The sequence below is a fragment of the Chryseobacterium arachidis genome, from assembly GCF_900129245.1.
GTDB classification, from domain to species: domain Bacteria; phylum Bacteroidota; class Bacteroidia; order Flavobacteriales; family Weeksellaceae; genus Chryseobacterium; species Chryseobacterium arachidis.
The window spans coordinates 57672-115342 of sequence record NZ_FQUT01000004.1; the positions used below are offsets into that span (position 1 = coordinate 57672).

Consider the following 57671-nt stretch of genomic DNA (forward strand, 5'->3'; position numbering starts at 1 on the left):
GAAGCGCAGTATATTTATATAATAAATTTAAAACAACATTTGGGATTGCATCATTTTTCAATTCATAAACAATACGAAGTCCTCTTCTGTCGGACTCGTCTCTGATTTCGTAAATTCCTGGAATTTTTTCTTCTTTAACAAGCTCGGCAGTTCTTGCAATCATTTCTGCTTTGTTCACTTGGTAAGGAACTTCGTTGACGATAATTGCATTCCTGTTTCCGATTTCCTCGAAAGCTACTTTCGCTCTAAGAACGACTCTACCTCTACCTGTATGGAAAGCATCTCTTACTCCGTCATACCCATAGATAATCCCACCTGTAGGGAAATCCGGAGCGATGATGTGCTGCATCAGTTCATCAATGGTAATTTCTTTATTGTCGATGTAGGCACAGATAGCATTTACAGACTCCGTTAAGTTATGCGGAGCCATATTGGTTGCCATACCTACTGCAATACCGGAAGTTCCGTTTACCAAAAGATTAGGGATTTTTGATGGTAAAACTGTTGGTTCCTGTAAGCTGTCGTCGAAGTTATTCTGGAAATCTACCGTTTCCTTGTCTAAGTCTGAAAGAACCTCATCCGATATTTTTTTCAGTCTTGCTTCGGTATAACGCATTGCTGCAGGCGGGTCTCCATCCATAGAACCAAAGTTTCCCTGGCCGTCTACCTGAGGATAACGCAAGCTCCAGTCCTGAGCCATTCTTACCATTGCATCATATACAGAGGAGTCTCCGTGTGGGTGGTATTTACCTAAAACGTCTCCAACAATTCTCGCAGATTTTAAATATTTTCTATTAGAAAAAACCCCTAATCCATACATACCATAAAGCACTCTTCTATGAACGGGTTTTAAGCCATCTCTTACGTCTGGTAGCGCTCTTGAAACGATAACCGACATCGAATAATCGATATAAGATGACTTCATTTCATCAACAATGTTGATAGGAATCAGTCTTTCTCCTTCTTTTTGCATAAACAAATTTTATTATAATGATAGTCAGACCCTTAGCTGCAGGGCTGAAAATTATTCTTTTCGAATTTTTATTAACGGGCTAATTTACGAAAAATTTGCCGATTTTTGCGGTAGAATTTATTCAAAAAATCTTAAAAATTCATAAAATATGAGCGTATTGAGTATAACTTTCCACTGCACGAAAACTCACCTTGAAGAATGGGAAAATTATATTGATGAAACATTGGTTTTGATGACAGAAAATTTAATGGATGTTGATAAATATATGCTTTCGGAGGTTCACAGTGATTATATAGAAGAGGGCAAAAACTACAACCTTCTTTTGATTTTTGACAATGATGATCTTAGAGATGATTTTGTAAAAAGTGAGCTTGAAAACATTGCAGAAAGAATCCAGACAAAATTCGGACAGGAAGTAATGGTTTTTAATACTTTCCTGAATCCTAAAAAATCACGTTTATAAAATTTTAGCTTAATACTAAACGAAAATTAGTTTAAATAAAAAGTCCTGAAAACTTATCTTCAGGACTTTTTCTATGTATCATTATGAAATAGTATTCATAGATTTTCTTTCAAAAATCAAATCTGTCTGAGACTGATTTATTTTCTTCTCCAGCATTCCGTGAGGTCTTCTTGGTGGTTCAGGAGGTCTGGGCGGTCTTGGAGGCGGATGGCAGGCGCTTGTTGCATATGCCAATAGAAATGTTCCGAAAATTTTAAGTAAAGATTTCATATCATTTATTTTTTGGTTGATTTAAAATAAACAATGTAAATGCCAATTTCTGTTTTAAAACTAAAAAAGCACCGAAATATCAGTGCTCATATTTTTTTTCTTTACTTCCATTTGTGATGACCTCTTCCGTGCCCTTTGTGATGTCCGTGTCCGTTACCACCTTTCTGATAGATATAGACTTTTTTTGCCTGTCCGGGCGGCAATCCTCTTCTGCCGTGATGCTCGTGAACAATACATGAAGTTAACATAGATGCAACTATTACCACACCAAAAATCTTAATTAAACCTTTCATTTCTTTTCTTTTTCAAATTTCGCAGTTCAGTATATCAATGTTGATGCCAAACTTACATTAAAAATGACTGTCTAAAACAGCCATTATTATTTATAAATTGACAATAACCACTGGTCTGCTATGGTAAACACGAGGATGTCTGTATCTTTTGTGAGAATAATATCTGTGTGGTCTTACGGGTCTATAATAATGTCTTTTATAATAATGTCTCGGAGGCCTGTGATACGCCACTCTTTTATAATGTGGCCTGTGCGGTCCGTGATAATAATGCTTGTTGTGGCCATGGCCATGTCCGTGTCCTCTCTGAAGCGGTGAAGCATTGAAAAAAGAAAAGGATAAAACGATCAAGAAGAATCCTACAATTTTAGTCAGCATTTTCATAAACAAATTATTTTCAAATTACATCTCGAAAACATTACAATACTGATGCCAATAATGCATTATTATTAGATTCTATAAAATTTTTAAGAAACTTTATTACTTTTTTTGTTAAAAAATAGAATTACTTCTTCTTTCAAGCATGATGACATCTTTCCATTCGCCGTTCAGCTTGCCTATTTTCCTTCTGGTTCCTACCGTCTTAAAACCATTTCTCTGATGAGCTTTTAAAGCGCCCTCATTTTCCGGAAATATATTAGTCTGGAGGGTCCAGAATCCGTGATCTTCGCTATCTAAAATCATCTTTTTAAGCAGAACCGAACCCAATCCTCTTCCCTGGTAATCATTATCAAAATAAATGCTTACTTCTGCCACTCCTTTAAAAGCCTCCCTTTTACTCACCGGTTTCAGAGCGCACCACCCAACCACTTCGTTGCTTTCGTTTTCCAAAACCCAGCGGCAATGGTTGAAATAATCTATATTCCAGGCTTCGGCAGTGGGAACTGTGGTTTCGAATGTAGCAATTCCGCCTTCGATTCCCTGTTTAAATATTTCCAGAACTCTGGCTTCATCTTTTGGAAGCATTTCTCTCAGTTCGTAATTCATGGTTAATAATATTTTCGTTTATTTTTTCTTTTAATTCTGGAATAATTGGTCTGCTTACTTGTTTCATCTTCGGAAACCACACTGATATTTCCATCTACTTCCAATACTGAAAGCTTAACATTTTCAATTCCTTCAACGCCGTGCTCCCTAATGGCTTCCTCCAGCTCATCTTTGGTAATCTTCACTCGATGCAAAGCCTGATCATCAATTTTCCCATCTTTAATTAAAATCACGGGATCTTCTTCCAGAAAACTTTCAAATTTTCTATTGGTAAACATTAACCTTTTAACAATAAAATTTGCTCCAAAAAGTACCAAAGCTGCAATCAGTCCGCCTTGGAGTGATGTATCCTGTCCTACCATCGCATTCTGAACCGCATTAGAAATCAGCAACAGCAAAACCACATCCCCTGCATTGAGCTGGGAAAGCTGGTTTTTACCAAACAGACGGATGGCAATCATCATGAAAAGGTAAACACAAAGCGAACGTATAACGACATCTAAAATGGGATTCATGACAGTTAATATTAACTATCAAATGTATTGATTTTTTGTGCTTGATTAGGGAATCGGAAAGAAAAAAAAAGAATACACAAAAAAACCGCCTTTAGTGAGAAGCGGTTTTTAATTTTAAGGACATGTACCAATCGGAACGGTACTGCAAACGGTTTTGTTTAATCTTTCACAATACACGCAGTATTGTTTTGGCGCACCACCGTATACCGATTTCAGATCGGCTTTGGTCAGTTTCTTTAAATTTTTCATATTGTTTTAATTTTGTGCATTAAAGATAAAACGAAAATTATTATTGATTATTATACGTTTTTTATTAGAAATTTCGAGATTTCATTACAAAATAAAAGCCACGCAGAATTCTGCGTGGCTTTTTATAAAAGATTTTATGAATATTATCTGTTATCGATTTCCAACGTTACAGGCATTACATATGTATATGCCAATACATTTTCATTTAGTTTTTTACGGTTTATTTTAAAATTATTCAATACATTTTCAATCTCCTTACTTACATTTTTGCAGTCACCTGTGGAATGAATATTTACAATTTTACCATTTTCTGTAATTTCAAATTTTACTTCTGAATTTACAATTCCTTGTTTATATTCGTAATTCGTAAAATCAAAATTTCCTATTAGTTCTTTTCTTATTTCTGTAAAAGTGTCATTATTTTTATTCAATTGAACTTCTTGAATTATATTATTTGAATTTTGTGCCTTTGCAGTATTCATTACAGCCATAAATCCGCAAACGAAAAGTGAAGCGATAAATATTTGAACTTTATTTTTCATAACTCTTTGGTTTTAAATGTTATATTAAACTGTTTTACTATTTCTTTACCAAAGATATATAAAATAATTTACAATAATTTTACATTGAGTTAACATTAAGTTAACATTGAAATTTAAATTATTGATTTACAGTGTTATAAATTTGAAAATTTTTTAAAATTTAATATTGGGAGTTAATTTTCACATAAAACCAACAATTATAGGCAAGGTAAACCTAAAAGGTCCATTTCAGAGTTCCATAGATATTTTATTTTACCTTTCTCACTTATTTCAAAAATTGCTCGTTCAGGAAATTGGCAATACGAATCTGAATTTTTTTTATACCATTTAAAATCATCATAAAAAGTGAAATACAAATTTTTATAGTTAGAAAAAACTATGGGATTATATTTTCTATTCCCATGAATCATTTCTGTATTTTTTTTTGACGCAAAGTTTTTAATTTTTTCATTGACTTCTATATAATCTTTACCATAATCTAAAGGGATTTCTTTTTCGGATGCAATCAAAGGATTTCCTATAATATTTTTATCTACATTTAAAATATAAGCTATGTAATCATTTTCACACTCATTAGATTGAAAAACAACTCTCTTCACTTTACATATTTGATATGATTTTGTTCCATAAGTAAAGAAACTTTCTTTTATTTTCTTCTTAAAAACATCTTCAAATTTTTTATTATAAATCAATTTATCTACAAAAAGAGTATCATAATATTTATAATTTTTCATTTCTTTACCATAAATCCAGGGAAGTGAATCTCGTGTTATAAAATCTTGATATTCCTTTGATAATGGCAGATTCTCATTATCAAACTGAACAGGAATACAAATAGCAAAATCTTTATCCGTCAATTGATAAACACCAAAAATCGAATTAGCATCAAATGTGTAATTTTCTTTTGCTTTAACGCTATCCTTTTTATTCTTAACAATAGATTGAGAAACGGGCTTTTCTTTTTTACAGGAAAATAAAATAGAAGCAATTACTACAATAACTAAATAATTTTTCATTATGGTTTTAATTTAATTAAAAATAAAAAAAGGAATCTGCATTCACAAATTCCTTTATATAACTAAATTGATTATCCATTACTCCAACTCCCTCTTCAAAAACTTCCCCGTCAAACTCTTCTTCGACTTCACAATTTCCTCAGGAGTTCCCTGCGCAACAATCTGTCCGCCGTGTTTTCCGCCTTCCGGACCAACGTCGATGATATGATCGGCTAATTTGATCACATCCATATTATGCTCAATAATAATGAACGAATTTCCTAATTCCACCAACTGATTAATCGCGTCCATCAAAATTTTCACGTCTTCAAAATGAAGACCGGTTGTTGGTTCGTCGAGAATGTACAATGTATTTCCGGTTTGTCTTTTCGCCAGTTCCGTTGCCAGCTTGATACGCTGAGCTTCCCCTCCTGAAAGCGTCGTCGATTGCTGCCCCAACGTAATATATCCCAAACCGACATCCTGCAAAGTTTTCACTTTCGCAAAAATCTTAGGAATCGGCTGGAAAAATTCTACCGCTTCATCAATCGTCATATCCAACACATCGGAAATCGATTTTCCTTTGTAGCGAACTTCCAGTGTTTCTCTATTGAAACGTTTTCCGTTACAAGTTTCACAATGTACATAAACATCGGGTAAAAAATTCATTTCAATCACCTTCAAACCACCTCCCTGACAAGTTTCACATCTTCCGCCTTTTACATTGAAAGAAAATCTTCCCGGTTTGTAACCACGGATTTTAGATTCTGGTAATTCTGCAAAAAGGTTTCTGATATCTGTAAACATTCCTGTATACGTTGCAGGATTTGAACGTGGCGTTCTTCCAATCGGAGTCTGGTCTACATCTACGATTTTATCGATATGCTCAAGACCTTCAATTTTTTTGTAAGGTAAAGGTTCCTGAACAGCTCTGTAGAAATGTTTGTTCAGAATTGGATACAAAGTTCCGTTGATCAAAGAAGATTTTCCGCTTCCTGAAATCCCTGACACGACTACCAATTTTCCCAAAGGAATATCAAGCGTTACATTTTTAAGATTATTTCCTGTAGCGCCTTTTAATACGATATTTTTACCATTTCCTTCCCTTCTTTTTTCAGGAATGGCAATTTTTCTTTTTCCGTTAATATATTGAGCAGTAATCGTATTGGCTTTTAATAAATCTTTCGGTTTTCCCTGCCAAAGAATTTCACCTCCGAATTTTCCGGCTCTCGGACCAATATCCAATACCTCATCGGCTTCTAAAATCATGTCTTTGTCATGCTCTACAACCAAAACAGAATTTCCTATATCACGAAGATTTTTTAATGAATTAATCAGTCTTTCGTTATCTCTTTGGTGCAATCCGATGCTTGGTTCATCCAGAATATAGAGAACATTCACTAACTGAGAACCGATCTGCGTTGCCAGACGAATCCTTTGAGATTCTCCTCCTGAAAGCGTTTTTGAACTTCTGCTCAAACTTAAATAATCCAAACCAACATCCAGCAAAAACTGTAATCTGGTTTCGATTTCTTTTAAAATTTCGTGAGCAATAATTTTATTTTTTTCTGAAAATTTATCTTTAACATCAGCCAACCAATCTTTCAAATCAATTAAACTTAATGCATTCACCTCAGCAATATTTTTTCCGTCGATTTTAAAGCTTAAACTTCCCGGTTGAAGACGTGTTCCTTTACATTCAGGACAGATTTCTTCTGTTGTGAAATGTCTTTCCAGCAAAATGGCTTCGTAAGATTCTCTTTCCTCAATTAGTTCTTCCATAAAAGGAATCAAACCATCAAAACTAATCTTAATTTTCTTGGTAATTCCTGCGTATTTTAAATCTTTATTGAATTCTTTGTGACACCCGTTGTAGATATAATCCAACGCTTCTTCGGGAATATCCTGAAACGGAGTTGCTAAACCTAAACCGAAAATTTCAAGAATATTTTTAATCTGAGAAAGAATCCATTTATTAGACTTAATATCTTCCAAAGGCAGTAAACCTCCCTGATTGATCGACAATTTCGGATTTTCAACAAAATAATCGGTGTTAATTTTCTTAATGGTTCCTAAACCTTTACAACTTGGGCAACTTCCTTTCGGTGAGTTGAATGAAAATGTATTTGGTTCTGGTAAAGCTAATGAATGACCAGTTTCCGCGTCCATCAAATTTTTAGAAAAATATTCAATATCCGTACTTCCTAATTTTTGAATTCCGATCAAACCTTCTCCCATTTCCATGGCTGTTCGCAACGATTTTTCCATTCTGGCTTCGGAAGCAGATTCGCCAATGATCCAACGGTCGATGACGATGTCGATGTCGTGGGTTTTGTAACGGTCAAGCTTCAAATCATATTCAATATCCTGCAATTCACCATCTATTCTTGCCTGTCCGTATCCTTTTTTTGCCATTTGCACAAAAAGTTCGTGATAATGTCCTTTTCTGGAACGAACAACAGGCGCCATTAACATGATTTTCTCACCTTTATAATTTTCCTTGATGGTTTCAAGAATTTGATCTTCCGTATAACTCACCAGCTTTTTCCCTGTCGTCTGTGAATACGCATCGGAAACTCTTGCAAACAAAAGACGTAAGAAATCGTATAATTCTGTGACAGTTCCAACTGTTGAACGTGGGTTTTTGTTGGTTGTTTTTTGCTCAATCGCAATTACGGGAGACAATCCTTCGATTTTATCAACATCGGGACGTTCCAGACCTCCCAAAAACTGTCTCGCATAGGCAGAAAACGTTTCGATATAACGACGCTGACCTTCTGCAAAAATAGTATCAAAAGCCAACGAGGATTTCCCGCTCCCGGAAAGTCCGGTAATTACGACCAATTCGTTGCGCGGAATTTTTACATTGATATTTTTTAAGTTGTGTTCACGGGCTCCGTAAACTTCTATATATTCTGTTGATTTACTCATAATTTGGGGTGATTTTACCTGAAAATCACGATGTGCAAAATTACGGATTTTTTAGGAATTTTTTGTGTTAAAAAGTGTTAGTTTATTTGTACTGGTTTATCTGTTTTTTATTTTTAAATTAAAGATTTTTACTTGTATTGAGATCCTTTGACAAGTTTGGGATGAAATAGTTTTCATATGAACTGTTTTTATTTTCCCGAAAATAAAATATACAAAACACTTTTGCAGTGTCATCCTAAGCGCAAGCAGTTGAAAGGGATTATCAGTGAACATCGAACAAAAATACTCTTCAAAATTTAATAAAAATTTTAATTAAATTTACACAATATAAAACCGGCCATGAACAGACTCCGCGAACATATCGAAGCCATAACTCCACTTACAGACGAGGAATTTGATTATGTGAAAACATTTTTTACCTTAAAAAAAGTTCGTAAAAACCAATTTTTGATTCATGAAGGAGATGAAGTGAAATATGAATTTCTGGCTTTGGATGGGATCTATAAAGTTTTTTACATTGATGAAAACGGTAAGGAGCATATTTTACAGTTCGCGAAAAAAAATTGGTGGATGTCTGATTATATAGGATTTTTTAAACAAAATAATTCTAAAATGTTCATAGAATGTCTTAAAGATGGCGAAGTGGTAAGCCTTACGCTACAGGGAAGAAATCAACTGGCGGCGGATCTTCATAAGATGGATCATTTTTTCAGAATTAAATTAACCAATGGTTATATTGCCTTGCAGCAGAGAATTATTCTTTTGTTATCGAGCACACCTCAGCAACGGTATGAGGAATTTGTAAGATTGTATCCTGATCTTATTTCCGAAGTTCCTAAGAAGTATGTCGCAGAATATCTTGGCGTGAGCCGTGAAACGTTGAGCAGATTGTATTCAAATACTAATAAGTGATTGTTTCTCGTGGTGTGTCATTGCGAGGAACGAAGCAATCTGTTTCTTTTTGACACTAATTTTTGCGTTCATTCCTCGCAATGACCTAAACTTATTTCTAATACTATGTTTTGATTCTTTCAGAATGACAAGCTTCGTGGATATTCTCCTGTGCTTTAATGAATAACTTCCGCCCTAACCCCGATTGAAACGGCATCCTTTTGTGTAGCGAAGCGGAACAAAAGATATAGTGGAAAGCGGGAAATAGCTCCAAATAAAAATTTTAAAAACTCTTATTTATAAGTAAAAAATCGAAGTGTGATCCAAATCACACTTTTTTTGTGACTTCACTCCTTCTGTTGAGACCTCGGATCGACATACATTTGCTATAGAAATTTAAATCAATTTCAAAGATCAAAACAAAAAAATATTAATTAACTAAAAAATTTAACGTCATGAATCCAAAAGTATTAATCATTGTATCCAATGCCAACTCAATCGGTCCAAATCACAGAAGAACAGGAACTTTCTTATCTGAAGTTGCGCATCCTTACGCAGAATTTGAAAAAGCAGGTTATCAAATCGATTTTGCAAGCTTAACGGGTGAATCTCCGTTTTTAGATGCTTTAAATTTGGCTGCTGATCCTGATAATTTAAAATTCTTAACCGGAAAAGGTTGGCAAGACATGCACAACGCCGGAAAATTATCAGATGTAAATATTGATGATTACGATGCTGTTTTTGTTCCCGGAGGAATCGCTCCAATGGCAGATATGCCGGAAGCTCCTGAATTGAAGAAAGTTCTTGCAAGATTTTACGATACTGGTCGTGTTGTAGGAGCTGTTTGTCATGGTCCGGTTTCTTTGTTAAATGTAAAATTGAGCGACGGAAGTTATATCGTAAACGGTAAGAATATTACATCTTTTACGACTCAGGAAGAGGATAATTATGCAAGACCGGATGTTCCTTTTGATTTGCAAACGGCTTTGACTGAACAGGGCGCAATTTTCCACGCTGCTGAACCGTGGAGTGCCAACAGTATTGCGGACGGAAATCTTGTAACAGGTCAGAACCCTGCTTCTGCAAAAGGTGTGGGTGAAAAAATAGTGGCTCTTTTGGAAGCTAAAAATGCATAATTTTAATCATAAAATTAAAAAAATGGATCAGAATGCTGTATTTGTTCATGCCAAATGGCAAGTAAAAGAAGGAAAATTGGATGCTGTTCTTCAATTAATGGAGGAAGCTGCCGAAAAAAGTACTCAGGAAGAGGGAAATTTATTCTACAATCTGCATCAAAGTCAGGAAGATGAGAATATGATCATTTTATATGAAGGTTATGTTGATGCCAATGCAGTGGAAGCCCATCGAAATTCTGAGCATTTTAAAAATATCGTTGTGGAACAGGTGGTTCCTTTACTGGAAAATAGAGAGGTGGTTCTTATGAACCGGTTATTTTAATAATGTGTTTTTAATGAGTTTCGGGCGAACCAAAGGTTCGCCCGAAACTCTTTTATTTATCTGAGATTCTTCGATAAGCTCAGGATGACACCACGAAAATCTCATGCATATTTTATTTTAACAAATATGTACAGTTAGTATTCGAACTCTTTCATCCTAAACCTGTTGAAGTTTCTTTTATATTCAATTTAAACTATTCATTCTCCAAAAAATCCGAATCCTCATTGGTAATCTTTACCATATATTCAATCCCGTCAATTGCTTTGGAAATTATCTGGTTTCTTAGGATATTCGCCATATTTTCCCAATATGCCCTTCCGTAAAAAGAATAATTTTGAGGAATGATCTCCACCTCAACTGTTCTCACAAAACCTTCTTTGGGTTTATTGCTGATCATCGTTCCTCGACTAACTTTGACATCTTTCAGCTCGTCTTTCATAACCATTCGGCAATAGTTTTTTACGTCTTCCAAAGAAATAATTTTATCTCTTGTCGTCAATGCATATTTATAAGCCTGAATACTGTCCGTTCCTTTTTGTTCTTCCGCCCCTCCGATAGTTTCGGTTAAAAGAACCAGAGTCTGAGACTTTAATTGATTCGACAGTTCTGTTCCCGGACGCATGTGGTTGGCTAATGTAGAATGGGTGATCCAGAATGAAGCGTACGTATGATCCGTTTTATCAACAGGTTCCATGATGACATAATTCAGTTCCTGTTTGATGCTTCTTTTTGCGTTATTTACCTTCTGAACCATTGATTTCATCTTGTCGGACATCTCACTTAATACCCCTTTTACATTATCTCTGTTCAGCAAAGAGAATGCTGCAATTTCATCTCTTGTCAGCTCTAGAACATTGGCAATCATATCAACGGCATTTCTGTTCGTAAAACGTTCCATTCCGCCTTTTCTTACCGTATACAAACCTTTTCGAAGATCATCATTGGGTGTAAAGGGAATTTCAGTATATCGTCTTCCTTCTCCGTCCTGTACTTCATCAACATATAAGAAATGTTCGCCTTCGTCCGTTACCAGAGGAATGTTATTTCCCATAATATCCAAGCTGTATTCCGTTTTTTTCCAACCTCTGTTGTAAATCGGGAAAGCATTTAGTACAAAAGAGAAATTATCTAAAATCTCGGCGGAAAACTGCGGCGGAAACTCAAAAGTAAGCCATAGATAAGGTTTTCCGTCTATATATTTCATGATCTCTTCTTTATAATCAACATAAGCAAGATTCTCAGGAAGTTTGCCGTGTTCTGAAAATAATGAATTTGAAATTCCGCTGACCTCAATAAATTTATGATGATAAATGCTTTTTACATCTTCAATAACTTTATTTCTAATAGATTGCTCACGGAATATCTGCTCGTATCCTGTTGCCTGGTCATTTTTATAATAAGTCAATCCTTCTTTAACAAACAAAGGATTTCCATTGCTTGAAACCGTGATATAAGGCAGCAGTTTATAGGTAAAATCCAAATGCTCAAAAGCAGGGTTTGAACAGTAAATACTTATATTTTTAGGGAAAGTTTCATTGGAGTATTTTGATACATCTACTCCGATGGTTACTTTTCTGTAGTCTTCAGGCTTACCCTGAAATCTTGCGATAGGGATTTTATTTAATCTGTCATCGATTCCATAACAGGTATTCCCAACAAACATGATAGAAGTCTGAACCTTATTGATTCTGACATTTCCTATCGGTGTAAAAGGAATATTTATCTGTTTATCCGACTCAGATTTTACCGTTGAAGTCATCTGTTTTTTAAAGAAAAATTCGGTGTGCTCCAATAAAATTTCTGATGATTCGTAAGGTTGAGTGAAAGCAATGGCGTGCGACGGGATCGGGTGAGTATATATTGAAGGAGTTAATAATTTTGCCAGTTTTTCTAGAATTCTGGCGTTGACAGTCTGTATTTCGTTATTCGCTTTGAAAACTTCCGTACTGAATGCATCAATTAACAATTTCACGAACGGATCAAGAGACTGCGGACTTTTTAGTCCCCAAACTTTGGTCGCATTCTGAAGCATTCTCGCTTTTACAGATTCTTTGGAATAAATATTCTGGTCTAAGTTCATAAGTTCTGGTTACAAGTTTAAAGTATTAATCGATCGACATCGGGCTCAGAAACAATTCGGTGGAAAAACTGAAACGCTCTCCCGAATGCTCCATTTTAGCATTAATGGCAATCTTTACTTTCTTTTTTATTTCGGTGTGTTCTTTAGTATCGTAGTTGTGCTCTACAATCTGTACATGCGCATCGATCTGCGGCTGAACAATACGGGGTTCGTATTCCTGTATCTGTCTTTTCAGACTTTTAATGAAAACAGTTTCCCAAACAGCACTTGTAACTCCGTTATCGAATTCCAGATTCCAAACGTCGTTTCCGTAATTTTCATCATATCTGTTTTCGCCTTTTTTAGTGGTGATCAGCAACATAATGTTGTGGGCAATACTTTCCCCCATATCGCAGGTGTCTATACTTCCTCCCTCCGTCATTAATGTTGATGGTACAAAAGGCATTCTGTAATTTGGTGTGTTCATGATTTCTACTTCTATATTTTACTTCATACTCTCGTTTACTTGAATAGAAGTACCAAATTAAACATTTTTCATGAAACAGAGTATTGCAAAAAATGATTTATTAAAGAATCATTAATAACCATGCAGATTAATATCCTCAGTTCTCTGCAAAGTAACTTTTCTCCCCATTTTCTTTTGAATGACTCTGAAATGCTGTAGTTCATCATCCGTAAGAATATTGATGGCAGTTCCTTTTTCGCCTGCACGCCCCGTTCTACCGATGCGGTGAATATAATCTAAAGGCGAGCGTGGTAATTCGTAATTGATCACGCAGGGCAGCGATTCTATATGGATTCCACGACCAATTAAATCTGTAGCAACCAAAATCTGAGCGCCATTTGATTTAAATTCTTCCAGATTATTTCGACGCGCCCCCTGCGATTTCTGACTGTGAATGGCAACGGCTTTTATTTTGTTTTTCTTTAATTTTTCAACTAAATTATCTGCAGCTCTTGTGGAAGAAACAAAAATTAATGCTTTCTCAACTTTCTTTTCCTTAATCAAATATCTTAAAAACGGACCTTTGTTTTCAGGAGCAACGTGATAAGCCAATTGTTCAATGTTATCAATTTCAACTTCCTCTTTTTTAATTTCAATAATTATAGGATTGATAGATAAACGTTCCTTCATTTCGGCAACTTTATCATTTAAAGTCGCTGAAAATAACGTGGTTTGCTTTGCAACAGGCATCATTGCGAAAAGCTTATTCATCTCTTCACCAAAACCCAATTGAAACATTTTATCTGCTTCATCAATCACCAAATGCTGGATTTCGGAAATTTTCAAGGCATTATGATCAATCAAATCCAATAAACGTCCTGGGGTGGCAATCAAAACTTCGACGCCAAACATTCCTTTCATCTGTGGATTGATGGAAACCCCGCCGTAAACTGCCATGGTTCGGACTTCACGCTTAAGATTATCCGTAAAAGCTCTGAAAACCTCATCAATCTGAATCGCCAGTTCTCGTGTAGGAACCAATATCAATACCTGAATATTTCGGTTTTTCTTCATCTCCGTATTCTGTAATTTTTCTAAAATAGGCATCACAAAACAAGCCGTTTTTCCGGAACCGGTCTGTGCAATCCCCATAAGATCTTTTCCCTGTAAAATAACTGGAACAGACTGCTCCTGGATTGGAAAAGGTTTCAGATACCCTAATTTTTTAACAGAACGAATAATATTGTGTGATAATCCTAACGATTCAAATGACATAAAAAAATATTTCGTGCAAAGATACGCTATTGAGATTTTGTTTCTATGCTTATTTATTGGTAATCGCAAAGACGCAAAAGTTTTTGATATCATGTCGTTTTTAAGGCGCAAGGAAATGCCGATTTGTCCGATAAATCAATTTTGGATAATTTTTTGAAGGTTAGTTTTCGTAGATTTATAAAAAAATCGAGAATTTTAAATATGAAAAAAGCGTTAATAATCGTAGATGTACAGAATGATTTTTGCGAGGGCGGTGCTTTGGCAGTTCCTGGCGCAAATGAAGTAATCCCGTATATCAATGCTCTGATGGAAGAAAATGAGTATGATCAAATTGTTTTAACTCAGGATTGGCATCCTGCAAATCATAAAAGTTTTGCCAGTAATAATGGCAGAAAAGTTGGCGAAAGTATTATTTTAAATGGAGTTCCGCAGTTTATGTGGCCGGATCACTGTATTCAGGGTACTTTCGGGGCAGAAATCCATAAAGATCTGAATCAGGAAAAGGTAACCCACATTATTCAAAAAGGAAAAAACACTGAAATTGATGCTTATAGCGGCTTTCAGGATAATAATCACTTTATGAAAACTGGTTTGGATGATTTCCTAAAATACCACGATATTCAATTATTGGAAATTGTAGGTTTGGCAATGGATTATTGTGTGAAATTTACCTGTACGGACGCGGTTGCCAATGGATATGTAACATGTCTTCATTTTAATGGAACTCGTGCTGTAAACGTAAAGCCCGATAACGGAAGAGATGCGATCTATGAAATGATCCAGAAAGGTGTGACTGTTTTGGGATAATATTCAAATTCATATAAATAAATTAAAGTTTCGAATCTATCTGATTTGAAACTTTTTTATTGACAATAAGCGATTTATTTTAGAATATTTTACGAAGAAATTATAAATTAATTATGATAGTCAGTTGATAAATATAATTAAATTTGACACTTCAAAATAGTAAATCTTAACACTGTGAAAAAAATATTATTCTCTGCTATTATTGTTATAAGTTCTGCCTCTTTCGGACAAAATATTAAGATTTCAGGAAAGAGTTTCAGGCCTTTTAAGTATAAAATTATTTTATCCAATTCATTTGCAGATAAATATTATAACGGGAACCTGATTAAAGATTCTACGGCAATAGAAAATGGAAAATTTAGTTTCAAAACTCCTAATAAGACATCTGACATTCCTTATGCTTACGTGTTTGTTGATAAAATAAATGCCGGATCATTTTATAAAAGTAGTGTGCTTTTTATCGATTCCAAGACTAAAAACATTCTTCTTGGAAAAGAAAATTCTCCTGAAAACTTTGAAGTAACTACAGATAGTGATTTTATTAAAAAAGAAGTTTTAAAATTTCAGAATTATTTTGCAGCTTTTAACAAAGACAAAGAAAACTTCAACGAAACAGCTCGAAAAGAATACGATCAATTTGAAGATAAAACGAAAATTCCTCAGGGTTTTTGGGATCAATATGAAACTTCAGAAAAAAAGTTTAGCGCATTAGAAGATTCAACTTTATTAGAGTATGTGAAAGAAAATCCTAATTCGTTCGTTGCCTTATGGAAATTAATTGAGAAGTTTGAAACAAATGGCTACAACCCAATCTACGAAGAAATATTTAATCATTTATCTTCAGAGATAAAAACCAAAAGAACCGCGAAAACTTTACAATTGGCAATCAAACAAGCCAGTGTTTTCCAGATCGGCAAACAATTTCCCGTTCCGAAAATAAAAAATATAGACAATTCTAAAAAGGAATTTTCACTTCCTAAAGCAAAATATACTTTGGTCGATTTCTGGTTCAGTAGTTGTAAACCTTGTCTTGAACAAATGCCACAATATGTTGAACTCTATTCGAAATTTGCATCGAAGGGTTTTAAAATTATAGGTATTGCTACAGATCAAAATAAATATAAGACCAATCTTGAAAATATCATTCAAAAGTTTAAAATTCCGTGGAGCAATTATTGGGATGAAAATGGAAAACAATCTTCTGAATGGACCATAACTTCTTTTCCTACCAATTTCCTTTTAGATGAGACTGGTAATATTTTAGCGAAGAATATTTCTGAAAAAGAACTTTCCGAATTACTCAATAAAAATCTTAACTGATAAAAAAGACGTTGAAAATTAATTCAACGTCTTTCTATTTTAACTTAAAAAGTTGCTTTAATTAAAGCATTTTAAGATTATTCACTTCCTGTTCTGTAAGAATTCTCCAGTGTCCTCTCTTGATATTCTTCTTCGTTAATCCTGCGAACATTACCCTGTCTAAAGCTTCCACTTCATAACCCAATCTTTGGAAAATTCTTCTGATGACACGGTTCCATCCGATATGGATCTCAATACCCACTTCATTTTTAGGTTTCCCTTCAATGAAAGAAATCTGGTCTACCACAGCCACACCTTCATCCAAACGGATTCCTTCTGCAATTAACTTCATGTCTTCATGAGTTAGTTTCTTATCTAACGTTACATGATAGATTTTCTTAGCATCAAAAGATGGATGCGTCAGCTTTTTTGTCATGTGCCCGTCGTTTGTTAAAAGAATAACTCCGGTTGTAGAGCGGTCTAACCTTCCGACAGGAAAAACACGGTAAGGAGAAGCGTTCGCAACCAAATCCATTACTGTTTTTCTTGCTTTGTCATCTTTTGTAGTGGAAATATAACCTTTTGGCTTATTTAAAAGAACGTAAACAGGTTTTTCCGGCGTAATATTTTGTCCGTCGAAAACTACTTTATCCGTTTTCTGAACCTGGTACCCCATTTCGGTTACTACCTTTCCGTTGACTTCTACCAAACCTTGGGTAATCAGTTCATCCGCTTCTCTTCTGCTGCAAATTCCTGAGTTGGCAATATATTTATTAAGGCGAATTGTGTCCTTATGAACATCTTTTTCAATCTTGCTTAATCTTCTTTTCTGTACAAAAGATTTGTTTTTATCTTCTCGGTTTTCTGTTCCGGGCCTTCTTCCGTATTTCAGGCTGCCTCTTTCGTATTTATCTCGGGTATCAAAAGTATTGGGTCTGCTGCCACCTCTTTTCGGTGCAGATTTTCCAAAAGTCTTTCTCTCTTCACTCGAATTGGTTATAAAATCTGTCTGTTCAGTTTTTCCAAATTTCTTATCCATTCTGTCCTGGTAGCTTGTACCACCACTTCTTTTGGAGTCAGAATTTCTTTCTCCTGCTTTAGGAAAAGATTTTTTGAAAGGTTTTGATCTGGAAGCACGAGAATCATCAGAATTATTTCTTGTTGAAGTTCTTGGTCTTTTGGGTTTTCCTGAATTATTGTCTCTGCTCATTCTAAAATATTTTTGCAAAGATAGTAATTTAGTTACGAGTTAAAAATTAAGAATCATAACTTTGCAATATAGTTTCATAATTAACCTTACAGAAAATCTGAAAATGATAACAATATTAAACGATAATTTTTCTCAATTAAACGACTTCTTACACGAAAAATCTTTCAGCAAAATCTTTATTCTAGTTGATGAAAATACTCACGAATATTGTCTTCCCATTCTTTTAGGAAATATGGAAACCGATCTTGGCTTCGAAATTCTGGAGATCGAAGCGGGTGAAGAAATGAAAAATATCCAGACGGCCAATCAACTTTGGGAGATTCTTACGGAAATGCAGGCGGACAGAAAAGCTTTGGTTATCAACCTTGGCGGCGGTGTGATCACGGATATGGGCGGTTTTGTAGCTTCTACTTATAAAAGAGGAATTCAGTTTATCAATATTCCTACTACCCTTTTATCGATGTGTGATGCGTCGATTGGTGGTAAAACGGGAATTGACCTGATGCATTATAAAAATATGGTGGGAACTTTCACGTTTCCTGAACAGATTTTTGTGTATCCTAAATTTTTACAGACCCTTCCTTTTAAAGAATTAAGAAGCGGTTTTGCAGAAATGCTGAAGCATGGATTAATTGCCGATAAAGCACATTGGGAAAATCTTACGCAGATCAATAAATTGGATATTGAAGGCGTTATTCCTCACATTCAAACATCGATGGACATTAAACAAAATGTGGTTGAACAGGACTTTCATGAAAAGAATATCAGAAAAACTTTGAATTTCGGGCACACCATCGGTCATGCGATCGAAAGCCTATGTTTAAGCCAGGGAAATCCTATTCTTCATGGCGAAGCGGTGGCAATGGGAATGATTGCTGAGGCGCATCTGGCTTATCTGGAAGGTTTACTTTCGGAAGAAGATTCAAAACTAATTATCGAAAATATTCAAAAGTATTATCCTTATTTAGATATCAGTGATTTTGAAAATGAAGCTATTTTTAATTTATTATTAAACGATAAGAAGAATACAGACAGCAAAATCAATTTTTCTTTGCTTACAGGAATTGGTTCTTGCAATTTTGATCATCAATGCAGTCAGAAAAATATATCAGAATCTTTAAATTTTTACAGAAAACTGAACAACGCTTAGTTTTAGTTAGTATAATTTCTCTTTATTTTTAACAAGATTGTCAATTTAGATTATTTCTAAACAATTGTTTAATTATAATTTTATTTCATTAATAATCAAAACTTAATATTTTGCACTGCTAGTTTTCACAGGCGGTTTTTTATTGATTTTTATCATAATATCTTTTTTGGCAAGCAATTTGAAAGATACTCTCCGTCAAATGAAAAACTTGACAAGTAGTAAAATTTAAAAATTAGAGAACTAACATTAAAAATTAAATTATGAAAAAGTTAATTTTAGGAATAGCAGTTACAGCTAGTTCATTAGCATTTGCTCAGACAACGACAACAACTTCATCAAATATGTCTTCCACTAACCCGGTAAGATTCGGTATCAAAGGGGGAATGAACGTTTCATCTTTAACCAACCAAAGTGGATTAGACGATCAGGGTTCTAAAATTGGTTTCAATGCAGGTGTATTCGCAAATATTCCAGTCGCAAGCTCTTTCAGTGTTCAGCCGGAGGTTTTATATTCTCAGTATGGAGATAAGTTTGATGAAACAATCGCTGGTACAAGATATTCATATGCAAGACACCATGATTATGTTACTGTTCCTGTAATGTTGCAGTATAACTTCATCCCGAATTTATATATTGAAGCAGGTCCTGAATTTGGTTTCATGGTGAATGCAAAAGAAAAATTAAAAAATGAAACGGATAATAATACGATTAATGAATCAGGAGATTACAAAGATTCTTTGAACAAATTTAACTTTGGTTTAGGTATCGGTGCTGGATATTATTTCACAGATAACATTGGTCTTACAGCAAGATACGTTGCAGGTCTTACAGATATAGCAAAAGACAGACCGAGCAATTCTGATGCAATTAGAAATAATGTTTTCCAGGTTGGCTTAGCATTTAAATTCTAATCAGATTTAGAAAAAACAATTTTGATTTCAATAGAAAAGGTCAGGTTTATGTATTAAGCCTGACCTTTTTGTATGTTAATAATCAACACATTACACCTGTATTCCGTTACTGATTATTAATATATTGTTGAATTAATATAAGTAAGCAAGACTAATTTTTATCAAAAACTAAAGCAATTAATATAATTTGGCAAAAAATTTGCATTGTTAAGAATTAAAATTTTATAAATAAACAATTAAAAATTTTTAACTATGAAAAAATTATTATTAGGCTTGGCAATCGCCTTAAGTTCAATGAGTTTTGCTCAGGAGAAAGCAAAAGAAGCTTCATTACCAGTAAGATTTGGTGTTAAAGCCGGTCTTAATGTCTCTTCTATCAATTCTGATGATGCAAAAGCAAAAGCAGGACTTTATGGTGGTTTTTTCGCCAATATCCCCGTAGCTTCATCGTTCAGTGTACAGCCCGAACTTTTATACAATGGAATGGGAGCAAAAAATGAAGACTATTCTGATGTAAAGTTGAATCTGGATTATATTTCTGTACCGGTAATGGTTCAATATAATATTCTTCCGGAATTTTATGTAGAAGCCGGACCGCAGTTTAGCTTTGCCATTAACCGAAAAATAAAAGGACCCGGAGGAACTGCCGATGTAAAAGATTTTTATAAAGGGTTTGATTTTGGGTTAGGTTTAGGCGCAGGTTATTATATTGCTCAGGGATTTGGTGTTACGGCAAGATTTGTGGCCGGGGTAACGGATATTATTGAAAATAATAACGATGACGCCATCAGAAACAGCGTATTCCAGATTGGAGTTGCCTATAAGTTCTAAAACAGTTTAATTTAATAAAAAAGTTCAGACTTCAAATGAAGTCTGAACTTTTTTATTTTATAGAATTAATAATTTTAATTAAATAATTCCACCTCTTCTCCTTTCCCTACAGGATATTCCTCTGTAAAACAGCCGAAACAGTGGTTGGCAGAACCTAAAATTACTTTTAAGTTTTCCGTGCTTAAGAATTCAAGAGAATCTACTCCCAAATAATCTCTAAGCTCTTCTGTGGTCATATTGGCAGAAATCAAATCGTCTTTCGAAGGCGTATCGATTCCTAAATAACAAGGTGCAATAATCGGCGGAGAAACACTTCTGAAGTGAATTTCCTTCACCCCTGCATCTTTCAGAATCTTAACCAATCTTTTCGAAGTTGTTCCACGAACGATAGAATCATCGATAATTACTACTCTTTTATCTTTAATTTCAGAAATAATCGGATTCAGTTTCAGGTTAACTACCCTTTCTCTCATTTCCTGAGTCGGTACAATGAAAGATCTTCCGATGTATCTGTTTTTAATCAGAACCGGACGGAAAGGAATTCCTGAAGCCTTAGAAAAACCAATCGCAGCAGGAACTCCGGAATCCGGAACTCCAATGACAACATCAGCTTCTACCGGAGCCTGTTCCCAGATTTTCTCCCCGGATTTTTCTCTGATTTCGTAAACGTTGATATTTTCTAAAGATGAGTCAGGCCTCGCAAAATAAATATACTCGAAAGAACAGATTCTTTGCTTTGCTTTTGCTTCATCCACCATGATAGAATGAAGTTTTCCAGGCTCATTTTCATTGGTGTAAATAATTTCTCCCGGTAAAATATCACGAACATACTGAGCTCCAACAGCATCTAAAGCCACAGATTCCGAAGCTACCACGTAAGAATTTTCGTTGATTGCTCCCAAAACCAAAGGTCTGATTCCGTTGAAATCTCTGAATGCGAAGAATTTATTTCTCGTCATTCCTACTACAGAATATGCTCCCTCAATTTTCTCCATGGTTGCTTTGATTGCTCCACGAAGTCCAAGATCAAGATTTTTCTGAATTAATCTTAAAATAACCTCAGAATCCGAAGTTGCTCTGAAAACAACACCTTCCGCTTCCAACTGAGCTTTCAGTTCCTTCGCATTGGTAAGGTTACCATTATGCGCAATCGAAAGTATAATCTGGTCATATTCGTTTTTTGCGAAAAACGGCTGGAAATTATATTTCTTTTTATCTCCCGCAGTCGTATAACGAGTGTGTCCGATTGCAGAATTTCCCATAAAAGTTTCAGGATCGGCGATCTCTTTATAAACGTCCAAAACCAATCCTTCATCCTTCATATTCGTGATTTTCCCGTCTTTAAGAACAGAAATACCACAAGCTTCCTGACCTCTGTGCTGAAGCGCAAAAAGCCCGAACTGTGAAAGCGAAAACGTATCCAGGTCACCATCAGAATACATTCCGAAGATACCACACTCCTCATTGGGAGCGTCTAATCTCTCTTCTTCCTGTGTTCTGAAAAGATTTCTTCCATACGTTTGGGTTTCAAACTGTTTTAAATATTCACTTTTATGAATGTCTAAACTTTTCATTTCTATTTTTTCTAAAGTAGATTTTATTTTTATAGATCTTATCATTAGATGTAAAATTAAATATTATGTTAAATATAAAATCTTACATCTAATTTTTTTATCTAAAATCTTATTTGCCTAAAGCAACTTTCAGTCTGTTGTAGATCTCAACGTAAGCTTCAGTAACTTCACCAAGATCTCTTCTGAATCTGTCTTTATCCAGCTTCTTCATTGTATCTTTGTCCCAAAGTCTGCAAGTATCCGGAGAAATTTCGTCTGCAAGGATGATTTCACCATCTGCCGTTTTTCCTAATTCTATTTTAAAATCAACCAAGATGATGTTCATTTTGTCGAAAAGATCGATTAAGATTTCGTTGATATCTGAAGTTAATTCATACATTTCATCAAGCTCTTCGTACGTTGCAGCACCTAAGAAAACAGCGTGGTGATCGTTGATAAGCGGATCTCCCAACTCGTCCTTTTTGTAGCAGATATCGAAGATGGTTACCGGAGATTTAATTCCTTCTTCCACTCCTAATCTCTGAGCCATGCTTCCCGCAGAATAGTTTCTTACCACCATTTCCAAAGGAATAATTGATACTTTTTTTACCAATTGCTCTCTTTCGTTTAATTGTTTAATGAAATGAGTTTTAATCCCTTTTTCATTTAAATATTCAAAAATAAGAGTTGTGATCGCGTTGTTCATTTCACCTTTCAAATCAACAGATCCTCTTTTCTGAGCATTAAATGCAGTAGCATCGTCTTTGAAACGTACTACTACTTCGTTAGGATTATCGGTAGCAAATACTTGTTTTGCCTTACCTTCGTACAACATTTCTAACTTTTCCATTTTCTAAAATTACTTTTTATTAGATTTATATTATTTAATTAAAATTCCTGTTAAAACCGCCATTCCAAAACTCAACAGTGTACCGATTAATACATATTCTGTCAGTTTTCTTTGTTTGGCCTGTGCTAAATCGCTGAACCTGAAAACAGATTTCGCCGCGACCATAAAACCTACGCCTTCCCAGTGATTCACCATGATAAAAGTGAAAACCAGTAAACGTTCTAAAATCCCAATATATTTCCCTGCACTCGATAGAGATTCGGTTTGTATATTTGTTGCTGTCTCCGGAACGGGCGTCCATGAAGACAATAATATTTTAATAAAAATTGAAGCAGGTGTTGTTAAAAACAAAGCTGCCATTAATATTTTTAAGAAGTTCTGATCCTTTAAAAACTCAACATTAAATTCATTAAAATAAAGAGAAATCCCTCCAATTACTGCAATATGCAAAGCCTGATCGATAAAAAACCAGTTCTTTTTATTTTTAATGGTCTGAAAACTCAGCTTCGCAGCATCTATAATAAAGTGTGAAATTCCCACCAAAGCGGCTACCCACCAAAGTTCCAAGTCCCAAAGGAAAATAAAACTTAATGCGGTGTGAATCAGAACATGAAGGTACAAATATTTGCTCTTCAGTTTTTTGCTTTCTTTCTCTGCAACCCAAGAATTTGGCTGAAGAATAAAATCTCCAAGTAGATGTGCCAATATGAGTTTAGTAAAAATCATGCTTACAGTTCTGAAATTTTCTTTCTAAAATATTGATTGGTTTCTACGATCAGTTCGTAGTTTGCACGCTTCAGTCTCTGGCTTACCGAGGATTGAGATATATTAAATTTTTTCGCTAAATCTTCCTGTGTAATTTCTTTATTCATAATCATTTCATGAATGATTTCGGAAGTTGCCATCGTCCAGTTATCGAAATCTTTGGATGACCATTTCAGTAAAATATTAAGGTCTCTGTCTACAGAATCGTTGGATGTTTTAATAGAAACGGTGTGTCCATCGCTTTTCAGATCATTCAACAATCTTCCGGAATGTACATACGCCGTTCCGTTCGATTCCATGATTTTCTCGGACGAAAAATTTTCCTCACCAATACCAATGGCAATTCTTACATCTAAATTTTCCTGACTTTTTATGAGTGATTTTATGGCTAAGAAACGCCAGAAAACATCGTCTATTTTACATTTGAACTGAAACTCATCTCCTCTGTAGATTTCCCATGTTCCGGGAGCGCTTCCCCAATTTTCGAGAAGATTTTTAAGCTTGGTGATCCAAACCTCTGTTTCCGCGTGTTGTGAATTTATAATATCTCCGGTAATGACCGCTATCATTCTGCAAATATAAGCATAATTACTTATAAATAAAAAATATAAGCGGATACACTTATAGATATTGATTATTAGTGAATCTGCTTATATCGATAATACTGTAAAACAAAGGTTTTTAAGATCTTTTTACATCAAATCAAAATTCTTTAAATGTAAAGGTATTTGGATTATTTTTTTATAAACTGAAAAATCTTCTCATCCAATTTCAACAAATAAGAACCTGTCGATAAATTTTGGACAGAAATATTATTCTTGTTTTTAAACGGATTTTGTTCAGAATAAATTAATTTTCCTGAAAAATCCAAAATTTTCGCTGATTTTACATGTTCAGTTTTTCCATTAACAAAAATATTATCATGAACAGGATTAGGATAAATTTTAATATCATTTCCTGCCAGGATTAGATCAGATGTGGAAAGCGTCCCTAAATTCTGACAGTAATCTGATGGATAAGAATCCCATTCTGAAAATGTAAACGAAGAGTTAGGCTGGGTTACTGTATTTTTTCTGTACAGTGAAACATCTCCGTATGAATTGCTGACAAATTTACTCCCGATAGCATCTATTGTTGAAGACTTGTACGCCAATTCAACATACTGAGTTCCTGCAAAATTTAGCGCATCCCCTGCCGTAAGAAATTGAGCATTAGAATTTGTATAGCATGATAATGTGGATTTAGGGTTCAGAATCACAAAAGTCCCGTTATTAGGTACCTTACCTTCAAATTCAAAACTATTTCCATAATAATAAAAGCCAGTGATACTATTATAATATTGCACCCTGATACTGTAATTATTCAAATCCACTTCATGCCCTGTTTTATTTACAATTTCCAGTGCTTTATTAGTATCTGTTCCTTCAATATATTTGGTAATAAAAAGATCTTTAGAATTAGAATCCGCAGCTAAGGTTGATACTGTAATAACATTGCTGTCCGATGATTGTAAATATCCCGCATCATAAGCCCTTACCGTAAATGAATATGAAGTGGAAGGACTCAGATGATCAATAACGACAGAAGTTGACTTTGTAGTTGCTACCAGTGAGCTATTCTGATAAATATTATATCCTATAACATCTGAACTTGTACTTGGCGACCATGCTAATGTCGTATAAAATGCTCCTGTCTGTACAGAGTTCAGGTTTAATGGAGTTTGAGGTACAGCAGTGTCCGGAGTTTGCACCCAGATTTGATTTACCCATTGAGGATTATCTATAAATGGATTTCTATTATTCTGAATCGTGTACACTGCATTATTCCTGTCAATTTCCCTCTGAGATACAGGATCCTGAGCATGCCACTGAAGAAGCATCGCAATATAAGGCGCATCAAAAGCCCTTTCTGCAGTTCCATCTAAAGCAGAACGGTCCATCGCCGGATTGATGTTGGTAGAATAATTGAATGAGGGTAATTTATCCTCATATCTCACGGCAAAATACAGCAGCATTCTTGCAATATCCCCTTTAAATTCATTGATAGGTTCATAAACTCTATTGGTATAAACATAATTCGGAATCGCACTGTTGGCTATTTTAGAAGAATTCGTAAAAGTATAATGAATAGTGGAATTTCCGATTCCGTAAGGGTAATTATTTCTCAGCTGATTAATTCTGGCATCTGTAGGAATCACAAAATGCAAATCAGAATACATAGGATAATTGCTGTTGAATGTACTTTGAGGTACGGCGTGCTCTCTGTTGTATCCGGTACCTTCAGCTCCCGAAGTACTTGTTAAATTAGCAGAAGTGTATTCATAAGCATCCTGACCGGAGGGAATTTCGGAATAAACATCAAGCAGCCATGTTGTATTGGTTGCATCGTGGTCATAATATTTATCTAAATCTGTCTGATTGTATAAATTCGGCAAATCATTGTAATGCCAGTTGATATTCTTCGCCGAGATAATATCATGAAGTTTCGATTTCAAGGCGTAATCCGTCAATCCCGTAGTTCCGTCATAATATCCTGTCGGAGCCTGGGCTGCAAAATAAGACGAAAACAGTAATAAAGGAAGTAGAGTTTTTTTCATGCTTTAAAAATTGGGAGACTAAAATAGCGAATTAATCAGATCAAATTTCGGAAAATTCCATTAAAAAATCATTAATTTTCAGAATATAAAAAATTGAATGCTAAAGTTTTGCGGATATCATTTTATGATATAAATAATTTTTTTGGACGTTTCGTCAATTTGGTTATCTTTGGGAACTAACTATTTATCTATATGAATACAGAGACTATTGACAACATCAAAATGATAGCGGAAACGGCAAGAGAGTTTGCTGAGAAGAATATTAGACCTAATATTATGGAGTGGGACGAAAGCCAGACTTTCCCTAAAGATTTGTTTCATGAGTTAGGAGAAATGGGATTTATGGGAATCGTTATCCCTGAACAATACGGTGGTTCTGGTCTTGGGTATCATGAATATGTTACGATCTTGGACGAGATTTCTCAGGTAGATCCTTCAATCGGGCTTTCTGTAGCGGCACACAACTCACTTTGCACCAATCATATTTACGAATTCGGAAACGAAGAACAAAGAAATAAATGGCTTCCTCAATTGGCTTCCGGTAAAGTAATCGGGGCTTGGGGATTAACGGAGCATAATACAGGTTCAGATTCGGGAGGCATGTCTACTACTGCGGTAAAAGACGGCGACGAATGGATCATTAATGGAGCTAAAAACTTCATTACTCATGCAATTTCCGGAGATATCGCTGTAGTAATGACCAGAACAGGAGAAATAGGCGCTAAGAATAACTCAACAGCTTTTGTACTGGAAAAAGGGATGCCCGGTTTTACTTCCGGTAAAAAAGAAAATAAACTGGGAATGAGAGCTTCTGAAACAGCGGAATTAATTTTCGATAATGTTCGCGTTCCGGATTCTCACAGATTAGGAGAAGTTGGCGAAGGTTTCAAACAGGCTATGAAAATTCTCGACGGAGGTAGAATTTCTATCGCAGCTTTAAGTTTAGGAACAGCAAGAGGGGCTTACAAAGCCGCTTTAAAATATGCTAAAGAAAGACAGCAGTTTGGAAAATCTATTTCAGAATTCCAGGCAATTAACTTTATGCTGGCAGATATGGCAACAGAAATTGATGCTTCTGAATTATTGATCCAAAGGGCAGCAACACTGAAAAATGCAAAACAGAAAATGACAAAAGAAGGAGCTATGGCAAAATTGTACGCTTCTGAAGCTTGTGTAAGAATTGCAAACAATGCCGTTCAGATTTTCGGAGGATACGGTTACACAAAAGACTTCCCTGCTGAGAAATTCTACAGAGATTCTAAACTTTGTACGATCGGAGAAGGAACTTCTGAAATTCAGAGATTGGTAATTGGTAGAGATATTACCAAATAATCATATTGATCACTTTAGGAAAAATTTAGAATTATACCATTAATAAGTTAATAGCATACGTATTTCGCGTATGCTATTTTCTTTTTCATATTGAATAAGCTTTAAACCAAATTCAATGTATTACATAATACATTAAACAGATAATCTAAAATTTTCTTAAATAATTTTGTTTTTCATAATTAAATTTTTATTAGCTTTGATATTCCACAATCAAAATAGAATTTATATGAAAAAACATCTATTAGTGATTGGAATGCTATCCATCTCAGGCATTTCTTTCGCTCAGACTGACCGACTTTGGTCTGAAGGCTCCAGAAAAAGTACTTCAGAAATTTTCGAAAACAAATCTACTATCAGCAATCCGAAGATTTACAATTTAAACATCGAAGGATTAAAAAATGTTTTAGCCAAAGCACCCAAGAGGCTGGCGCCGGGTGAAAAATCGGAAATCATCATTTCTTTCCCTAATTCAGAAGGGAAAATGGAAAACTTCAAAGTAAGAGAAAACTCGAATTTCGATCCGCAATTGGCCGCAAAATATCCGGACATTAAGTCTTACGTCGGAGAAGGCCTGGACGACCCGAATTCTATAGTTTATTTCAGTGTTTCTCCACTTGGCCTATCTTCAATGGAGATTTACGGGGATAAATCCGCTATTTTTATCGAACCTTATACCAAAGACCTTTCTACTTACGTTGTTTATAAAAAATCCGACAAAAAAGATGATTTGAATAAATTTGAATGCACCGTAATCGATGTTGCTCAAAAAGGTGTAAGCAATACATTAAATCTCACTGCGAGACCCAATGCAGACGATGCCAAATTAAGAACTTTCAGACTGGCACTTTCCAGTACAGGAGAATACACTGCTTATTTTGGAGGGACCAAAGCGAATGCTTTAGCTGCAATGAACAACACAATGACGCGTGTAAACGGAGTTTTTGAAAAAGATTTCTCTGCAAGAATGATTTTAATTGCCAATAACGACGCAGTAATTTACACTAATGCTTCTACCGACCCCTATTCTGCAGCTTCAGGAATGAGCAACTGGAATTCTCAATTACAATCTACGTTAACCTCTGTTATCGGCGAGGCAAATTACGACATCGGTCACTTGTTCGGAGCTTCGGGAGGCGGAGGAAATGCGGGATGTATCGGCTGTGTTTGCACTAATGGCTCAAAAGGAAGCGGTTACACGTCTCCGGCAGATGCGATTCCATCAGGTGATAATTTCGATATTGATTATGTAGCTCACGAAATGGGACATCAGTTTGGAGGCAACCACACTTTTTCCCACGGAAATGAAGGAACAGGTGTCAATATGGAACCAGGATCAGGATCTACGATCATGGGCTATGCAGGGATTACATCTCAGGATATTCAGCCGCACTCTGATGCATTTTTTCATGCGATTAGTATTCAGCAAATCACGAATAATATTAAAGCTAAAACCTGCCCGACAAGCACAAATACAGGAAATTCAATTCCCACGGCTAACGCAGGTTCAGACTATACGATTCCGAAAGGAACCCCTTTCATGTTAACTGGAACCGGAACAGACGCAAACGGGGATTCTTTAACATATATTTGGGAGCAAATGGACAACGCTTCTTCCTCTCAAACAGGAGCGAGTTCGGCAGCAAGCGCAACAAAAGCAACAGGACCAACTTTCAGATCCTGGACACCACAAACAACACCTGTAAGATACTTCCCAAGAATGGCTTCCATATTAACAGGAGCAACAACAACGGCAGGTTCGGAAATTACGGTTGAAGCTTTATCAAATGTGGCAAGAACCTACAATTTCAGATTCACAGTTCGGGATAACAGAGCGGGAGGTTCAGGAAATAATTCTGATGATGCGGTAATCACCGTTAACGGAACAGCCGGACCTTTCTCGGTAAGTTCTCAAAACTCTGCAACCACCTACACAGGCGGAACCTCTCAAACCGTAACATGGAACGTTGCAGGAACCACAGCAAACGGCGTAAACGCAGCCAACGTAGATATTCTTTGGTCTACGAATTCAGGAACGACATGGACCACCTTATTGGCAGGAACTCCAAACGATGGTTCTCAGGCGGTAACGATTCCTAATGTTTCTACAACGACGGGAAGAATCATGGTGAAAGGTTCAAACCATATCTTCTTTGATGTAAACAATGCCAATATTACCGTAAATGCAGGTTCGGGAACTTCCGACACCGTTGCTCCTACCGCTCCCGCTCTTACAGCCTCAGGAACAACTTCTACAAGCACAAATCTTTCCTGGTCTGGCGCCACAGATAATGTAGCCGTAACAGGTTATGATGTATATCAGGGAGCTTCAGTAATCGGCACTACCGCTTCGACTTCCTATACAGTAACAAGTTTAACACCTTCAACAACATACAGCTTTACGGTCAGAGCTAAAGATGCAGCAGGAAATGTTTCACCTTCAAGTAATTCCGTTTCTGTAACTACCCTTGCAGGAAGTACAGTCACTTACTGCTCTGCATCTGCAACGAATACATCAGATGAAAGAATCGGAAATGTGAAATTCGGAACAATTAATAATACTTCAACAGGAACTGCAGGTTATGAAAACTTTACCGCGATTTCTACCAACGTTACCAGAGGTTCGGCTTACACGATTTCTGTAACTCCGGTTTGGACTTCAACGGTTTACAGTGAAGCGTATGCAGTTTATATTGATTATAATAAAGATGGCGACTTTACAGACAGTGGAGAGTTAGTCTGGTCTAAAACAGGATCTACTACCAGTCCGGTTACAGGATCTGTTACAATTCCTTCAACAGCAGCTCTTGGAACAACAAGAATGAGAGTGATGATGCAATACAGCTCCGTCCCTTCATCTTCTTGCGGATCTTATACTTACGGACAAGTGGAAGACTATACAGTAAATATTGTTTCTTCAGGAAGAGGTGAAGTTTCAGATCTTAAAGATTTGATCACTGATATTAAATTATATCCAAATCCTGTAAGAGATATTTTATATATTTCAAATACGACGAGCGAAGAATTTAAAATCTTCGATATGGGTGGAAAACTAATTAACTCAGGAAAACTTGAAAGAGGCTCCGTGAATGTCAGCAGTCTTATTAAAGGCGCTTATGTCATCCAAATCGGAGAAGTCTCTAAGAGATTCACTAAAAACTAAGAATCATTTTGATTTAAACACGGGATTAAAGGCTGTCTGGAAACGGGCAGTCTTTTTTATGAGTAATGAGCAATAGGTAATAAGCAATATTTTAATGGAAGATTTTTTTTAATTAAAATTGATATTTATTCGTACTGTGATGTTGAGCGCAAAGCAGTTGAAATTATTTATATAATATTAAAGGTATTGTTTAGCTATTATTAATTTACATACAGGGTTAGTAGAATATAATAGGAAAATTCATAGATCTTCTATAAAATAAAAGACATAAAGCTATAAAAAAGCTGCTCAACATCGTCAAACAGCTTTTAGAAATTTATTCTTCAATTTTCTTATTTCGATTGATAAAATAATAGACCGGAAGTCCGAGTAAAACCATCACGAAACCTGGCCAGGTATATTGTTGCTTATAGATTAACAGCAACATACAGAATCCGGTTCCGATCAATAAATAAACGATTGGTGTAACTGGATACAACCAGGTTTTATAAGGCCTCTCCAGATTTGGCTGTTTGAATCTTAAATACATTACTCCAAAAACAGTAATCATATAGAAAAGTACAATCACGAAAGAGATCATATCCAAAAGATTTCCGTACTGTCCGCTCAGACATAGTAAAGAAGCCCAAATTCCCTGCATCCAAAGTGCATTGGCAGGAACTTCGTTTTTATTGTTTTTTTCTGCTTGCTTGAAGAACATTCCGTCTTTTGCCATCGTTTGGAAAACTCTTGCTCCCGCTAAGATCAAACCGTTGTTGCATCCAAATGTTGAAATCATTACTAAAATGGCGATAATCACGGTTCCTGCACTTCCGAAAATAAAATGGGAAGCTGCAACGGCTACCCTGTCGTTTTCTGCGAAAGCAATCGAATCTCTGTCTAAAGCATTAAGATAAACGTAATTTACCGCAATATATAAAATCATTACAGCCGTTGTTCCGTAGATCATCGATTTTACGACGTTTTTCTTTGGATTTTCAATTTCTCCTGAAACGAAAGTCACACTTTCCCAAGCCACAGAACTGAATACCGAGCCTACCATTGCTGCTGCAATTCCGCCCAGCAAAGTCATTCCACCGATGGGCTCCCAGCCTTCTTTCAGGAAGTTTCCTAAAGTATCTTTTTTAAGATTGTTAAAAGAGTCATATCCAAAGTTGAAATTTTCTGCCAAATGAGAGAGATCAACCAAAATAAATCCGGCAGCAATCAAGCCAATTAAAGCAATGATTTTAGATCCTGTAAATATATTCTGCAGTAATTTTCCACTTTCTACCCCTCTCGTATTCAGGTATGTTAATAAAATAATCGTTCCAATCGCCAAAATCTGAATCCATGTAATTTTAAATTCTCCACTCTGGATAATCGGTGCCGCATCATTTAAAGCCGGAATTAAATACGCCGTAAACTTCCCAAAAGCAACTGCAACTGCTGCAATGGTACCGGTTTGGATAACCGTAAATAATCCCCAACCATACAAAAAGCCCATTTTTTTTCCGAAAATTTCTTTCAGATAAGTGTATTGGCCACCTGCTTTTGGATACAATGCCGAAAGCTCTCCGTAACTGATGGCTGCAGCAACCGTCATGATTCCAGTGATGACCCAAACGACTATCAGCCAGAATCCTGAGCCGAGATTTCGCATCATATCAGCGCTTACAATGAAGATCCCGCTTCCAATCATCGAACCCATTACAAGCATAATGGCATCCCAAAGTTTTAGTTTTTTTTGCATAGTAAAGTATAGGCGTCAAATATAGATAATTATAGGATTTGTTTTTTATTTTGTTTGAAATTAAGATGAAAAAGTCTATTTCATAGTTTTAACGTAACAATAATTCGTTTTTTCTAATTATTGATTTTTATTTTTTATTGAGAGCCTGTTTAAAATCTTTTGCATCTTTGTGGTTAAAAAGCTTAAACAAGTTTTACAATTCTGAAAGGAGTTCAAGCGTAAATATTTCCATTCTATATTTAATATTAAGCTTAGATTTCTGCGGAATGACAAAATGGGTGAATATTTTCTTCATGCTGAAATGGATGACGGCAACCCTAGCCCCGATAGAAACGACATCCTTTTGGGTTGCGGCTGGAGCGAAGCGGAAGCCGTAACCCAAAAGATACAGTGGAGAGCGGGAAAAAGCTCCTAAAAAATATTAAAACAAATTCCTATTTAAAATCATTTTAAGCATCAGAAAAAGCAACCTGTTTTTATCAAGTATTCATCGATTTGTTATTCAAATTTTATTAGTACTTTTGAAAAAAATATTAAAAATGAAATTCAAAGCGATATTATTTGCGGTAGCTGTAAGTGCTTCATCTTTAGCTTTTGCGCAAGAGACTAAAAAATTCGGACCTCCAGCAGGAAATGCTCTTGTTGGGGATGTGTACGGTGGTGGAGTTGCTTCAAACGTTGAGTCTAAAGCAATCTCTGTAGATAAATTAAGCAAAAAGCTGAAAAAAGATAATAAAAAAGTAGAAAATGTTGCCGTAAAAGGAAAAGTAACGGACGTTTGTGATAAAAAAGGATGCTGGTTAACGATCCAGACAGAAGATAATTCTCAGTTTTTTGTGAAAATGAAAGATTATGCGTTCTTTGTACCAACTGCTTTAAAAGGTAAAACGGTTGTACTGGACGGAACTGCTGAAAGAAAAGTGACTTCTATCGATGAACAGAAACATTACGCAGAAGATGCTAAAAAGCCTCAGTCTGAAATTGATGCCATTACAACTCCGAAAGAAGAGATCAGATTCGTAGCTAACGGAATTAAGGTTGTGAACTAAGATTCTTTTTATTGTCATTCTGAATGAAGCGAAGCGTAGTGAAGAATCAATAGATTTCTCCTTCGATAGAATGACATTATGTATAAAATAAAAGCGGAACAAATGTATGTGTCCCGCTTTTTTGATTTTTAGAGCCGGTTTAAATCCTATTCAATAAATTTTTACAGCTCTTTCTTAATTTCTCTAAATTAAAATAAATTTTGTTTATTTTTTTCTTAACATTAATTAATTCAGTTAATTAAGGTGTTGTCATTAAAAAATCAATAAATTGATTTCTATTAAATTTTTTAAACTAAATATTCTTAATTTCTTAATGTTAAAGGTAAATTATAAATTTAACCAGACTCTTAGTCTTCAATTTTAAAATTGACTTCGGCATCCAATTTTGGATATTTAGTGGCAGAAACAAATTTCTTTCCGGTACAATCGATTTCCAGCCAGCCTTTTCTCTGCTTCACATCACCCACTTCCATTACGAAAGGAATAAAAGATATTTCCTCTTTTCCCTCTTCCACAATTTCTCTATACTGAACGGCTACGTCCAAAATGCATTCATGTTCCGTATTTAATTTTACATTTCTGTAAACGATATCGTAATGCGTCTCCTTGTTTTCAGGAATTTCATGATAAATTTCCCAGCCATCAATTTTGGAGTTTAATTCACTGATTGCTTTTAAAGCATAGTACAACGCAATTGTGTAATATTTTCTTGTTCCTTTTCTCGTATAGTCATCTACAAAATGTCCGCCCTCAAATAAGATCGTCGGCATTCCCGCTTTGATAAAATTGTCGCCTGTAGAAGTCGGATAAAATTCATCAGAATATCTTCCGATCTGGTTAGGGATCATTTCTTTTAAATGATTGTACACATTCGCAATTACCGCCATACATTTTTTCCGATTTTCGGTAACGGTTCTTTCCACGTTTTCAGACGGCGCTAGAAAAGAAAGTGTTGCCGGGTGAATTCCATCTGTTGTAAAAATTGTTCTCTGCTCATGAAGATTTAGAGCGTAATCATAGTTTTTAGAAGCAACTGTATTTTTTAAAAATTTAATTTCTGTGCTTGCTTCATTATGGAAATCTCTGTTGAGATCAATATCTATTGCATTCAATCTTGTCCATTTTTCCGAACCGTCCGGATTCAGCATAAAAATAAAATCCAGTTTTATTTTACTGAACAATTCTTCCTTTAATTCCGGAGTCTTATCTAAAGTGATTAGCAAGTCGAGCATCGCATGTGTTGCGTTCGATTCGTTTCCGTGCATTTGCGACCAGGCAAGAACATTAATGTTTCCGGTTCCGACTGTAAGTTGATAGATAGGTTTTTCCAGATACGACTTTCCAATCTTCTGAATATAATCGCTGAGATTCGTATGTAGGTAAGAAAATAATTTTTCAGGGGAAATATAACGATTTGGGAAATCAGGATTTTGCTGATACAATTGTTCAAAATTCATTGTATAATAGTTTACAAGAGTCAAATTTAACAAATTTTGAAGAAAAAATGAAATTTACAATTGTAATTAAATCAAACGTATTGATCTGCCAAAATGTCTGTTGGTAAAATTGTGTATTGAGATATATTTAATATTAAACAATTAACTATATACAATTCAGTCAGTTATGAAATTTATCTAAATATATATTTGAAATTTACTTTAAGCAATTAAATTCATATTTATTAGTATTAATGAGTAATTTTATTAAACATAAAAAGTGTGGAAAACTTTGTAATTATTTTAATATACAAATGTAAAATAATATAATTTTTGATTTAAGTTAAATAAAATTTTCCCTTTTTTCACTTAGTTTAATAATGTAAATTGATTAAATATATTACAATTATAAAATATATACTAAAAAAGTGTGCCTACTGATTATTAAGGCTTTATTCTTAATATTTTACAGCCGTAAACTCCTCTTTTTAGTGAATTTTCGAAGTTTAATAGGTATTTATGGCTTATTCTCTGAATATTATTAGATACCTAATATAAACCGAAGCAAAAATAATTTTATTAAGCAAATATTAGCATTTATTTAAGAATAACTTATTAATAAGTTATCGGCTTTTTGATTTAATAATACTGGTTTCTGAGATTTAATTGTTGATAAACTTTTGTAAAATCTTGCTTAGATTTTGATATTTAAAGATAAATTATTGATTTTATGGTAATTATATAGTTTACAAATGTATTTTATATCGATTTACATTTGTTTACTTCAATAATTTGCATTTGTAAATTTATTTATTTACATTTGTAACATTATTAAAACGAATTTTTATGAGCTTAAACGAGAGAATTTCAAAAGTTATAGAGTATTCTAATCTTACCTCTTCCGAATTTGCTGATGAGATCGACGTACAGCGTTCTTCTATTTCTCATATTACCTCCGGAAGGAATAAGCCCTCTCTTGAATTTATCATAAAAATAAAATCACGTTTTCCAGAGATTCTTTGGGATTGGCTTGTTACTGGTGAAGGCGAAATGTTAAAATCGGAGCTTAAGGAAACGGCCATCCCAGAATTTGAGTCGGAAAAAATTGAAGAGGAAGAAAAACCGAGAACCACTTCTCTACCCGATCTTTTCACGATGATGAATAATGATGAGGATTTTGGAACTGAAGAAGAAATTGAGCAATCAAAAACAAGCGAACGAGAATCTATTATACCGCATCAAAGTACAGCACAGCAAAAAATATCTGATTCTCAGCGATTAGAAAAATCTAATGACCAAATTATTAATCAAGCTATTGAAAATCAACAAAATAAGATAAAGCGCATTGTTATTTTCTACGAAAATGGAAAATTTGAAAGTTTTGAGCCATAAAAAAACCCGATTCTACAAAATAACCAGGCTAAAATATTTGAAAAAGAAGCTTAAGCTATTGCTTTACTAATTGATAATTTTTGTACGCTCGCTAATATTTATTTTTAGAATATAATTTCATTATTTAAGATCGGATATATAATATTTTCTGTGCTTCTAAAATTGATCAAAATATAAAAGCGATTAAATAAAAAAACCTTACAATTTTGTTGTAAGGTTTTAGATTATATGATAAGAAGATTTATCTACTACTTTTTCTTCTTTCTAATTCTTTACTGATAAGACCAAGCTCTCTACCCGTCTGCCCTGCAACCGACGTGTTTTCCTGGGCTCTTCTTGTGAGATAAGGAACAACATCTTTTACGGGTCCATAAGGAAGATATTTCGCCGCATTATACCCTTTATCCGATAAATAAAAAGTGATATTGTCACTCATTCCGTAAAGCTGTCCGAAATATACGTGAGGATTATCATTTTCCAGACCTGCAGCTTTCATTTTGTCCATAACTAACTCAGAAGACAGTTCGTTATGAGTTCCGAAAAATGCTGAAACTTTATCTAAATGATTCATTACGAAATCGATTCCTGCATTATAGTTTTTATCAGAAGATTCTTTGTTGGGCTGGATCGGATCTGCATACCCTTTTTCGGCTGCTCTTGCTCTTTCCTTTTCCATGTAAGCCCCTCGAACAATCTTATACCCAATGAAATAGCCTTTTTCTCTTGCTCTTTGCAAATGCGCTTCCATATATTCAAGTCTTCCGGTTCTGTACATCTGAATTGTGTTCCAAACGATCGGTTTTTCCTGATTATACTTCTCCATCATTTCTTCGCAAAGGTGATCGGCTGCATCCTGCATCCATGTTTCTTCGGCATCTACCATTACTTTTTTATCATTTTCATGGCAAAGTTTACAAACTTCATCAAATCTTTTTACGACTCTTTCCCATTCTTCTTTTTGGCTTGAAGTCAGCTCTGCATTTTTTCCAACAGCTTCATACAAATCAATTCTTCCAAAAGCCGTAGGTTTAAATACAATAAACGGAATCGCGGGATTTCCTACAGAAAACCTTACGATGTCTTTGATCTCTTTGCAAACCGCGTCGAAAGTTGCTTCATCTTCTTTACCTTCAATCGAATAGTCGAAAATACTTCCAACCCCTCTTTTGAAAAGCTGTTTTACCACTTTCATACTTTCTTCGCGTGTTTCACCACCGCAAAACTGCTCAAACAAGGTATTTTTTACAATTCCGGTAACGAATGGAAAATTATTGTGGACTGTAAAATTAAGAACAGAAGTTCCAATTCTTGTCAATGAAGGTTGCTCAATCATCTTGAACATCCAATACGCTTTTCTTAACTGTGCATCAGATTTATCTGCAAATGCGACTTTAGTATCGTTAAAAATGGGCATTACTTTATATAAATTTTAGGTTCTGCAAAAGTAAGAAAAGTATCAGGTTTTTTGGAGAAAATTTTCTACAATTTACCCTCCAGTCCGTTTAAAAGCATGGCAATAATTCCAACAAAAACCCAAAACCTCAAAATATTGAGTGTCACAAAATTACTTTTCCTGCTTTGGTTTAAAAGCAGATAAATGCAAAGGATGAAAACGAATAAACCTCCCGAAAAATAATAAGCCATAAATCCTGAAATTCCTGTTCTGAGGATCAGTTTCATGGAAACAGCAATTGTAATAATCAATAAAGAAATAATAATGATCCGGCTGTTTTTGCTTTTGAAATAATTAGGAATGGTGATATAATCGAAAGCCCTATCAACACTTTTAGTGAGTGTATCTTTCACAATATCAATACATAAAAGTATCAGAAACAGGAAAATTGCCATTAATAAAACTTTCTTGGAAAATGTTCCGTAATACACCATCATTCCGAAAAAAGGATACAAGGTAAGACTTACAAATGTTATATTATTCAGGATTAGTATTCTGCTTAGCTTATGACTGTAAAACCACATAAAGAACTGATAAACAATAAAAAAGACAAAAACCCTGTGTGAAATCATCCATGCAATTCCCAAAGAAATTATACTGAAAAATAAATAAACGTATAGAAAGTACTTTTGCTTAATAAAGCTCTGAAGCCTGGTTCTGAAAGGTTTTACTACATGGTCTTTCTCAAAATCGTAAAACTGATTGATAATTCCTCCTGCCAGAATCGTAAGAACGGTGCAGAAAATAATCCCGTGAACTTTGAAATCGAAAACAAATTTTCTGAAAGTTTCATCCTGATTGAACAGAAAATAGGTTGATACATACAGCGCAAAAGTGAGTAATGCGGCAACAAAAAAGCGAGCTCCCAAAAGAAAGCCCACGAATTGTGAAAATCTGTAAAAAAAAGATTTTTTGATATCAATTTTCTGATGGAAATTTTCTTTTTCAGAATTCATTCCCCAGCCTGTTAAAATCTGTAAATTACTTCTTTATGAAAGCCGTCAAGCATTTTTTCTGCTTTTTCATAGTCTTTAGTGAAACCTAAAATATAACCACCTCCACCGCTTCCGCAGAGTTTTAAATAATAAGCATTAGAATCCAGGCCTTTTTTCCAGACATTAAATAAACTTTCAGGAATCATCGGACGGAAATGTTCGTATGCCCAATGAGAAAGTTTTTTTAAATTTCTAAAGAATGGATTCATATCTTTTTTCAGGAAAGCATCGATACAAGCATTATTATAACGGATAAACTCTTCTTTCAAGGTTTTTCTGAAACCTTCAGTCTTCATTTTTTCAAAGAAAATCTGGACCATTGGACCGGTTTCACCTGTCATTCCTGAGTCTATCAGGAAAATTGCTCCTTTCCCAGCTTCGCTGGCAGGAATGGCAACTTTGTCTACACTTTCTTTACTCTCGATAAGGATAGGGAGATTCATATAACAGATAAGCGGATCAATTCCTGAACTTTTTCCGTGGAAATAACTTTCCATTAAACCGAAAACCGTTCTGAGATTTTTCAATTCATCCTTAGAAATATTTTCAGGCTCATGTTTGGAAATAGAATAACGCTCGAAAATAGCCGCTACCAAAGCACCCGAACTTCCTACTCCATAACCTTGCGGAATGTTGCTGTCGAAAAATAATCCTGCAGCAATCTCTTCTTCAAACTTTGAAACATTCAGTTCAAAAGTCTCGGGAAGCTCTAAATTCTGTAGATACTTCGCATATTTTATAAGGTGTTCATTAGATTTTTTTTCAAATTCAGAATCTAATGATGAGAACTTAAGGGTACCTTTATAGAAACTATAAGGTAATGTCAAACCTTGGGAATCTTCGATGATTCCGTATTCTCCGAACAAAAGAATTTTTGCGTAAAATAAAGGGTTTGTCATTTATTTAAATAAATTTTTTACAAATTTAAAACTATTCCGCTGAATATTAGCAAAATTCGAGCCGAATTCTAACATAATTTTAACAGAGAAAAGATATTCAAACTTTAGTTAATTCTTAAAATCTGTATTTTCTGTATTAAAGTTAACAAAAAAGCCTGACAAAATCAGGCTTTTATTATTAAATATTGAAAAATTATTGTTTAATTAACTTCTTCGTTATTTTCTGTTTTTCTGTTTCCACGGTTACCACATAGTTTCCGGTTTGCATGGAGGAAATATTAACGTCGAACTTAGTTCCTTTTAAAGAAGATTCAGATTTGATTAATCTTCCTGCTTCATCATAAATTTTAAATGATTTCAAAGCATCTTTAGAAGAAATTGTAATCACATTTTTCGCAGGATTCGGATAGATGTTTACTGAATTATCTTTCGTATTAACATCTTCAACCGCTAAAACTGCACAAGAGAAATTTGCTTTCCAACCAATTCCATTTTCTAACTGATCCGAAACAAATCTTACTGTAATGGCACCTGAAGGGTGTGTAGAAGTAAATGTTCCCGGTAAATTTGTTCCTGTTAACGCATTTCCGTTTGCGAATATGGGTGAGCTTGTAGACGGACCGTTATAAATATACATAAAGTCATAACCGTCTTCCAGACCAAATTCTGTAAAATTCATGCTTAATGCTCCTGAACTTGGATAAAATGTTTTTACAATCGTCTGGTTGTCTCCGTAATTTGCTGCAGTACCTCCTGTGTCCGTAAACAATGCACCGCCACACCAGTCCGCATCTGTTAAAAACATTTGATTTCTCTGATATGCTGCAGAACAGTCTGTTCCTACAGATAAAAGATAATACGTTGCCGGCTGAAGATTTGAAAAACTAAAAGATTGTGTTGTAGATGTCCCCGTAGAAACCGGAGTTCCGTCAAATTTTGTTAATCTGTATTTCCATGAGGTGGAAGTTGCATCTGTAAATGAAGCATTTGCAGAAATCTGCGTAATATTTGAAACGGCTAATCCTGAAATCGTTGTAGCACAGGCGGTTATACAATTAGTGCCTAAACATGCTTTTGAATCTACAGTACTTCTGATTAAAGCTCCCGGCTGAGGGCCAAAACCATTGGCAAAGTTGATTCCCACTCCAGAAATTAAGTGGCAGTAACTCATGATTGTTCCTTTCTGAGTTGTAGAAGGAATAGGACCTATACATCCTTCATTTGCTCCCGCTGCAGGACCACATCCGTCGATTGCCGTATTGTTTCCGTTCCATGCACAAGCGTGAGTGTGAGGAGATCCTAAACTGTGACCCATTTCGTGAGTCATCGCCATGATCGTCCATGAATAAACCGGAACGTTGTTGTAGGTCTGAGAAGCTCCGGAATACGCATGACGACTTGTTGTACAAAGAGAATTTACATACGCCACACTTGTTGTGGAAGGTTGATTTACCAAGTGTGCCAAATCTCCGTTGAAAGTCTGTCTGTTTGTTCTGAAGCTTGCAAGATTTGCATTAGGTGTGCCTGTATATGGATCAGCTGTTGTCCAAATATAAATTTCGTTAAGAGCAATTTTTACGTCATCATTATTATAAAGAGTAGAAATATTGTTATGGATCGCTGTGAGCCAATTTGAAGTGGTAGTTGTATTGGAACCATTGTTAACATAAGGGGTGTAACAGATTTCGTAATATACTCTTACACAGTTCTGCGTCATTACCTTTGCTGTATTTTTCTGTGCAGCAGGATCGAAAGAAGTTTTCTGTTTTTGATTTTCCGCTAATTCATCAATGCCGCAAACAAAAGGATTAACACCGGTAAGCTTTGCTTCTGAATAGCTTACAAAATCTGTAGAATTTTTCGCTTTTCCAACGATAATATTTCCTAATTCTAAGGTAGAAGCAACTCCCACGATATCATCGTCAAAGAAACTGAAGGCTACAATAGACTGGCTGTCTCCTTTTACAATCCCTTGATAATAAGCTCCCGGAGTATAGTTTACGATTTCGCCTTTGTTGGTAGTTACTTTAAAATCATTGGTAAATATTTGATTTTTATACAACTCCATTGTAATCTGTCTTCCGTCGAAAGGAAAAGAAACTTCTAAGTATTCCGGTTTTTCGTGAACAAGTTTTCGTAGCTGTTTAGCATCGATATTCAGTACTGAAATGTCTGTTGCAGCCCTTTTGTATTCGGCTAATTTTTCAGAAGTTTTGTTGACCGTGAACAAATCATACTTTTCAAAATTTTTCTTGTCGGCATGAAATTCTGCGATTTTCTGGGCAACAGGCCGTGCGTTTTGAGAAAAACCGAAAACTGCACACTGCAGAAGACAGAGTGTTAGAAGTTTTTTTATCATTATTACTATTTATTAAGAATTTGCAAATAAACAAAAAAAATATAAATATCATGAAATAATGATATAATTTTCACGTAAATTAAATTTTAAAATAATTAAAACCCATAAATATTGAATAAATTTTATAATATTTTCATCGAAAAATTATTTAATAAAAAAGACGCTAAAAATGAGCGCCTTTGAATTTATAGTAAATATTTCTAATTATTTTTTTTGAGGACTCAATTTTAAGAATCTTATTAGAATTAAGCCTACAAAAAAGAACAGTGCCATTGAAAATGCTGCAAACCTCATCCCTGAAGCCGAAGGAAGCACAATCTCGATCTTAGCAAAAATATCTCTTAAAGCATCGTATTTATCGATAAATAAAGCAAAAACAAATGTTCCTACAATAATTGCAATTTTTTCCAATACATCATAGAAGCTGAAAAATGTTGTGTTTTCCATGGAATTTTCCGGCAGTAACTTAGAATAAGTAGATCTTGACATCGCCTGAAGTCCGCCCATTACAAGACCTACTACTGCAGCAACGCCATAGAACTGATATTCTACCGTAGGATTTTCTTTATTAAGGAAATATGCCCAAATACAAGCTACAATCCAAAGTATGATGGCAATCGTAATTACGTTTTTGTTTCCTATTTTTCTTGACAATCTTGAGAAAATTACCGCTCCGATAATCGCTTCAATCTGGATAACCAAAAGCGTCCCGATCAATTTATCCTGAGGAAGGTTGATTTCGCTCTTTCCAAACAATGTTGCCATTAAGAAAATCGTCTGCATTCCTACACTGTAAAAGAAGAAACTTGAAAGGAAATATTTCAGATTTCTGTCTTTGAAAAGCTCTTTTCCTACTTTAAACAATTCGTGGAAGCTTTCCTTTGCAATATCTTTATAGAAACTTAAATTATCTTTTAAAACCTCAAAAAAACCACCCTGCTCTTCATGCTTTTTGAAGATATTTTTATAGTTTAATAATACTAAATCTTTTGGAAGCTTTTCTTTAACATCACCAAATTGAGGCAAATGCTTAAATGTATACTGAGAAAATCCGAACCACCAGGCTCCTGTTAATAAGAAGCTGATTCTTGTAAATAACAACTGTTGCGCTGCACCTTTAGCAAAAACCTGAATTAATAATAAACAGATCACCACCAAAACTACAGAACCGATGTATCCGTAAACATACCCTTTTGCGGAAAGTGCATCCTGTTTGTCTCTTGTCGCAATATCCGGTAAAAAGGAGTTATAGAATACCAAACTTCCCCAGAATCCGACACTTGCTGTGATACTGAATAACAATCCTAAAAATACATTGTGCATCCCTGTAAACATTGCCAATCCCATACAAGAAGTTGCGCCTAAATAACAGAAAAACTGTAAGAAAGATTTTTTATTCCCGATCGTATCTGCCAAAGAAGATAAAAACGGAGATAACAAAACAACGACGAAGAAGGAAATCGTTAAAGAATATCCGTAAACCGCATCCGGCTGGTATTCCTTTCCGAAAATTTTGATCATGTGTCGTACGGGAACGTCAATCCAGGATTTTGTTTCCTCTACATATTCTTTCTTTTCGTACGCTGTGGTAAGAATAGAGTAATAAATGGGAAAAATAGTAGAAGTAATTACCAAAGAATAAACGGAATTTGCCCAGTCATAAACCGCCCAGGCTTTCATGATCTTTGGATTATTCTTTATGTTTTGAGGTTGTGGATTCTCAATTTCAGACATTTCTAATAATTATTAATAAACACAAAAATAGCAAAACCATTGAATATTCGGCGCTTTTTTTTATTAATTAGAATTTAACATAAGATCTCACTTCTTTTTTATAAAATCTAAAAATTTTTATTAATAAAAAAGTGACACATTTCTGTATCACTTCTCGCTTTTTATCAAAGTTTATTCTGATCAATTATCCAGAATATTTCTCCATCCATTTTTTCTTGAGTTCTGCTCTGGTATTGATAAATTCAACATCTGTACCTTGGGCAATCGCATCCAGCGGATAACGTAAAGGACGAGTTCCCTGTTCCATATTAACAAGATTCAAAACTCCGTCTGCAATAACCTGAGGATTCATATCAAATTCCTGCATTTTACCGAATAATCCGGCTCCGATCGCATTAAACATATCAGAAGCTACAGGATCATATTCTTTTGCAATTTCAGGTTTGTCTGCCTGTACTCCTGCTTTTCCGCCCGAATTCATTTCTGTAGGATAAACTCCCGGCTGAATGGTTACATTTTCTATATTAAATTGAGCCAATTCATCCTGAATAGCTTCCACAACTGCTTCAACACTAAATTTAGATGCCAGATACGGTCCCATAAAAGGCATTGAATGTCCGCTTGCTCCGGAAGAAAGATTAATAATTAATCCTGATTTTGCTTTTCTCATACTTGGCAAAACCGCCTGGTACGTACGGATCACCCCATAAAAATTGACTTCGAAAAACTTTTTGATCTGATCGATTGAATACGCTTCTACCAAACCGAAGCCTGCCAAACCTGCATTGTTCACCAGAACATCAACACGACCATACTTATTTAAAACATAATCAAATGCTTTGCTAACAGAATCATCTTCTGTAACATCAATATCAACCACTTCTACATTTTCGAGAGATGAAAGTTCTTGGGCAACTTCTGCGTTTTTTCCTGAAGTTCCGCGCATTCCTGCAATTACGGTATGACCTGCTTTAGAAAGTGTGATGGTCATTAATTTTCCGAATCCTGTACTTGTTCCTGTAATGAAAACTATTTTGTTCATTTTTAAAATTTTTTGTTGTTATTAATGAGACAAAATTACCTACAGAAGCCGCCAAATACCGTTGATATTTGCTTGAAAAAACTCTTGACAATTGTCAATGATTTTAAATTGTTTTCCATTAAACTTAATTTTAATACAAAGGGTACAAAGATTTTTGATAAACTGTGCGTTTTTAAGTTAAGAAAGCATTAGGGTTTTTCGATTTTTACAAATATGGACAATCACTAAGAGGCTATTTAAATTTGATTAAAAGCTAAAAATCTGCCTTCATTTTTTGACGCAAAGATTTTATTATTTAGGTGGGCAAAGAAGAATCAACAAGTTGATTTGATGAAGCTGTGTTTTCAAGCTTCGCGCGGCAAATTCTATTTGCCTTTGCTTCCTAAAATAATATGTAAGTAGAATTAAAACTTTGCGTTTAAAAATAATAGAGTCATAAAACTTTAAATTTAAATAGGCTCTAATAAAAAAATCCGAAAGCTTAAAAACTTCCGGATTTTGAATTTTATTGATAAAATAATTATTGCATGTTTTCGATAACAATTGCAGAAGCACCGCCACCTCCGTTACAGATCGCTGCAGCACCATATTTACCGTTATTTTGCTTCAATACATTGATCAAAGTAACGATAATTCTGGATCCTGAACTTCCAAGAGGGTGACCAATAGCCACAGCTCCACCGTTTACATTCACTTTAGAAGCGTCTAATCCTAAGATTTTGTTATTTGCCAAACCTACTACAGAGAAAGCTTCGTTGAATTCGAAGAAATCGATATCTGTAAGTTCCAGACCTGCCTTTTTAAGAGCAATCGGCAATGCTTTAGAAGGAGTTGTAGTGAAATCTTCCGGAGCCTGAGCTGCATCAGCGTAAGAAACAATTCTTGCCAATGGCTTCAGACCTAATTCTTCCATTTTTTCTTTAGAAACAAGGATTAATGCAGAAGCACCATCATTTAGGTTAGAGGCATTTGCAGCTGTTACTGTTCCTTCTTCTTTTTTGAAAACTGTAGGAAGTGTAGGAATTCTGTCGAAGTTTACCGCTTTATATTCTTCATCTTCAGCAAAAATAATAGCATCCCCTTTTCTCTGAGGAATTTCTACAGGAACAACCTCATCAGCAAATTTACCTTCACCCCAAGCTTTTGCAGTTCTTTTGTAAGATTCGATGGCGAAATTATCCTGCTCTTCTCTCGAAATGTTATAGTCTGTTGCACATTTTTCTGCACAAACTCCCATGTGAACTTTGTTGTAAACGTCTGTAAGTCCGTCCAGAACCATTCCGTCCAACATTTTTACATCACCTAATTTAGTCGCGTTTCTTGCGTTATAATAGTGAGGAACCGAGGACATGTTTTCCATACCTCCTGCAACGATTACGTCTACATCACCAGCTTTGATTGCCTGTGCAGCCATTGAAACCGCTTTCATTCCTGAGGCACAAACTTTATTTACCGTAGTAGAAGGTGTTTCAATAGAAAGACCCGCTCCTAAAGCAACCTGACGAGCCGGAGCCTGTCCTTCACCCGCCTGTAAAACGTTCCCCATATAGATTTCCTGAACCAGTTTCGGATCAAGACCGATTTTGTCTAATGCTCCTTTTACCGCAACAGTTCCTAATTTAGTAGCCGGAACAGTTGATAAACTTCCCAAAAAACTTCCTATCGGAGTTCTTACTGCGGAAACGATGAATACTTCTTTCATGTGTATATAATTTCTATTTTTTGTTTTCTATTATTTTTTCTAAGGGCAAATCGTATTTTTCACCATTCAAAACACTTTCTATTCTTAAAAAGTTATTCTGACTTGCAAATATTTTATTGGAATAAATATCTCCTACTTTTATCGGGTTTTCTTTTTCTGTTTTTTCAAGCACAATCGCTTTATAATTGCAGTCATCAATGAAAACCAAGCTCGATTTAATGAAATCTTTCCCATTATTGTAATATTCTGTCTGAACATTATCTTTCACCGTCATATACCAAAGATTTTTCGGGTAATTGATGCGCAAAAATGTTCCTTCCTTGATATTTTTACAATTTACAGGATTGTCTAGCGGTTTCTGTTTTGCCGTTTCAACTTTTGGTTTTTGAGTTTCTTTTTTCTGAGCATTTATTTGAGAAACACATAAAAATAATGCCGCTACAGAAAATACTTTTACAAAGTTCATATATGTGTCTATTTATTATTTTTAGTTAAAATGATGATGAAAGCTCCCAAAAATTCTACAATCCAGCCCCATCTTAATTTTACAATACCTGCTAATTTTTCCTGCCATGATTTAAAAGGCATGAAACTGAAATACTCCATCGACTGCATTTTAACTGCAAATAATGTAAAAATGAAGAGTAGAACTAAAAGAATCGCAGAAATTCTCGCCATTTTTACACTATTATTCACAATACCAAAAAGTGCTCCGGCAGAAAAAATCCAACATGCAATGGCTAAAGAATGATCAAGCTTCCAATAGTTCCAATTTCCTATGATAGGAACGTGAACCAAAGGCAGAAAACTTCCTACAATCACTAATAATAATCCTAATAACTGAATATTTTTCATATTTCTTAAAGTGCCAAAGTACAAAAAAAAACACACTTAAAATAAGTGTATTTTAAATATAGAAATTAACTGTTAACTAATTATTAATACATAAAAATTTCAAAATAACATTTAATAATTTATAAAAAAACATGTATATTATTGATAATTTAAAAATTAACATAAAGCAACTCTAAACCAATTTGGATACCATATTTATTATTGATCTTTGCATTATCATTAAAAATTGGTGTAAAGTCTTTCTTTATAAACACATTCAGAGCTCCATATCCTAAAGACAACTTGCCTCCAAAAAGGAAGTTATTCACGGAATCATTGATATTTTCTCTATAATTAACTTTATGATCTTCAAAATTTTTGTAGAGAATCTGGCTTTGGGAAAGATATCTTATACCTCCGTAAACTCCTGCGGTAAGTCTAAAATTTCCTTTGGTATTATCTAACATTTTTTCGTTTTTTTCGGTCGTATACTTAGGATTAAGCACAAACACAAAATCGACAGGAACAGTAATATAGTTATTTGAAATTCTTGAATTTCTTAAATTTCCGGCAGTAAAATTATCCAACGATATCTGATCATTCTGTTGAACAACAACTTTAGAATCTGCAAGCTTATAACTATCATTTCTTGAACCTAAACCTATACGGTAAAAAACCGGAGAAGTAAGTTTTCCAAGCTGTCTTGTGATCCTATATTCAAAAACGAGAGATGTAGATTTTCCGAAAATAACTTCAGATGAGTTCCCCAACGCCAAAGAACCAGCTGATTTTGTAAGGTTTGTAAATCCAAAAGAAATATTAAAATCTCCTCCTTTCAGCAATTCTTTTTTTGTTTTTTTATAATCCTTAAAACTCAGAAGGGCATTGTTCTGTACAAATCCTACCCTGTCAAAAACTTTTCCCTTACCCATGACAGAATTTTTTACAAGCTCCCTTGTTGCTTCCTCCAAAACTGCTTTTTGGCCGTCAACTTTATCATTAATAATCTGCTCGTATTTTTTTGCCACTTCCGTTCTTTGTTTTTGTTTTTCTTCTGAGGAAAATTTATTGTCCTTAAAAGTCTTGTCTAATGCATCCAGTTCATCATTCATTTTAGCTTTTTCAGAGACGATAATGCTGTCTATTTTACTTGAATAGTTACGCATTTGGACATCTGTATAAGGCTTTTCCTGCGCCTGTGAGTAAGAGAATGCAAATAAAGCGGAGATTAAAGCAACTTTCGTTTTCATATATTTTTCTTTTTTATTTTTAGACAATATTTTAGTGCTGCTCATGTTTTTGAACAGTATTTTTTGATTTGAAATTTTAAGATTTATTACTTAGGCTCAGAATAGACTGTCACTCCTAAAACTGTAACATTTTCGACCTTTTTAAATACCTTATTTACATTAAAAACCCCGAATTTCTTTTCATCTTTTTTAGCCTCTTCACGAGTTTTGTCGAATTCCCTTCCCAGAAGAAGCTCCTCTGCATTAATGTAGCTTATTTTCTTTTTCTCGGCTAAAACAGGTTTTTCATCAATCTTTGTTTGTATTACAGGATTCGTGTCAGGAATATTTTTAATTATTTTTTCTTCCTGAACCAAAAGCTGATTTTTTATCTCTGAAGGATAACACTGCAGGACAATTTCAATTTTTTCTTCAGGCTGTATATTTTTCTTTTTATTTTCTGTGGAAACTACTAATTTATTATTTTCTGCGGGCTGAATTAATTGATCATTTGATTTAACCGGTTGATTTTGAATATCAGGATTAATAGGATGAACCGTTTTTTCTAATCTTTTTTTAACGATAAAATCTGTCTCCTGATCATCTTTATTGACAAAATAGATCACTGTTCCTACCGAAATCAACAACAGAACAACAGCTGCATATTTCCACCACTGAAAAGATTGTTTTAAAGAGATTTCTGCCGCTTCATCCAACTTTTCGTCCAATCTATCCCAAAGATCGGAAGATGGCTTTATTTCAAGCTCCTCGTAATCGGATTTTAATTTATTTAGCGTATTGTTGTTCATCTTTCTTTTGTTTTAAAAAATCTGCGATCCATTTCTTAGATTTGCTCAGCTGGCTCTTGCTTGTGCCTTCAGAAATATTCAAGATTTCTGCAATTTCCTGGTGTTTTTTCTCTTCAAAAACATAAAGATTAAAAATCAATCTGTATCCGTCCGGCATTTTAGAAAAAATTTCATCCATATTGATTTCCTCTATTTCTTCTTCCCAATCATCATCAATATTTCCGATTTCGTTTACCTCAAGATCTGTATAAAGAATATTTTTACTTTTCCTGATGAAATTGATTGAATTATTGACAACAATTTTCCTCAGCCAAAACTGAAAACTTTTCCATTCCCTGCATTCATCGATTTTTGAAAAGCATGTGAAAAAAGAATTCATCAGGATGTCTTCCGCATCATGAAGATTATTCACATAAGAATTTGCGACGGCCAGCATTTTTGCCGAAAACATTTCGTAAAGCGCTTTCTGCCCTCTCCGATCATGTTTTTTTGCCAGTTTAAAATTCTCTTCTAAATGCTTCATGTATTTGTTTCTATCTATAAGACGGAATATTTTCTAAATGGTTGCCTGAAAGACAAAAAAAATTGCACTTTTTTTGAAAGTGCAATTTAATATATTAATTATCAGGGATATAAATTAATGCTTTACTTCTGAGATTTCTGCCGGATTATGCTTGTGTTTAAAAATTAAGGCAAACAAAATAGTAACAATTAACGCATATCCTGCAAAAATATACCAAGATGTTTTCCAGCCTTCAAGCTGTAAAATAGGGTCTGTCTGAGAAAAAACATAATGATTGACTACTTCCTGAGCGCCCAACATTCCTATAGTCGCTCCAAACCCATTGGTCATCATCATAAATACACCCTGCGCACTGGATCGGATACTTTTATCTGTCTCCTTATCTACAAATAAAGATCCTGAAACATTGAAGAAATCGAAAGCAATACCATACACAATCATTGAAAGAATAAACATCCAGACTCCTCCACCCGGATTCCCCAGACCAAACAGTCCAAATCGTAAAAACCATGCAAACATAGCCATCAGCATTACTTTTTTAATACCGTAACGTTTCAGAAAAAATGGAATTAGCAATATACAGAGTGTTTCAGATACCTGTGATAATGAAATGAGCGCATTGGCATTATTTGAGCCCCAAGTATTTGCAAACTCAGGAATTTCTTTAAAACTCGTAATAAATGGATTTGCATAGCCATTAGTAATCTGCAATGACACGCCTAAAAACATAGAGAAAATAAAGAAAATAGCCATCTTTTTTTCTTTAAACAGAGCAAATGCCTTTAATCCCAATGCATCGGAAAGCGTTCTTTTTTCCGTGTTTTTATTGATTTCACATTTAGGCAATGTAAATGAATAGAAGAATAATATAATTCCTAAAATACCTGAAACAAAAAACTGGCTGTAATTGTGTTGAAAGCTTAAAAATCCGCTTTCATTTGAAAAATTAAACTTTAATCCCCCATCCTGAATTCCTGCAAAATTTACAAATAACATGGCACAGATAAAACCAACAGTTCCCAATGTACGAATTGGTGGGAAAGATTTAATTGTATCATAATTATTATTAACTAAAACAGTATAAGCAACAGAATTGGATAGAGCAATTGTTGGCATGTAAAAGGTTACACTTAAACTGTAAAGAAGAAAAAGCTTTGAAAACTCAATGTTTTCACCTGCCGACATTCCATAATAACCTGCCCAAATCAGGAAAACAGCCGCAAGAAGATGCGAAATCCCAAGAAGCTTCTGAGCCTGAATCCATCTATCCGCAATAATTCCCATAATAGCAGGCATAAAAATGGATACGATTCCCTGCATGGCATAGAAAAGTCCGATTTTGGAACCCAATCCTACCGAGCCCAGATAATTTCCCATGGAAGTAAGATAAGCTCCCCAGACCCCAAACTGCAAAAAGCTAAGGATGGTTAGTCGTAATTTTAAATTCATAAGTCAGTATAAAATATCTCTTTTAATCAATTTTCTTTTTCCTTCTTTTGATTTCTTCCTGAATCTCCAAGGCAGTGTCATAATCTTCTTCTTTTACCGCTTCTTCCAATAATTTCTGAAGTTCTTCCATAGAAACAGATCTCAAATTATCTTCCGGCTGAACAGTTTCAGAAAAAGACTGATCTTCTTTAGCCACATCTTCCAATTCCAAAAGAATTCCCGCTTCGTTCAATACCTGCTGAGTCGTAAAAATAGGAGCATCAAAACGTACTGCCATGGCTACTGCGTCAGAGGTTCTTGCATCAAGAATCAATTCTTCATCATTAGCCTTATTTTTAAAGTTGATATTAGAGAAGAAAACTCCGTCTACAATCTGATAAATGATCACAGAAACCAATTCATAATTGGCTGAAACTATAAATTTTGTGAATAAGTCGTGTGTGAGCGGACGAGGCGGATGAATGTCTTTCTCAAGACCAAGAGAAATGGATTGTGCCTCGAAATTCCCTATAACAACAGGTAATTTAATATGTGTTTCTTCATGTTCCAATAACAATGCGTACGCCCCGGATTGCGTCTGGCTGTACGATATTCCGCGAATAATTAACTGTTTATAATCCATAGCTACAAATATAGATTAATTTTTCAAGTTTTTTTTTACTTTTTTAGACAAAAATAAAAGCCCGGAAGCCGAGCTTTTATCTATGTTGTATGCATTAGTTCATTGCGAATTTTATTTCATAAGTTAATTTTGCTTTGCAAGTGAATTTTTTTTAATTAAAATACTAATTAAATTGACAAGCGAAGCGAATGACCATTCACAATTAACCTCTCTTATGCTTTAAGAGCTTTAATTTTCTCCGTCAATGCAGGAATAATCTGGAAAGCATCTCCTACAACACCGTAATCAGCTGATTTGAAGAACGGAGCTTCTGCATCACTGTTGATTACTACAATTGTTTTAGAAGAGTTAACACCTGCCAAATGCTGAATAGCACCTGAAATCCCTACTGCAATGTAAAGATTCGGAGAAATCGCCTTACCAGTTTGGCCTACGTGTTCTGTGTGAGGTCTCCATCCGATATCTGAAACCGGCTTGGAACAAGCCGTCGCTGCACCTAAAACGTTTGCCAGTTCTTCGATCATTCCCCAGTTTTCAGGACCTTTTAATCCTCTACCTGCAGAAACTACGATTTCCGCTTCTTTAAGGTCTAGTTTTCCTGAACTTTGCTCGTGAGAAATTACTTTAGTATCTTCATTAGCAACAGAAAGATTTTTCACTTCTTCTGAACCAGCAACTGCATTTTCTTTAACACCGAAAGCATTTTGAGAAACTGTTAAAATAACTCCGGCACCTTCAGATTTAGCATGCATGAAACCTTTTCCTGAGAATGCTTTTCTCTTCACCTGAAACGGAGAAAGACTTTCCGGAGCTTCCAAAACATTAGTAATTAAAGAATGTCCGTTCATTACTGCCAACATCGGAGCAACTGAAGAAGCGTCTGTCGTGTGAGGGAAAACAAAGATATTTCCGTTTGCCGCTTCATTTACAGCCTGAGCAAATGCTTTTGCTGAGAAATTTTTAAGCCCCTCGTCTTTGATATTAATTACATTTGATGCTCCATATTTGTATAATAAATCTGAAGAATCTGTTGGGTTTACAGAGATCGCCGTCACTGTATCACCAGCCTGATCTGCAACAGCTTTAGCATAAGAAACTGCCTCAAAAGCCGCTTTTTTGTAAACTCCGTTTATATTTTCTGCGTATACGAATACTGCCATTTTAAATTTGTTTAAGGTTTAATGTTCAAGATTCAATGTTATAAATTGCATTGTATATTAATAAAATACTTTTGAGCCTTTAAAACTTCAACTCTATCTTGAATCTTTTTACTTTTTACTTGGTTCTTATTAAATTACTTTTGCTTCTTCGTGAAGTAATCTTACCAATTCATCCAAATTATCTGGAGAAACCAATTTCACAGCTGCTCTTGGAGGAACACTGTCATAAGAAACTCCTTGAACTTTCACCTCAGTAGAAGTCGGCTCAACAACCTGCAAAGGTTTTGTTCTTGCAGACATAATCCCTCTCATGTTTGGAATGATTAAATCTTTTTCGTCTACTAATCCTTTCTGACCGGCAATTACAGCAGGTAATTTTACAGAAATCGTTTCTTTACCTCCTTCAATTTCTCTTACAGCAGTAGCTTCGCTTCCGTTTACGTCTAAACCTACAGATGCGTTTACGAAAGGCTGATTCAATAACTGAGCAACCATTCCCGGAACAGAACCACCGTTGTAATCGATCGATTCTTTACCGCAAAGAATCAAGTCATATCCACCGTTTTGTGCCACAGCAGCAATTTCTTTTGCTGTAGAATAGCTGTCTTTAGGATCCAGGTTTACTCTTACTGCATCGTTTGCTCCGATTGCCAAAGCTTTTCTTACTACAGGCTCTGTAGCAGCATCACCTACGTTGATTACTGTTACCGTAGCCCCTTGAGACTCTTGTAATTTGATTGCTTTTGTCAACGCAAATTCGTCTAACGGATTGATTACCCACTGAATTCCGTTTTTGTCGAAAGCAGACTTATCCGCTGTGAAGTTAATTTTGGAAGTAGTATCCGGAACACTACTTATACAAACTAATATTTTCATGTGTACTATTTTATTGTTTCTCTATCTATAAACATTAGGGTATTTATAGTGAGATTTTGTTTTAATTAATTTTTGCTAATATAAATAAAAAATATATTATGCATGCATAATACTTATTAATTTACTATTCAGCGCATTAGAAGTATTATTTTCTGGGTTGTGTTGCCCTGAACTCGATCTTGCTGGGTAAAACTCTCGGATTCATTTTTAAAATATCCAAAACCAGATTTCCCATATCTTCAGGCTGTATCTTCCAGGCATCTTTTTCGGAAGGAATGTTTCCGTTAAAATTCGTTGCTACGGAACCGGGCATAATAACCGTTGATTTGATATTGTATTTTCTTAAGTCGATCATAGCCGCCTGTGTGAAGCCTACTACCCCGAATTTTGAAGCATTATAACCTGTTCCATTCTCAAAGAAGTTTGCACCTGCTAAGCTTGAAACCGTAATGTAATAGCCTTCTGTCTTTTTCAGTTCCTCCACAGAAGCTTTTAAAGTATAGAAAACACCTGTCAAATTGGTCTCGATCATATCATTCCATTCTTCCGCTGAAAGCTGGTCCACAGGTTTGAAAATCCCTAAACCTGCATTAGCAATCACAAAATCCAGCCTCCCAAATTTTTCGGTAATATATTTTACAGCTTCATTTTCACTTTCAAGATTTCTTACATCGGAAACAATTCCCAAAACATTTTGAGAAATTTGTCTTAATTCCTGTTCAGCTTTTTCCACATCATCTCTTTTTCTTCCCGAAAATGCCACTGAAATATCATTCTCCAATAATATTTTCGCGATTCCGAAACCGACACCTTTGGTTCCGCCTGTTATATAAGCCACTTTGTTCTCCAACATTGTATTTAGTTTAGTTTCTAAAAATAAGAAAAACGCTCCGATTGGAGCGTTTTATGAATACTAATATTTATCAGTATTTATTTTTTGATGAATTTTTCTACAGTCTTACCCTTTGATGTTTCTAAATTAATAATATAACTACCAGGATTAAGATGCTTTACATTTATTTGATTACCTTCTAAAGTCGAATTAACTTTTTTTCCAGACATATCAAAAATTTCAGCTTTATTTATCTTTAATTCTGTTAGAATATTCAGATATTCTGATGTAGGATTAGGCCCAATAGCTATTATCGATGTTTTTTCTTTTTTAATATCAGATGTTCCTAAAACAGCACTATTAGAAGCTTCTATTACGTAATTATCTATACCAAAAGTTGTCGGTCCTGAATTGGCAGGATCTGTTGTTGATGTTCTTGTTGGGGCGCTATGAATATCAAATTCTGCAGGATCAAATCCAGGTACTGTACTAGCCCCATTTACTGATAATGTTAAAGCATTTCCAGCAACGACATATGTAATAGCACCTGTTGTCTTATTATAGCTAAATCCTAAAGTAACCCAAGTATTAGCAGGATAAGTATTTGCTGTTAAACCTGTAATATTGTAATAACCATCTTGACTGGGATCTGCTGTTATAGCTAAGTAAGCTCTCCCATTTATTGTTTTAGTCTGGGAATTATAACCAATTCCAACAATTCCATTATCAGCTCCAAAAATACTAACTCCAGAAAGGTGTTTATTTGTAGATGTACCCGTATAAACTTCGAAACTACCTTTAATTATATTATTACCGGAAGTTCTACCTGCCCAGGCAGTAGCTAAACCTGTTTTGTAAACATATCTTGAAGATGTGGTTGTACCATCAGAACCTCCAGTTACGGCTAAATATTTTACACGTGCAGCATCACCTGCTACAATCTGATAATTAGCAATAGCGCCATTGTATAAATTCATGCCCCCTTGACCAGCAGTAGTCATTGAGGTAGAAACATTACCTAAAGTATAGGAATTATAATTATCTGATTCAAGAACTTGTGCTGAACCCAAAAAAACGGCTGATAAAAATAAACTTGATTGTAGAATTTTTTTCATGGTGTATTATTTTAAGTATTTGCTAAAAATAGTTAAAATATTTTAAATAAAACAAAAAATCCTCAAGAAAATTTCTTGAGGACTAAATATTTGTCAATTCAAAAACTATTTTGAATAATTTTCAAAAAACAGCGGAATACTTTCAATTCCTTTATAGAAATTAAACAATCCGTAATGCTCGTTTGGAGAATGAATTGCATCAGAATCTAAACCGAAGCCCATTAATACAGACTTAGCTCCTAAAACCTGCTCAAACATAGCTGTAATAGGAATACTGCCACCTCCTCTGTAAGGAAGTACTTCTTTTCCGAAAGCGGTTTCCATAGCTTGTTTTGCAGCTAAGAATTCTTTTGTATCTGTTGGCAGAACGTAAGGCATTCCTCCATGATGTGGAGTAACTTTAACTTTTACATTTTCAGGAGCGATTTTCTCAAAATATTTCGTGAATTTCCCTGTAATTTCTTCCGGAGTCTGATAAGGGACCAGACGCATTGAAATTTTAGCAGAAGCTTTAGAAGGAATCACTGTTTTCGCTCCTTCTCCTGTGTAGCCACCCCAAATTCCGTTGCAGTCTAATGTGGGACGAATAGAAGTTCTTTCCAGGGTAGTATACCCTTTTTCACCTTCTACTCCATTTAACCCGATTGATTTTTTGAATTCTTCAGGATTGTCTTTCAATTTATTCATATCCGCTCTGTCAGCGTCAGAAACAGTTTCTACATTATCATAGAACCCATCAATTGTAATATGTCCGTCTTCATCGATCAATTTAGCAATCATTCTTGAAAGCACATGAATAGGATTCGGAACCGCTCCTCCATAAAGCCCTGAGTGCAAATCTCTGTTTGGTCCTTCAATTTCAACCTCTACGTAGCTCAAACCTCTTAGACCTGTAGTAACAGTTGGTTGTTCGTTGCTGTAAATATGTGTATCAGAAATTAAAATACAGTCGCAAGATAATTTCTCTTTATTTTCGTTAACCCAGTCACCTAAGCTCACAGAGCCCACTTCTTCTTCTCCTTCCAAAATGAATTTAACATTACAAGGGAGTGCATTGGTCTTCATCATCGCTTCAAAAGCTTTCAAATGCATAAAGAACTGCCCTTTATCATCTGCAGAACCCCTCGCAAAAATTGCTCCGTCAGGATGAAGTTCAGTTTTTTCAATATAAGGTTCAAAAGGTGGCTTTGTCCATAATTCCAACGGATCTGCAGGCTGAACGTCGTAATGTCCGTAAACCAAAACTGTCGGCAAATTTGCATCTAAAATTTTGTCCCCATAAACAATAGGATATCCTTTCGTCTGGCAAACTTCCACATGGTCTGCACCTGCATTTTTAAGGAATTCTGCTACAACATCTGCACACTTCAATACGTCATTTTTATAGGCTGGATCTGCAGAAATAGAAGGAATTCTAAGTAACTCAAACAATTCATCCACGAAACGCTGTTTGTTTTCGTTGATGTAATTTAATGTCTCTTGCATTGTAAAATTTTATTTTGTTAAAAATAAAAAAAATGCCCCCCAGGAACAAACAAAAACATATAAATTTCCTCAGGTTTTATTATAGCCTGATAATTAAATATTTAACAAATTACATT

General features: G+C 34.9%; 54 protein-coding genes (1 of these 54 only partly in view). 14 read left to right on the forward strand and 40 right to left on the reverse strand.

What is annotated here, in order from left to right; translation table 11 throughout:
• Positions 1-973, reverse strand: partial view of a DNA gyrase subunit A gene (gene gyrA / locus BUA89_RS08850; RefSeq protein ID WP_072955953.1) — the 5' end (the start) only. Its footprint begins 1628 nt before the window's first position; only the first 973 of its 2601 coding nucleotides appear in the window; it begins with the start codon at positions 971-973; the stop codon falls past the left edge of the window.
• 148 nt (positions 974-1121) lie between these two features.
• On the opposite strand from gyrA, the gene BUA89_RS08855 reads away from it, so the two are divergent.
• A complete protein-coding gene (locus BUA89_RS08855; RefSeq protein ID WP_072955956.1) occupies positions 1122-1436 on the forward strand; it encodes a DUF4286 family protein in 315 nt (104 codons plus the stop codon).
• An 81-nt stretch (positions 1437-1517) separates the two neighbouring features.
• Here BUA89_RS08855 and BUA89_RS08860 read toward each other — a convergent pair whose 3' ends face one another.
• The 9 genes from BUA89_RS08860 to uvrA form a co-directional block, all read right to left on the reverse strand.
• On the reverse strand, positions 1518-1706 hold the full coding sequence (locus BUA89_RS08860; RefSeq protein WP_072955959.1) for a hypothetical protein: 189 nt from the start codon (positions 1704-1706) through the stop codon (positions 1518-1520).
• Positions 1707-1807: 101 nt separating this feature from the next.
• Positions 1808-1999 carry a hypothetical protein gene (locus tag BUA89_RS08865; RefSeq protein ID WP_072955961.1) on the reverse strand — a complete coding sequence of 64 codons (192 nt, stop codon included), beginning with the start codon at positions 1997-1999 and terminating at the stop codon, positions 1808-1810.
• Between the two features lie 90 nt (positions 2000-2089).
• Complete coding sequence (locus BUA89_RS22900; protein ID WP_143152301.1) at positions 2090-2380, reverse strand: hypothetical protein; 291 nt, start codon at positions 2378-2380, stop codon at positions 2090-2092.
• A 108-nt stretch (positions 2381-2488) separates the two neighbouring features.
• Complete coding sequence (locus tag BUA89_RS08870; RefSeq protein ID WP_072955964.1) at positions 2489-2983, reverse strand: GNAT family N-acetyltransferase; 495 nt, start codon at positions 2981-2983, stop codon at positions 2489-2491.
• Positions 2984-2985: 2 nt separating this feature from the next.
• Complete coding sequence (locus BUA89_RS08875; RefSeq protein WP_072955967.1) at positions 2986-3498, reverse strand: DUF421 domain-containing protein; 513 nt, start codon at positions 3496-3498, stop codon at positions 2986-2988.
• A gap of 114 nt (positions 3499-3612) precedes the next feature.
• Complete coding sequence (locus tag BUA89_RS08880; protein ID WP_072955969.1) at positions 3613-3747, reverse strand: bacteriocin-like protein; 135 nt, start codon at positions 3745-3747, stop codon at positions 3613-3615.
• Positions 3748-3890: 143 nt separating this feature from the next.
• On the reverse strand, positions 3891-4289 hold the full coding sequence (locus BUA89_RS08885) for a hypothetical protein (protein WP_072955972.1): 399 nt from the start codon (positions 4287-4289) through the stop codon (positions 3891-3893).
• A gap of 197 nt (positions 4290-4486) precedes the next feature.
• A complete protein-coding gene (locus BUA89_RS08890; protein ID WP_072955975.1) occupies positions 4487-5305 on the reverse strand; it encodes a hypothetical protein in 819 nt (272 codons plus the stop codon).
• Positions 5306-5383: 78 nt separating this feature from the next.
• Positions 5384-8215, reverse strand: coding sequence for an excinuclease ABC subunit UvrA (uvrA, locus tag BUA89_RS08895; RefSeq protein WP_072955978.1), 2832 nt, complete (start codon positions 8213-8215; stop codon positions 5384-5386).
• 339 nt (positions 8216-8554) lie between these two features.
• Here uvrA and BUA89_RS08900 point away from each other — a divergent pair, with 339 nt between their 5' ends.
• The 3 genes from BUA89_RS08900 (at position 8555) to BUA89_RS08910 (ending at position 10564) form a co-directional block, all read left to right on the forward strand.
• Positions 8555-9127, forward strand: coding sequence for a Crp/Fnr family transcriptional regulator (locus tag BUA89_RS08900; protein WP_072955981.1), 573 nt, complete (start codon positions 8555-8557; stop codon positions 9125-9127).
• 434 nt (positions 9128-9561) lie between these two features.
• Positions 9562-10242: a type 1 glutamine amidotransferase domain-containing protein gene (locus tag BUA89_RS08905; protein WP_072955984.1), complete on the forward strand. Its 681-nt coding sequence runs from the start codon at positions 9562-9564 to the stop codon at positions 10240-10242.
• A 22-nt stretch (positions 10243-10264) separates the two neighbouring features.
• Entirely contained in the window at positions 10265-10564 is a 300-nt protein-coding gene (locus BUA89_RS08910) for a putative quinol monooxygenase (RefSeq protein ID WP_072957080.1), read from the forward strand.
• A gap of 193 nt (positions 10565-10757) precedes the next feature.
• On the opposite strand, the gene BUA89_RS08915 is transcribed toward BUA89_RS08910, so the two are convergent.
• From BUA89_RS08915 to BUA89_RS08925, 3 genes are all read right to left on the reverse strand, one after another.
• Positions 10758-12644 (reverse strand): type VI secretion system baseplate subunit TssF, encoded by a 1887-nt coding sequence (locus tag BUA89_RS08915; protein WP_072955988.1) that lies wholly within the window; start codon positions 12642-12644, stop codon positions 10758-10760.
• A 25-nt stretch (positions 12645-12669) separates the two neighbouring features.
• Positions 12670-13110 carry a GPW/gp25 family protein gene (locus BUA89_RS08920; protein ID WP_072955991.1) on the reverse strand — a complete coding sequence of 147 codons (441 nt, stop codon included), beginning with the start codon at positions 13108-13110 and terminating at the stop codon, positions 12670-12672.
• A 111-nt stretch (positions 13111-13221) separates the two neighbouring features.
• Positions 13222-14364: a DEAD/DEAH box helicase gene (locus BUA89_RS08925; RefSeq protein WP_072955994.1), complete on the reverse strand. Its 1143-nt coding sequence runs from the start codon at positions 14362-14364 to the stop codon at positions 13222-13224.
• A gap of 201 nt (positions 14365-14565) precedes the next feature.
• Between BUA89_RS08925 and pncA the strand changes: the two genes are divergently transcribed.
• Both pncA and BUA89_RS08935 read left to right on the forward strand, forming a co-directional pair.
• Entirely contained in the window at positions 14566-15171 is a 606-nt protein-coding gene (gene pncA / locus BUA89_RS08930; RefSeq protein WP_072955997.1) for a bifunctional nicotinamidase/pyrazinamidase, read from the forward strand.
• A gap of 174 nt (positions 15172-15345) precedes the next feature.
• Complete coding sequence (locus BUA89_RS08935; RefSeq protein WP_072956000.1) at positions 15346-16491, forward strand: TlpA disulfide reductase family protein; 1146 nt, start codon at positions 15346-15348, stop codon at positions 16489-16491.
• 61 nt (positions 16492-16552) lie between these two features.
• Here the strand turns inward: BUA89_RS08935 and BUA89_RS08940 are convergent, their stop codons facing one another.
• Positions 16553-17509: a pseudouridine synthase gene (locus BUA89_RS08940; protein ID WP_072957083.1), complete on the reverse strand. Its 957-nt coding sequence runs from the start codon at positions 17507-17509 to the stop codon at positions 16553-16555.
• Between the two features lie 274 nt (positions 17510-17783).
• On the opposite strand from BUA89_RS08940, the gene aroB reads away from it, so the two are divergent.
• The 3 genes from aroB (at position 17784) to BUA89_RS08955 (ending at position 20572) form a co-directional block, all read left to right on the forward strand.
• A complete protein-coding gene (gene aroB, locus BUA89_RS08945) occupies positions 17784-18830 on the forward strand; it encodes a 3-dehydroquinate synthase (protein WP_072956003.1) in 1047 nt (348 codons plus the stop codon).
• A gap of 260 nt (positions 18831-19090) precedes the next feature.
• Positions 19091-19741 (forward strand): porin family protein, encoded by a 651-nt coding sequence (locus BUA89_RS08950; RefSeq protein WP_072956006.1) that lies wholly within the window; start codon positions 19091-19093, stop codon positions 19739-19741.
• A 252-nt stretch (positions 19742-19993) separates the two neighbouring features.
• Positions 19994-20572 carry a porin family protein gene (locus BUA89_RS08955; RefSeq protein WP_072956009.1) on the forward strand — a complete coding sequence of 193 codons (579 nt, stop codon included), beginning with the start codon at positions 19994-19996 and terminating at the stop codon, positions 20570-20572.
• A 74-nt stretch (positions 20573-20646) separates the two neighbouring features.
• On the opposite strand, the gene purF is transcribed toward BUA89_RS08955, so the two are convergent.
• The 5 genes from purF to BUA89_RS08980 all read right to left on the reverse strand — a co-directional run bounded on the left by purF (position 20647) and on the right by BUA89_RS08980 (position 26336).
• Entirely contained in the window at positions 20647-22146 is a 1500-nt protein-coding gene (gene purF / locus BUA89_RS08960) for an amidophosphoribosyltransferase (protein ID WP_072957086.1), read from the reverse strand.
• A gap of 109 nt (positions 22147-22255) precedes the next feature.
• Positions 22256-22975: a phosphoribosylaminoimidazolesuccinocarboxamide synthase gene (gene purC, locus BUA89_RS08965; RefSeq protein ID WP_072956013.1), complete on the reverse strand. Its 720-nt coding sequence runs from the start codon at positions 22973-22975 to the stop codon at positions 22256-22258.
• Between the two features lie 30 nt (positions 22976-23005).
• Complete coding sequence (locus BUA89_RS08970) at positions 23006-23701, reverse strand: DUF3307 domain-containing protein (protein WP_072956017.1); 696 nt, start codon at positions 23699-23701, stop codon at positions 23006-23008.
• A gap of 2 nt (positions 23702-23703) precedes the next feature.
• Positions 23704-24309: a SatD family protein gene (locus BUA89_RS08975; protein ID WP_072956020.1), complete on the reverse strand. Its 606-nt coding sequence runs from the start codon at positions 24307-24309 to the stop codon at positions 23704-23706.
• 164 nt (positions 24310-24473) lie between these two features.
• On the reverse strand, positions 24474-26336 hold the full coding sequence (locus BUA89_RS08980) for an endonuclease (protein WP_072956022.1): 1863 nt from the start codon (positions 26334-26336) through the stop codon (positions 24474-24476).
• 192 nt (positions 26337-26528) lie between these two features.
• Between BUA89_RS08980 and BUA89_RS08985 the strand changes: the two genes are divergently transcribed.
• Complete coding sequence (locus BUA89_RS08985; RefSeq protein WP_072956025.1) at positions 26529-27668, forward strand: acyl-CoA dehydrogenase family protein; 1140 nt, start codon at positions 26529-26531, stop codon at positions 27666-27668.
• Positions 27669-27894: 226 nt separating this feature from the next.
• Positions 27895-30828, forward strand: coding sequence for a reprolysin-like metallopeptidase (locus BUA89_RS08990; RefSeq protein ID WP_072956028.1), 2934 nt, complete (start codon positions 27895-27897; stop codon positions 30826-30828).
• A gap of 316 nt (positions 30829-31144) precedes the next feature.
• Here BUA89_RS08990 and BUA89_RS08995 read toward each other — a convergent pair whose 3' ends face one another.
• Entirely contained in the window at positions 31145-32560 is a 1416-nt protein-coding gene (locus BUA89_RS08995; RefSeq protein ID WP_072956031.1) for an APC family permease, read from the reverse strand.
• A gap of 167 nt (positions 32561-32727) precedes the next feature.
• On the opposite strand from BUA89_RS08995, the gene BUA89_RS22905 reads away from it, so the two are divergent.
• On the forward strand, positions 32728-32937 hold the full coding sequence (locus BUA89_RS22905) for a hypothetical protein (protein ID WP_143152302.1): 210 nt from the start codon (positions 32728-32730) through the stop codon (positions 32935-32937).
• A 162-nt stretch (positions 32938-33099) separates the two neighbouring features.
• Complete coding sequence (locus tag BUA89_RS09000; RefSeq protein WP_072956035.1) at positions 33100-33609, forward strand: DUF4920 domain-containing protein; 510 nt, start codon at positions 33100-33102, stop codon at positions 33607-33609.
• A 347-nt stretch (positions 33610-33956) separates the two neighbouring features.
• Here the strand turns inward: BUA89_RS09000 and BUA89_RS09005 are convergent, their stop codons facing one another.
• Complete coding sequence (locus BUA89_RS09005; protein ID WP_072956038.1) at positions 33957-35066, reverse strand: M14 family zinc carboxypeptidase; 1110 nt, start codon at positions 35064-35066, stop codon at positions 33957-33959.
• An 825-nt stretch (positions 35067-35891) separates the two neighbouring features.
• On the opposite strand from BUA89_RS09005, the gene BUA89_RS09010 reads away from it, so the two are divergent.
• A complete protein-coding gene (locus tag BUA89_RS09010; protein WP_072956041.1) occupies positions 35892-36437 on the forward strand; it encodes a helix-turn-helix transcriptional regulator in 546 nt (181 codons plus the stop codon).
• 241 nt (positions 36438-36678) lie between these two features.
• Here the strand turns inward: BUA89_RS09010 and BUA89_RS09015 are convergent, their stop codons facing one another.
• From BUA89_RS09015 to BUA89_RS09105, 19 genes are all read right to left on the reverse strand, one after another.
• Positions 36679-37851, reverse strand: coding sequence for a proline dehydrogenase family protein (locus BUA89_RS09015; protein ID WP_072956044.1), 1173 nt, complete (start codon positions 37849-37851; stop codon positions 36679-36681).
• A 65-nt stretch (positions 37852-37916) separates the two neighbouring features.
• Entirely contained in the window at positions 37917-38846 is a 930-nt protein-coding gene (locus tag BUA89_RS09020; RefSeq protein ID WP_072956047.1) for a UbiA family prenyltransferase, read from the reverse strand.
• A gap of 11 nt (positions 38847-38857) precedes the next feature.
• Positions 38858-39784 (reverse strand): mevalonate kinase family protein, encoded by a 927-nt coding sequence (locus BUA89_RS09025; protein WP_072956052.1) that lies wholly within the window; start codon positions 39782-39784, stop codon positions 38858-38860.
• A gap of 193 nt (positions 39785-39977) precedes the next feature.
• Positions 39978-42143, reverse strand: a complete 2166-nt coding sequence (locus BUA89_RS09030) for a T9SS type A sorting domain-containing protein (RefSeq protein WP_072956054.1) — start codon at positions 42141-42143, stop codon at positions 39978-39980.
• 204 nt (positions 42144-42347) lie between these two features.
• Positions 42348-43877 carry an MFS transporter gene (locus tag BUA89_RS09035; RefSeq protein WP_072956057.1) on the reverse strand — a complete coding sequence of 510 codons (1530 nt, stop codon included), beginning with the start codon at positions 43875-43877 and terminating at the stop codon, positions 42348-42350.
• A gap of 184 nt (positions 43878-44061) precedes the next feature.
• Positions 44062-44919 (reverse strand): SDR family oxidoreductase, encoded by an 858-nt coding sequence (locus tag BUA89_RS09040; protein ID WP_072956059.1) that lies wholly within the window; start codon positions 44917-44919, stop codon positions 44062-44064.
• A gap of 520 nt (positions 44920-45439) precedes the next feature.
• A complete protein-coding gene (locus BUA89_RS09045; protein ID WP_072956061.1) occupies positions 45440-46621 on the reverse strand; it encodes an acetyl-CoA C-acyltransferase in 1182 nt (393 codons plus the stop codon).
• Positions 46622-46634: 13 nt separating this feature from the next.
• A complete protein-coding gene (locus BUA89_RS09050; RefSeq protein ID WP_072956064.1) occupies positions 46635-47087 on the reverse strand; it encodes a hypothetical protein in 453 nt (150 codons plus the stop codon).
• 8 nt (positions 47088-47095) lie between these two features.
• The gene (locus tag BUA89_RS09055; protein WP_072956066.1) at positions 47096-47476 is read right to left on the reverse strand and encodes a hypothetical protein; all 381 of its coding nucleotides are present in this window, start codon (positions 47474-47476) and stop codon (positions 47096-47098) included.
• A 149-nt stretch (positions 47477-47625) separates the two neighbouring features.
• Positions 47626-48705 carry a hypothetical protein gene (locus BUA89_RS09060; RefSeq protein ID WP_072957089.1) on the reverse strand — a complete coding sequence of 360 codons (1080 nt, stop codon included), beginning with the start codon at positions 48703-48705 and terminating at the stop codon, positions 47626-47628.
• An 86-nt stretch (positions 48706-48791) separates the two neighbouring features.
• Positions 48792-49493 carry a hypothetical protein gene (locus BUA89_RS09065; protein ID WP_072956068.1) on the reverse strand — a complete coding sequence of 234 codons (702 nt, stop codon included), beginning with the start codon at positions 49491-49493 and terminating at the stop codon, positions 48792-48794.
• Positions 49471-50016: an RNA polymerase sigma factor gene (locus BUA89_RS09070; RefSeq protein ID WP_072956071.1), complete on the reverse strand. Its 546-nt coding sequence runs from the start codon at positions 50014-50016 to the stop codon at positions 49471-49473. Before BUA89_RS09070 ends, BUA89_RS09065 begins: the two co-directional genes overlap by 23 nt.
• Before the next feature lie 114 nt (positions 50017-50130).
• Complete coding sequence (locus tag BUA89_RS09075; protein WP_072956074.1) at positions 50131-51465, reverse strand: MFS transporter; 1335 nt, start codon at positions 51463-51465, stop codon at positions 50131-50133.
• Positions 51466-51487: 22 nt separating this feature from the next.
• A complete protein-coding gene (locus BUA89_RS09080; protein ID WP_072956078.1) occupies positions 51488-52087 on the reverse strand; it encodes a bifunctional nuclease family protein in 600 nt (199 codons plus the stop codon).
• A 212-nt stretch (positions 52088-52299) separates the two neighbouring features.
• Positions 52300-53247 (reverse strand): electron transfer flavoprotein subunit alpha/FixB family protein, encoded by a 948-nt coding sequence (locus tag BUA89_RS09085; protein WP_072956081.1) that lies wholly within the window; start codon positions 53245-53247, stop codon positions 52300-52302.
• Between the two features lie 129 nt (positions 53248-53376).
• Entirely contained in the window at positions 53377-54123 is a 747-nt protein-coding gene (locus BUA89_RS09090; protein ID WP_072956084.1) for an electron transfer flavoprotein subunit beta/FixA family protein, read from the reverse strand.
• 145 nt (positions 54124-54268) lie between these two features.
• Complete coding sequence (locus BUA89_RS09095; RefSeq protein WP_072956087.1) at positions 54269-54976, reverse strand: SDR family oxidoreductase; 708 nt, start codon at positions 54974-54976, stop codon at positions 54269-54271.
• Positions 54977-55053: 77 nt separating this feature from the next.
• Entirely contained in the window at positions 55054-56070 is a 1017-nt protein-coding gene (locus tag BUA89_RS09100; RefSeq protein ID WP_072956090.1) for a T9SS type A sorting domain-containing protein, read from the reverse strand.
• Positions 56071-56175: 105 nt separating this feature from the next.
• Positions 56176-57555 carry a dipeptidase gene (locus BUA89_RS09105; protein WP_072956093.1) on the reverse strand — a complete coding sequence of 460 codons (1380 nt, stop codon included), beginning with the start codon at positions 57553-57555 and terminating at the stop codon, positions 56176-56178.
• Positions 57556-57671: the final 116 nt, after the last annotated feature.

What these genes read in the sequence shown, in the direction of transcription:
- BUA89_RS08855 (WP_072955956.1), top strand. Translation starts at nt 1,122, where the DNA reads ATGAGCGTATTGAGTATAACTTTCCACTGCACGAAAACTCACCTTGAA.
- BUA89_RS08860 (WP_072955959.1), bottom strand. Translation starts at nt 1,706, where the DNA reads ATGAAATCTTTACTTAAAATTTTCGGAACATTTCTATTGGCATATGCA.
- BUA89_RS08865 (WP_072955961.1), bottom strand. Translation starts at nt 1,999, where the DNA reads ATGAAAGGTTTAATTAAGATTTTTGGTGTGGTAATAGTTGCATCTATG.
- BUA89_RS22900 (WP_143152301.1), bottom strand. Translation starts at nt 2,380, where the DNA reads ATGAAAATGCTGACTAAAATTGTAGGATTCTTCTTGATCGTTTTATCC.
- BUA89_RS08870 (WP_072955964.1), bottom strand. Translation starts at nt 2,983, where the DNA reads ATGAATTACGAACTGAGAGAAATGCTTCCAAAAGATGAAGCCAGAGTT.
- BUA89_RS08875 (WP_072955967.1), bottom strand. Translation starts at nt 3,498, where the DNA reads ATGAATCCCATTTTAGATGTCGTTATACGTTCGCTTTGTGTTTACCTT.
- BUA89_RS08880 (WP_072955969.1), bottom strand. Translation starts at nt 3,747, where the DNA reads ATGAAAAATTTAAAGAAACTGACCAAAGCCGATCTGAAATCGGTATAC.
- BUA89_RS08885 (WP_072955972.1), bottom strand. Translation starts at nt 4,289, where the DNA reads ATGAAAAATAAAGTTCAAATATTTATCGCTTCACTTTTCGTTTGCGGA.
- BUA89_RS08890 (WP_072955975.1), bottom strand. Translation starts at nt 5,305, where the DNA reads ATGAAAAATTATTTAGTTATTGTAGTAATTGCTTCTATTTTATTTTCC.
- uvrA (WP_072955978.1), bottom strand. Translation starts at nt 8,215, where the DNA reads ATGAGTAAATCAACAGAATATATAGAAGTTTACGGAGCCCGTGAACAC.
- BUA89_RS08900 (WP_072955981.1), top strand. Translation starts at nt 8,555, where the DNA reads ATGAACAGACTCCGCGAACATATCGAAGCCATAACTCCACTTACAGAC.
- BUA89_RS08905 (WP_072955984.1), top strand. Translation starts at nt 9,562, where the DNA reads ATGAATCCAAAAGTATTAATCATTGTATCCAATGCCAACTCAATCGGT.
- BUA89_RS08910 (WP_072957080.1), top strand. Translation starts at nt 10,265, where the DNA reads ATGGATCAGAATGCTGTATTTGTTCATGCCAAATGGCAAGTAAAAGAA.
- BUA89_RS08915 (WP_072955988.1), bottom strand. Translation starts at nt 12,644, where the DNA reads ATGAACTTAGACCAGAATATTTATTCCAAAGAATCTGTAAAAGCGAGA.
- BUA89_RS08920 (WP_072955991.1), bottom strand. Translation starts at nt 13,110, where the DNA reads ATGAACACACCAAATTACAGAATGCCTTTTGTACCATCAACATTAATG.
- BUA89_RS08925 (WP_072955994.1), bottom strand. Translation starts at nt 14,364, where the DNA reads ATGTCATTTGAATCGTTAGGATTATCACACAATATTATTCGTTCTGTT.
- pncA (WP_072955997.1), top strand. Translation starts at nt 14,566, where the DNA reads ATGAAAAAAGCGTTAATAATCGTAGATGTACAGAATGATTTTTGCGAG.
- BUA89_RS08940 (WP_072957083.1), bottom strand. Translation starts at nt 17,509, where the DNA reads ATGGATAAGAAATTTGGAAAAACTGAACAGACAGATTTTATAACCAAT.
- aroB (WP_072956003.1), top strand. Translation starts at nt 17,784, where the DNA reads ATGATAACAATATTAAACGATAATTTTTCTCAATTAAACGACTTCTTA.
- BUA89_RS08950 (WP_072956006.1), top strand. Translation starts at nt 19,091, where the DNA reads ATGAAAAAGTTAATTTTAGGAATAGCAGTTACAGCTAGTTCATTAGCA.
- BUA89_RS08955 (WP_072956009.1), top strand. Translation starts at nt 19,994, where the DNA reads ATGAAAAAATTATTATTAGGCTTGGCAATCGCCTTAAGTTCAATGAGT.
- purF (WP_072957086.1), bottom strand. Translation starts at nt 22,146, where the DNA reads ATGAAAAGTTTAGACATTCATAAAAGTGAATATTTAAAACAGTTTGAA.
- purC (WP_072956013.1), bottom strand. Translation starts at nt 22,975, where the DNA reads ATGGAAAAGTTAGAAATGTTGTACGAAGGTAAGGCAAAACAAGTATTT.
- BUA89_RS08970 (WP_072956017.1), bottom strand. Translation starts at nt 23,701, where the DNA reads ATGATTTTTACTAAACTCATATTGGCACATCTACTTGGAGATTTTATT.
- BUA89_RS08975 (WP_072956020.1), bottom strand. Translation starts at nt 24,309, where the DNA reads ATGATAGCGGTCATTACCGGAGATATTATAAATTCACAACACGCGGAA.
- BUA89_RS08980 (WP_072956022.1), bottom strand. Translation starts at nt 26,336, where the DNA reads ATGAAAAAAACTCTACTTCCTTTATTACTGTTTTCGTCTTATTTTGCA.
- BUA89_RS08985 (WP_072956025.1), top strand. Translation starts at nt 26,529, where the DNA reads ATGAATACAGAGACTATTGACAACATCAAAATGATAGCGGAAACGGCA.
- BUA89_RS08990 (WP_072956028.1), top strand. Translation starts at nt 27,895, where the DNA reads ATGAAAAAACATCTATTAGTGATTGGAATGCTATCCATCTCAGGCATT.
- BUA89_RS08995 (WP_072956031.1), bottom strand. Translation starts at nt 32,560, where the DNA reads ATGCAAAAAAAACTAAAACTTTGGGATGCCATTATGCTTGTAATGGGT.
- BUA89_RS09000 (WP_072956035.1), top strand. Translation starts at nt 33,100, where the DNA reads ATGAAATTCAAAGCGATATTATTTGCGGTAGCTGTAAGTGCTTCATCT.
- BUA89_RS09005 (WP_072956038.1), bottom strand. Translation starts at nt 35,066, where the DNA reads ATGAATTTTGAACAATTGTATCAGCAAAATCCTGATTTCCCAAATCGT.
- BUA89_RS09010 (WP_072956041.1), top strand. Translation starts at nt 35,892, where the DNA reads ATGAGCTTAAACGAGAGAATTTCAAAAGTTATAGAGTATTCTAATCTT.
- BUA89_RS09015 (WP_072956044.1), bottom strand. Translation starts at nt 37,851, where the DNA reads ATGCCCATTTTTAACGATACTAAAGTCGCATTTGCAGATAAATCTGAT.
- BUA89_RS09020 (WP_072956047.1), bottom strand. Translation starts at nt 38,846, where the DNA reads ATGAATTCTGAAAAAGAAAATTTCCATCAGAAAATTGATATCAAAAAA.
- BUA89_RS09025 (WP_072956052.1), bottom strand. Translation starts at nt 39,784, where the DNA reads ATGACAAACCCTTTATTTTACGCAAAAATTCTTTTGTTCGGAGAATAC.
- BUA89_RS09030 (WP_072956054.1), bottom strand. Translation starts at nt 42,143, where the DNA reads ATGATAAAAAAACTTCTAACACTCTGTCTTCTGCAGTGTGCAGTTTTC.
- BUA89_RS09035 (WP_072956057.1), bottom strand. Translation starts at nt 43,877, where the DNA reads ATGTCTGAAATTGAGAATCCACAACCTCAAAACATAAAGAATAATCCA.
- BUA89_RS09040 (WP_072956059.1), bottom strand. Translation starts at nt 44,919, where the DNA reads ATGAACAAAATAGTTTTCATTACAGGAACAAGTACAGGATTCGGAAAA.
- BUA89_RS09045 (WP_072956061.1), bottom strand. Translation starts at nt 46,621, where the DNA reads ATGAAAGAAGTATTCATCGTTTCCGCAGTAAGAACTCCGATAGGAAGT.
- BUA89_RS09050 (WP_072956064.1), bottom strand. Translation starts at nt 47,087, where the DNA reads ATGAACTTTGTAAAAGTATTTTCTGTAGCGGCATTATTTTTATGTGTT.
- BUA89_RS09055 (WP_072956066.1), bottom strand. Translation starts at nt 47,476, where the DNA reads ATGAAAAATATTCAGTTATTAGGATTATTATTAGTGATTGTAGGAAGT.
- BUA89_RS09060 (WP_072957089.1), bottom strand. Translation starts at nt 48,705, where the DNA reads ATGAAAACGAAAGTTGCTTTAATCTCCGCTTTATTTGCATTCTCTTAC.
- BUA89_RS09065 (WP_072956068.1), bottom strand. Translation starts at nt 49,493, where the DNA reads ATGAACAACAATACGCTAAATAAATTAAAATCCGATTACGAGGAGCTT.
- BUA89_RS09070 (WP_072956071.1), bottom strand. Translation starts at nt 50,016, where the DNA reads ATGAAGCATTTAGAAGAGAATTTTAAACTGGCAAAAAAACATGATCGG.
- BUA89_RS09075 (WP_072956074.1), bottom strand. Translation starts at nt 51,465, where the DNA reads ATGAATTTAAAATTACGACTAACCATCCTTAGCTTTTTGCAGTTTGGG.
- BUA89_RS09080 (WP_072956078.1), bottom strand. Translation starts at nt 52,087, where the DNA reads ATGGATTATAAACAGTTAATTATTCGCGGAATATCGTACAGCCAGACG.
- BUA89_RS09085 (WP_072956081.1), bottom strand. Translation starts at nt 53,247, where the DNA reads ATGGCAGTATTCGTATACGCAGAAAATATAAACGGAGTTTACAAAAAA.
- BUA89_RS09090 (WP_072956084.1), bottom strand. Translation starts at nt 54,123, where the DNA reads ATGAAAATATTAGTTTGTATAAGTAGTGTTCCGGATACTACTTCCAAA.
- BUA89_RS09095 (WP_072956087.1), bottom strand. Translation starts at nt 54,976, where the DNA reads ATGTTGGAGAACAAAGTGGCTTATATAACAGGCGGAACCAAAGGTGTC.
- BUA89_RS09100 (WP_072956090.1), bottom strand. Translation starts at nt 56,070, where the DNA reads ATGAAAAAAATTCTACAATCAAGTTTATTTTTATCAGCCGTTTTTTTG.
- BUA89_RS09105 (WP_072956093.1), bottom strand. Translation starts at nt 57,555, where the DNA reads ATGCAAGAGACATTAAATTACATCAACGAAAACAAACAGCGTTTCGTG.